Genomic DNA, 57,671 nt, shown 5'->3' with positions numbered 1-57,671 from the left:
CTCGACCACTGACCAGGTGCCGGACGGTACGACGAACTGCAGGCCTTCGCGGTAGACCGGTATGCCACTCAGGCGCAGTGCGCCGATGGTGAAGTTGGCCGTCCACTCCATCATCTGCGGGACGACGAAGTCGCCGAAAGGTACGGCAAAGAACAGGAAGCCCAGGGGAAAGGCGATTTGCCGTGCCATGGTCCAACCCAGTACCGCGGGTATGGACAGCACCAGCATGGCGACCACGGCGAACTGCATCAGTGCGTTGACCTCTGCCATGGCGCCGAGCAGCCAGGAAAAACCCGCCACCAGCAGGGGCAGGCAGAGCCAGGGATTGGGTGACGGCGTGTAGGCTGCCAGCCGTTGCCGCTGCTGCCAGATCAGCCAGAGTGAAATCGGCGGGACGATGAAGCCGTGGGTGAAGGTGGCAGAGTGGGACCAGACCGCCACCATGGCCGTCACGGTTTCATGAAAGCAGGCCAGGATCCAGACCCAGGCAGCGGCAATGCCCAACAGGGCGCGCAGGCGGACATCAGCGCCTTGTCCGCCTCGTGCTTCGGACGCTGCGACCAGATGCCGGCTGCTGTCGTTCATCAGGCAGCTCCCTGCTGCACCGTGGCGGCATCGGCAGGCACGGCAGTCACCGCGTGGCTACTGATCGCATCCTGGCTGTCGAGGTAGCGGTCCATGCCGGCCAGATGGGCATCCCAGCTATAGCGGGCCAGCACCTGGCGACGCGCGGCAATGCCCAGCTCTTCGGCCTGTTCAGGCGAGGCCAGCACGGCTTCCACCTGGCGCACATAGTCGCCTACGCTATCGGCGGCCAGCAGGTCGCGGCCTATTTGTGCATCGACCGCGGCGGCGCAGGTTTGAGAAGCCAACACCGGCCGGCTCATGGCCATGGCTTCCAGCACTTTGTTCTGGATGCCCCGCGCCACTCGCAGTGGCGCCACGACCAGGGTGGCATGGCGGAGGTAGGGGCGGACGTCGGGCACGGTACCGGTGACGACAACCTGCGGCGAGGCCAGTGCCTGGACTGCCTGCGTAGGACTGCGTCCAACGATGTAGAACTTCAGGCCTGGCCAGCGCTGCAGCAGGCTAGGCAGGACTTCGGTGCAGAACCAGGTCACGGCATCGACATTGGGCCAGTAATCCATGGCGCCGGTGAAGACCAGCGAGACCTCCCCCGCAGGGTAAGGTGAGGCCAGGGCATGCTCGGGCGAGAAGAATTCGGCGTCGACGCCGTTGCATATGGCTTCGGTGACCGGCACCGATTCGGGGGCGGCTTTACGAAACAACGCGACTTCATTGTCGGTCACGAAGAATGACCGCCGCGAGCGCTGTGCCACGGTTCGCTCGAAGGCCAGCAGGCGTTCGCCCTCACGTCGGTACAGCCAGGACATGGGCCAGCGATGGTTGCCTGCGTATTGGGTCCACTTGGCCGAATCCACATCGACAAAGTCGACCAGCACCGGCACCTTGGCACCCTGGACGTACTGGGCCATGGCAGAGGAAAAGATCACTACGGCATCGATCTGCTGCGTCGCCAGCGTGCGGTTGACCCAGGCCTGCAGGCGACGGTTGCGATAGAACGGCAGGGTCAGCGCTTCATTGCTCAAGAGACCGGCCAGACTGCGCAGCTTGGCCCAGCGTGGCGACAAGCGCTCTACACGGAGGTCTGCACAGAAAGGCGGCAAGGCGGCGATATGAACCTCGTCCTCCGGGTCGTCGACGAAGGTGCCAAGGAATACACGGTGCCTGGCCGCCAAATGCTTGAGCAGATGGTAGGAGCGGACCTTGTCGCCCTTATTGGGCGGATAAGGCAGGCGATGTACAAGAAAGAGTATGTTGCTCAAGCCAGCTTCAACCCAGGTTGCGTACGATGAACGGTCCCAGCCAGTTGGCCATGGCGAGCGGCATGCGCCGCCAGGCTTCGATGAAGAGACGGTACTTGGCGTTGGAGGGATTGTTCTGCGGAATGCTGTCGCGACCGTAGAGGCAATATTCGTAGTACAGCGGTTGCGGTTCAAAGCCCCAGTTCTTCTTGAACGAATAGGACCCCGTTCCCTGCTTGCTGCGGCCGTAGTCGAAGACCCGGATGCCGCGCTCACACGCCCGCCGCATCAGCTCCCAGTACTTGAAGTCGTTGCCGGCAAGTTCACGTGCGCTGGTGTCGTCTCCGGCGTAGTACGGCAACACCTCGTCGCGGAAGTAGAAGCTCAGCACGCTGCTGATGGGACGACCTGCCTCGTCTTCCACGGTCAGGATCTCGCAGGCATCGCCAAATTCGCGCTGCAAGGCCTTGAAATAGGCCTTGGGCAAGGCCGGCGTGCCGTGGCGGTGAACATTGTCGGCATAGAGCGCAAAAAAACGTCCGACATCGCTGTCGATCCGACTCTGCAAATTGTGCTTGATGCCCTTGCGCACCATGGCACGCTGCTTACGTGGGATGGCAAGCATATTGGCCTCGACCTCGGGCAGCAGCGTCTTGCGGAAGCTGACGTAGAGATCCTGGGTGGGCCAACTGGGATGCTGCTGCTCGAGATTGCGCAGCTCCAGGTGCTCGACACCAAGCTGCTTGGCCAGCACTTGCGCCTCGGTGACCAAGGCGCTGGCGGCTGCGGCGTCTTCGACTGCCACGCCACCGTAGACCGCGAAAGGCAAGGAAGTCAGCGCATTGCCGAACAAGCGGCTCTTGACGTGGGCCAGCGGCAATACGCCGATGATCTCACCGCCCTGTTCGGCATAGAGAAAATAGGTGCGATGACGAAAGACGTTGTGGATGATGCGCTGCCAGCCCGCCCGATGGAAGAAGGTGGCTTGCGGGCAGCGCAGGACAAATTCATCCCAGCGCGTGCTCGTGGCAGCATCGGCGATGTCGAGTTGCTGGATGCGTAGCGCGGGGGCCATGCCGGCCCCTGCATTGGTGGTCGCGATGGCCTTGCCATCGGGCGGAGAGAGAGTATCCAGCATGATTACTTCGCCACCAGACCAACGAGGGATGAGGGCTGCGACTGTGATTCCGCAGCTGTGCCGGCAAGGAAAACCTCGTCCATGCGTCCCCAGCGGAAATCATCGAGCAGGCGCGACAAGCGCCCTTCCATCTTGTCCAGGTTGAGATAGTGCCGGAAGCGCGACTTGAAATTGATACCGGCCACGCGTGGCTGATCGGCGTCGATCTCCCAGGGATGGAAGTAGAAGATGGCCGATTGCATGTCCCGCTGGTTGACACGCCGCAGCAGCCAGCGCGACAGCGGATAGGGCATAAGCCGGAAGTAGCCGCCACCACTGGCGGGCAGATTGCGACCAAGCAAGTTGGCGGTGGTCACCGGCACCTCCAGCAGGGTACGTCTTACCTGGTGGGCAAAGCGTGGCGCATCCGGCATGCCATAGTGGTCATGCTGTATGGGGTAGATGCTGGAACTATAGCGATAGCCGGCGCGCTCCAGGCAGTCGAAAGCCCAGAGGTTGCCAGTACCGATTGAGAAGCTGGGGGCGCGATAGCCCTTCACGACCTGGCCGGAGAGATCCTCCAGTAGCTGCTTGGCGCGGCTGACGTCGGCGAAGAAATCAGCTTCGGACAGATCAGAAGCACGCTGGTGGCCGTAGCCATGGCTGGCCAGCTCATGGCCGCCAGTGACAATGCGCCGCACCACCTGCGGATAACGCTCGGCGATCCAGCCCAGTGTGAAGAAGGTGGCCTTGACCCCCTTGCTGTCCAGGAGGGCCAGAATACGGTCCATATTGCGCTCGACACGACATTCCCGGCTGTCCCACTGGTCGCGCTCGATATAGGGCGCAAATGCGGAGACCTGGAAATAGTCTTCAACATCGATGGTCAGGGCGTTTTTGATTTGGTTATTAGTCGGCATGCCTTCCTCCCCTCCTGCCCGGCTAGGCAGCCTGCAGCTGCCGCGCTATCAACCAGCCGGCGAGGTCCGACGCGATGCGCTCGGCCGCGTGTCCGTCCCAATATTCCGGAACACGACCTGACTTGCCGGTACCGGCAAGCACTTCATCCACGCCTCGCAGTATGGCAAGGCGGTCACAGCCAACCAGTGTATTTGTGCCACTTTCCACGGTAATCGGACGTTCGGTATTTTCCCGTAGCGTGAGGCAAGGCACGCCCAAGGCGGTGGTCTCCTCCTGCAGGCCACCCGAGTCGGTCAGTACCAGGCGGGCACCCGAGGTCAGGCCCAGCATTTCCAGGTAGCCCTGCGGCGGCAGCAAGGCGGTACGGCCGTTGGCCAAGAGGCTGCCCAGGCCAAAACGCTCAATATTGGCGCGGGTACGCGGATGCAGGGCAAAGATCAGCGGCAGGCGCTCGGAGATCTCACGCAGGGTCTCCAGCAAGGGGCGCAGGGTCTCGACCTGGTCGACGTTGGAGGGACGATGCAAGGTCACCACGCCATAGCCGGCTGGACCGCTGGCCAGGGCCGGATCGGCATTGAACGTGGCCAGCGTACGTGCCGGCGGATGCGCCAAGGCGCGGTTGGCCAGCAGTGAGTCGATCATGACATTACCCACGAAGCGGACGCGCTCGCTCGCGATGCCTTCGCGGAACAGATTGTCATGGGCGCTGCGCTCGGTGGTGTAGAGCAGGTCTGCGATCTGATCGGTCAGCACCCGGTTGACTTCTTCCGGCATGGCACGGTCGTAGCTACGCAGGCCAGCTTCCACGTGTACTACGGGGATGCCTTTCTTGACACTGACCAGGGTGCAGGCCAACGTGGAGTTCACATCACCGACCACCAGCACGCAGGAGGGCTGGTATTGGTCCAGTACCGGTTCAAAACGGCGCATGACCTCGGCCGTCTGCACGGCGTGGGTACCCGAGCCGACCTCGAGGTTGACGTCGGGGTGCGGCAATCGCAGATCGACGAATAACCGGTCGTTCATGTCGTTGTCGTAGTGCTGCCCGGTATGCACCAGCAGGGTCGGAATGGCTGGCTGGTGGGCGGCGAAGGCACGCAGGATGGGCGCCATCTTCATGAAATTGGGGCGTGCGCCGACAACGCAGATCACCGGGCCCAGGCTCTGGGGCCAAACTTCGTGCTTCAAACCAGCTTCTCCTCATCCGATAGTTCTGTTCTGGCCAACTGTTGCAGCAGTGAAAGCATGGCTGCATTACCGCGTTCCAGATGGATCATGTGCCGCTCCAACCGCATCATGCTGCGCTCCAGGCGCAGCAGGTGCTGCGCCTGGTCAGCCCGCTGACCTTCGCCGGCGCGCGTCGACTCGATGGCGTTGTTGATATCCTGCTCCAGGCGCGCCAGTTCGCTCTCCAGCGCGTTACCTTCGGCAAGCTGGGCACCCAGGTCGACATAGCCCGGCGCGCTGTCGGCGTCGGTACGCGCGTAGCTGGCGGATTGGGTCTCGGCGCTCAGTTCGCGCGCCACCTCCTCCACCTGCTCGCGGGTGAAGTTGCGATTGCCGGTCAAGAATCCCGATAGCAGGACCCGGTCGGCCAGGGAGTTGATACGCCGCGGTATGCCGTTGCTGGCCAGGAAGATGGCCTCGTAGGCACCATTGTCGAACTTGGGCCAGCCTTGGGAGCCGGCGCATTTGAGGCGGTGCTCGATGTAACCGCGCGTTTCGCTCTTGTCCATGGGGCCGATGTGGCAGGCGGCGATCACCCGCTGTCGTAGCTGCAGCATGTGCGGGCTTTGCATGATGCTGCGAAATTCCGGCTGCCCGATCAGAAAGCTCTGCAACAGCGCGTGCGTATCGAGCTGGAAGTTCGACAGCATGCGCAGCTCCTCCACCGCCCGCGGTGTCAGGTTCTGGGCTTCGTCCACGATCAAGAGGCAGCGCTTGCCTTGCCGGGTAACGTCGACCAGGAAGGCCTCCAGACCCAGCAGCACGTCCGATTTGCCCATACCCTTGGTGCGGATGCCAAAGGCAGCCGCCACCATGCGCAGGGTTTCCTCCGCGTCGAGCTGGGTGCTGACCAAGTGGGCGGCCACGACCTTGCCGGGGTCAAGCTTGTTGAGCAGGCCGCGGACGATGGTGGTCTTGCCGGCGCCAACCTCACCGGTAACGACAATAAAACCCTCGTTCTGGTGCAGGCCGTACTCCAGATAGGCAGAAGCACGTTGGTGCTGCTTGCTACCAAAATAGAAGGATGGATCCGGGTTCAGCTGGAAAGGCTTGTTGCTCAAGCCGTAGAAGGATTCGTACATGGATCTGGCTAGAAATCGTGCGACAGGAAACCTGTCACGGCATTTTCGGAGTAAGCGGTGGAACCGTCCGCACTGGTATGGCGAGCACTTACGCTGGCCCGGGTCTTGGGGGTCAGCTGGGTGCTGAAGATTAACTGGGCAATATCCTGGGTGGTCTCGATCACCGGCTCGCCCGTCCCTTTGCTACTGACGCGCGACAAGGAGCCGGTCAGCGAGGACTGCGGCGAGAGCCGGTAGGCCCAGTTGAAGCCGTAGCCCCGCTGCCGGATATTTTGCGATTTGTTGAAATCGTCCGGCAGGCCGCTGCCGCTCAGCAGCGACTGCTGCTTGCTCTGGGTGGCGGTCAGCACGATGGTGTTGCGGCTACCCAGGATGGCGAACGAGGCATCGTGGCGCTGTTCCAGCGTGACACCCGAGGTCAGGAAGCCACCCACCACGGTACCGTTGGCCGGGATATTGTTCAGCCGCAAGAAGTTCTCGACCAGGGCGGCCCGCTTGATCGGATCCGGCTCTATGCTCTGGTACAGGTTGAAATACAGGTCGTAGTAAGACCCAAGGCCCACCTTGGTCAGCTGGTTGGGCAGGATGGAAACATCCTTGCTGCTGCTGACCTTCCAGGAGGTGAGCGCGGTACGATGGGTGAAGCTGACGCTATTGGCGTCGCCAAAGAAGCGCCGTTCGCGACTGGCGGAAATCTGCGTACGCGGGTCTGGCGACCAATCCACGCCGGCACCGGAGGTACTCCAATACTGCTTATTGACCGTGGTGTAGTCGTTGCCCTCGCGCCCGCCGTAGAGCGAGACCTTGATCTGCGGTGTGATCTGGTAGCCCAGGTTGCCCCGCAAGCGATCGGCCACGCTGTGCCGGCCGCTTTCATAGCTGGTGCCGTGGTGAGTGGCATCCAGACCCCAACCCAGGTTTGCGAGCTGGGTCTGGCCCTTGAGCATACCGGACCAGTCGTTGGTGGTGACGTCGGGAACCAGATCGGACTTGGAGCGCGTCGTGCCGTAGTCATAGCGCAGGCGATAGTCGGCCAGCCCGCCCAAGCTGCCACGGATATATGGCGCCAAGTGGAAGCTTGAGGTTTCGGTGGCATTGGCATCGACATTGGTACCGGGCGAAGTACCGCCGAAGGCCGAAATGGCCTGCCGGGTGATGACGCCGGTAGCGTCGACATACAGCCAGTTCTCCAGTGCCTCCAGCGTGCCGAAGGCATTGAGGGAGTTCTGGGTCTCGTTACCCTTGCCGTTGCGGGAGTAGATCAACTCTCGCAGGCGATAATCGAGATTCAGATTGAGGCGGCCACCGGTGCCCGTGATGCGGATACCAGGGCTAAGCTCGGTAACCAGATCGCTCTGCTTGTTGGTGTTGGATAAGGCGACGTTATCGGTGGCAGTCAGGCCTGTCGAAAGGCTGGGCGTAATCTCCCAGCCCGCAGCCATGGCCGAGGGGGCAGCGACAAACAGCGCACAGCCAAGCAGCTGGCGCCAAGGTGCACACCGCGGTCTAATGACCATATCCGTACCCGTAGCCATAGCCATAGGCGCCTTGTGCGGCGACACGGGCTTGGTTGAGCAGCATCAGCTTGACCGGGCAGCTCTCGATGGCCGCCAGGGCGTGCTTCACATCGCTTTGCGCGGTGCTCTCGGCACGCACCACCATCACGACCTGACCCATATGGGTGGCCAACACCCGTGCTTCGGTCGTGACCAGCAGCGGGGGCGAATCGAAGATGATGATACGGTCCGGATAGCGGTTCGCCATGTCTTCCAGCAGATGCATCATGCCGTCGCTCGCCAGCAGTTCTGTGGCGCGCGCGTGCTGGGTACCGCTGGGCAGAATGGTCAGCGTCTCGACGTTGGTGCGTAGGAGCACCTTGGAGAGATCCATGGATTCGTCGACCAGCACATCCAGTAGGCCAGGTGCTGCAGGCAGGCCCAGCATCTTCAGGACCGACGGGCGCGCCACATCGGCATCGACCAGCATGACCGTGGTGTCGAGCTCCATGGCGATGCTCATGGCCAGATTCACGGCGGTGAAGCTCTTGCCCTCTCCGGGCAGCGCACTGGTCACCATGATGAGGTTGCCATACTTGATCGGCGCCGCCCCCTTGCCTAGCGCGTTGGCGATCAGCGGGCGTTTTACCACGCGGAATTCGTCCGCCAGTTGGGAGCGTGGTGCATCCGGGCGAATGATGCCGGCCGCTGCGATGGTGGCGAGGTCGAGATTGACTGTACGTGACTTGAGCAGCGGTGCCGTTGTTGCCGGAACCGGTGTGGTCACCGGGGCGGGGGCCATGGGTGTGGTCGCCACAGGTGCCTCGGCAACCGGTGTTTGCCGGGGTGTCGGTCGCACCACGGTTTCGTGTTCGGGAATCACCGCGGCAGCGCGCTCCAGCAGGCTGGGCTCGGCCGATGGCTGATCAGAAGTGGCTTCGGGGACGTCGACCCCTGCCTCGCGCAGCTCGGCCAGTCGCTTTGCGGCTTGTTCAATGAGACTCATCAATTACCCTCAGACATTTCTGGCCGACAGCAGGAACAGCATGGCAAAACCGGCGCCGTAAACGCCGACCAGCGAAGCCAGTCCGGCGAGAAAGCGCATCCGGTCCCGCCGCTCGCGGCGCTTGACGGTATCGTCGACCAGCATGGAAATGGTGCCCAGGAGTGGCAGCCCGCTCAGTTCGCGCAGCGCCTTAGCATCGAACACTACCGGGCGGATCTGGCTGGCGGCAAAGCTGGCCAGCACCCCGGCACCCAGTGCCAGCAACAGTGTGAGCGGCAGGATAAGGAGGCGATTCGGTGCCACCGGCTGTGGCGAAACGCGCGGTGGGTCGATCAGGCGGAAGTCCACGCCACCGACACCGGCTTCCATATCGCTGGACATGGTGGCCGATTCGCGCCGGGCGACCAGACTTTCATAGTTTTTCTTGTTGATCTCATAGTCGCGGTTGAGCTGGGTCAGCTCAGCCTCGATCTGCGGGATCAGTCGTACCGAGTTTTTCAGCGTGGCGTAGCGCGAGGTGTACTCGGCGACACGGGTACGCAGCGAAGCAACATTGGCCTCTGCTTCGGCCAGCGAGATCTTCAGCTGCTGGTAGACCGGGTTGTTATTGACCGGCGAGGCCGGGTTGTTTTGCGCCAGCTTCTTGCGTGCCTGGATCTCCTGCTTCTTCTGATCTTCCAGTTCCTTGATCAGGCGACGGGTGCTGATCACGTCCGGATGCTGCTCGGTAAAACGCTGCAGCAGCATATCGAGATTGCGCTTCTGCGCTTCGATCCGGCCATCGATCTCGGGGACCGAGACGCCAGCGGTGGACTCATTGTTGTCCGGCAGCAGTACCGGGTCCTCCCCGAGCACCTGCCGGCGCAGGGCGTCGCGGGAATCCTCCGCCTCGCGCAGTTCCAGTCGGGCACGTTCCAGCTCGCCGCTGGTCTCACCGATACGGGCAAAGAAGTCCTTACCCTCGGTCGCCTGCACCGAGAGATTGCGCAGCTTGAAGTCCTTCAGCCGCCCTTCCGCCTCTTCGAGCTTCTTCTCGTAGGAGCGGATCTGGTCATCCAGGAATTTCTTGGCCGAGTCCGTGTCCTTGCGTTTGTCCCCGAGGCTGGATTCGACAAAGATCGAAACCAGCGACTGCACCACACGCTTGGCTCGCTCGGGCTGGGTGTCGCGGTAGGACAGGGTGTAGAGGTTGTCACGGGAGGTGCTCTTGATCTCCAGCGACTTCATCAGCTCATCCACCAGTGCTTCCTGGCCGGCCTTGGTCTTGATCGAGAGATCGAGGTCCGCCATGCGGATCAGCTTCTCGACATTGGGCCGGCTGATCAGCGTGCGGCTGAGGATCAGTATCTGCTGGTCCAGGTCAGGTTCGACCGCAAGACCTGACATCAGAGGCTTGAGGATGGATTGCGTGTCGACAAAGATGCGGGCGCTGGCCTCGTACTTGTCCGGTACGCGCAGCAGCACGACGACACTTATGGCACCAACCACCCAGGCGACAATCAGCCCGAGCCAGCGGCGCTTCCACATCTCCCGCAGGACTGTGGTCACCTGGCGAATCAAATCATCCATCAGCTTCAGATTTCAAAGGTATGCGATCAACAGCCGCCCCGGCGCCATGACGGCGGAGCGACCCGGAACTTGCCTGGTTCAGAACCAGCTGCGCGGGATGATCAGTACGTCACCCGGCTTCATTTCCACATTGGCCGATACGTCGCCGCGCATGACCAGGTCTTTCACCCGCACGCTGTATTGGCGCTGGCTTTTCTCTTCGGTCCGCACCAGGGTGGCACCGTTGCCATCGGCAAAGTCGGTGATGCCGCCGACGGCGATCATCACGTCAAGCAGAGTCATCTTTTGCTTGTAGGCCAGGGTCTGCGGCTTGGTGGCTTCGCCCACGACGCGGATCTGCTCGCTGTAGGGGCCGACGAAGTTGGTGACGACCACAGTGACCACGGGGTCGCGGATGAATTTACCGAGCGCCTTCTCGATATCTCGCGCCAAGGTGGAGGCATCCTTGCCTTGTGCGGTCAGGTCCTCGACCAAGGGAGCGGCAATCTTGCCGTCAGGACGGACCGGCACCACCATCGATAGCTCGGGGTTACGCCAGACCACGATATTGACCGAATCACCGGGGCCGATCAGGTAATTGTATTCAGGTGAGGCAGCTGCCGTTGGCGCCGCGGGATATTTGGTGGCGCAACCGGCCAGCCAGACTGCCAGGGCACAAATTGCTGCTGTCCGTAATACCCCGGCAACATTGTTATACAGGCTGAATGCCATTCTTCATTCTCCTCAAATCTAATGCTGCGAACCGGTCCAAGGGTAATTCAAAAAAGATTATCTTGCCGAGAATTATAAGATTACCGCGGCGCGCTACGCATGCTTCTAATTCGCTAATGGCTGTCGTCACCTCCCGACAAAGCATAATTTTTTGCTAAATCTCATCATAATCAATGGCTTGTGCCTCATTTCCTGGTGCCGGCTCCGGTGCTGTGTGCGAGATTTTGTCGCCCTGTGACGACAAAAATGGCGGTGTTGACCTGCCATCCAGCCTTTTAAACAGCCTGTTTTGCCGGTATTCACGGGGTTTGTGCGCTTGGCACGAATCATGCTGAATTAGTTTCAACTTGTAGAAAGGTGTATGCGATTGAGGGTTTTAATTGCTCTGCAGGGGAGTTGGAATACCCAAGAATAATATTCTAATAAACGGAATTATTTTAAAACGGGGTTATTCCTATGTCATTCCGCGATGCCTTTGACTGGCCGCTCAATTCAGATATATCCACAGGGGATGATGCGATCGGCAGCCTCCCCGATTGCATGCAATGGGATGGCTCGGACGCGCTGCTAGGCAGCGACAGTATGTTTCTTGTCGAGCGGTCCGACTTCCAGATACGGCTTGCCAATACACCGGTCCGGCGTGCCGAGGTCAATTCCTTGGTGGACCGTATGTACGGTTGGCGTGGCTATCTGCTGGACCATGGCGAGGCCCTGCCCCGCTACGACGCCGGCCAGATGACACTGCAAGCCTGTGAACAGGGTGAGACAGTCGGCACCCTCTCGCTGAGCCTGGATTCTGGCCAGGGCTTGCAGGCCGACGAGCTGTATCGGGCCGAAATCGACCAGCTACGGCTGAGCGGACGCAAGGTCTGCGAGCTGACACGCTTGGCTGTGGATAACCGGGCGAACTCGATGGAGCTGCTGGCTTCCCTATTCCATCTTTTGCACCTTATCGGCTGCCAAATGGGGGCGAGCGACGCTGTGATCGAGGTCAATCCGCGTCATGTGGCCTTCTACAAGCGACTGTTGGGTTTTCAACAGATCGGCGAGCGCAAGCAGTGTGCCCGGGTCGACGCGCCCGCCATCCTGATGCATGTTGAGGCCAGCTATGTGCAGGCACAAATTGCAAAACTCTCCGGACTGCGCGATAAGCAACCCAAGGCGAGGGCTTCGCTCTATCCCTATTTCTTCAGCCTGTCTGAGGCCGAGGGTCTGGCCCAGCGGATAGGGCGGCTTGTTTCCTCCTGGTTGCCCGCAGCGTAGTGGGCTTCCCTAGATATTCTTGCGCAATGCTTCGACCACGTCGGTCCGGGAGACCCGGTAGGCCGGGATGATGGAGGCCAGTATGGTGGCGAATAGGCCGACCAGGAAGGCCGTACCTATGGTGGAAGGGACGATGCGAATAAAGGCGGTATAACCCACATTGGCATTGGGCGGTGGTGGCATGGGGATGCCGATGGCCGAGATGACTTTGGCGGCCACCACGCCAAGGATGCAACCCAACGTTGCTCCAGCGAGCCCTAGCAGCACGCTCTCGGTCAGCAGCAGCTTCATCACCGTGGAGCCTTTGTTTCCGACGGCCCGCATGGTGCCGAACTCTCCCAGCCGCTCATAAGTACTCATATTGACGCTGTTTGCGACCGATAGGCAGACCATGATCAGGATGATCCAGCGCAGTACCCCGAACTGGCTGTCATACATATTGACACTCTTGTCGTAGAAATCGGAAAGCTGCCGCCAACCTGTGTACTCCAGCCCGCTTCCTTGCAGCGCCGAAGGCATCTTGCCCAATACCGACTCGGTATCGTCCGTCCTCTTCAGCATCATGACCATCAGGTTGGCGCCGCTGTTGGCCAGCAGCTCCTGGGCGGCCGCGAGCGGTATACGTACCGCTCTGGCGTCGAAATCCTTGGAAAAACTCTGGAACACACCGGTGACAACGAACTCCTGATTGTTGAGCGCGCCGTCGGCGGTATTGAGCAGCAACATCACGGTGTCACCGGGCGCCAGCGCCAGCGAGTGGGCCACGCCCTGCCCGATCAGGATGCCGTTGACGTCTTTGCTGGTCAGTTGGCGCCCTTGGGAGATGGTCAGATAGGTGCCGATGGCAGCTTCCTTGTCCGGTTCCACGCCCTCCCCGACGATGGCCAGGTCCCGCTTGCCATTGTTGAGCAGGCCGGTGAAATTGAGCCGTGCCGTCACCTGGCTGACTTCGGGCAATGTGGCCAGGCGCTGTGCGACCTTGTCGGCACCTTCTATCAGGTAGTGCTCAGGTTGGCGGCTACCCTTGCCGAGAAAGTCCTTGCGGTAGACCTGCACGTGACCGGTTTGCGAATGGATGATGGCTTCGCCGAGCTGGATGAAGAGATCCTGCACGAAGCCCCCGGTGAGTATGAGGCCTACCACGCCGATCACGATGGCAGCCAGGGTGATGGCGGTGCGGGTCCTATGCCGCAGGACGTTGCGGGCGGCCAGGCTCAGCATCATGGCTCATCCTCCCTTGAGGCGCTTGCGGATCAGCATCAGCATCAGCTGCTGCAAAGGGTTGGCATTGCCCCAGGGCCGCCAGGTCACCGACATCTTCTGGTGGTAGGCATCAAAGTGCATGCCCCAGGGGGCGGCGCGTTGTTTGCCCCGGCCCAGCAGAACCTTCAGCACCTCGGTGCCCATCACGCCAGCACATAGATCACAGGCCATCATGGTGGAGGGGCCGCGCTTTTCCAGGAAATTGACCGCCGAAGGCACAACCAGGTAGTCGCGCTGCAGCATGGCGGGCGAGAGCCCGGCGATAAAGCGGGCGTATTGCTCGAACTGCGGCTGATCGTCGAGCCGGAAATACTCGTCGAAGGTCATGCCGCCAGGTTTGAAGTAGAGCAAGGCGACGCCCATGCCCAACGGTGCGGCGGTCAGCGCAGCGATGCCCTTGTTCGAGCAGGCCGCAAATACCCGGCGGCGTATATTGAGTACGAAGAAATCCAGGCCATCCACATAGGCCTGGGTGCCATCGAGGAAATCGTCCAGATTCTGTTCGGTGACACCTTGATCGAAACGACGGATCGAGAGTTCCGGATTGATGTCCAATGCCATCTGGATCAATGAATCGAGCTTGCTGCGGCCGAGATTGGGAATGGTGGCGCCGACCTGGCGATTGAAGTTCTGTACTTCGAACTCGTCGAACTCCGCCAGGTTGAAGCCCCCTATTCCCAGGCGTGCCAGGGTCAGGAGATGCGCGCCGCCGACGCCGCCCAGGCCGGCAATTGCCACACGGGAGCGGCGCAGGGTCTCCTGCTCCGCTTCGCTGATCCAGCCGATATTGCGGGAAACAGCCAGCTTGTAGTCGTAACTCATGGATGGTCTTACCTGTCTTAACCAGCCGTAGCTGCGGCCTTGGGCTTGTAGGCCCTGACGTTGTAACAGTTGCCAGCACGTTCCTCGAAGCCGATCTCGAAGCCAGCGGCCAGCAAGCGGCGCCGCATGTCGTCACGGTAGTAAGGGGTATAGAGGATGCCCTTGCGTATCCCCCAGGCATTGATCTTCTCGGCAATCCACTTGAAGGGCTGGATGCCCTCGGGATAGAGGATGACATTGGCAACCATGCAGCCGCCGGGGCGCAGTACCCGCAGGGTTTCGCGCATGGCGCCATCGACATCAGGAAAGCAGTGCACGGCGTTGGCGATATTGGCGGTATCGAAACTATTGTCTTCAAATGGCAAGGCCGCGGCATCAGCCAACTCCAGCTGCATGTCCGGATCTCCTTCATAGCGCCGCATGGCACCTGCCAACATGGACTCGGCATAGTCCACCCCGGTAATGCGAACCTTGGGTAGGCCTTTCCATTTGCGCCAGCGCAATACAATGGCCAGGAAAGTCCCGGAGCCGATGGCAATTTCCAGATGATCCGCACCGAAATTACGGCCGAATAGTCGTAATTGAGCCGGTAGGGTCGTATTGTAGGCAAAGGTCAGAATAAAGAAGCCGCGTACGTCATACCACCAAGGTTCGGATTTATACGCCAGGGCGATTTCATCGCGCGTCTTGGTGGATCGAGCTGCTGGTTGCGTCATCCTGGCCCCCTATTGGCGGATTTGTGCTGACTGCCTGTATTCTTTGTCTGGCACGAAGGCCGCAAGATTGAACACTTTCCCGCAAGGGAGCAAGCAGTTGGACAAAGCTGTTCTAGAGTTACAACGTGGCAGTCTGCTGGAATCCACAACACGCCATCAGAATGCGCTTCAATATAGCCCACGCTGCATGATCTGGTGCGAGATCGGTTTATTTGAACCGGGCGTTAATATCTGAAATTTAGAAAATACTGATTAATTAGACCCGCCATGACTAAAACCTTCGGTATTGCATTCCGCAATCTCTACCGGCAGCGCCGTCGCTCGGCGTTGGCCGTCGTTGCCGTGGGTTTTGGTGTGGTGGCGCTGGTACTTGCGGGTGGTTTTATCGAATGGGGTCTCTGGTTTGGTCGGGATTCGACCATCCATTCGCAACTGGGACATATCCAGATCGTGCGGCAGGACTATTACGAGAAAGGTATTGCCGACCCTTACCACTACCTCCTGCCCAAGACCTCGCCGGAACTGGGGAAGATTTCCGCACTGCCAGGAGTGGAGACCGTGGGGCCGCGGCTGTCGCTCAGTGGGCTGGCCAGCCTTGGCGATGCCACCATCTCGTTTATTGGCGAGGGGGTGGACCCTGCCAGCGAGCGCAACCTGAGCCGATCACTGACCATACGCTCGGGTAGCAATCTGGCAGAGGACGACCCCAAGGGCATCATTCTTGGCCAGGGCTTGGCAGCCAACCTGGGTACCAAGGTTGGCGACCATATCGTGCTGCTCTCGTCCCCGGCAAAAGGGGGGATGAATGCCACCGAGGTCAAGGTCCGGGGCATCTTTTCCACCATTACCAAGGCCTATGACGATGTGGCCTTGCGCATGCCCATTGAGCTTGCACGCAAGCTGGTCCGGGTGGATGGAGCGCACGTCTGGGTCATGTTGCTCAAAGATACCGAGCAGACCAAGGGCCGGTTGGCCGAGGTCAAGAGCATACTGGGCAAGAGCGGCCTGCAGGCGATCGAGTGGCGGGAGCTTGCCGACTTCTACAATAAGAGTGAGACGCTTCTGCTCAAGCAGTTCGGTACGGTCAAGACCATCATTGCCATCATCATCGTGCTCAGTATCAGCAATACCATGATGATGTCGGTCATGGAGCGCACTGGCGAGATCGGTACCATGATGGCGCTGGGTATACGGCGCAAATCGGTCATGCAGTTGTTTTTGACTGAGGGATTGCTGCTTGGGGTGGTTGGCGCGGGCATGGGCCTAGTGGTGGGGTGTGCGCTGGCCTATGTGATCTCGCTGGTCGGGATACCCATGCCCCCTCCCCCGGGCATGGCCGATAGCTATACCGCGCGCATTCTGGTTACCGGCTCGCTGGCAGGGCAGGCCTTTGTCCTCGCGGTGATCACCACCTTGCTGGCGAGTATCTACCCGTCGTGGAAGGCATCGCGCATGCAAATTGTTGACGCCCTGCGGACCAATCGATGAGCCTGGCGGGCTGACGACGCAGTGAGTGGGATGTCTGCAGCGATCCTGCCGGGGTGATATGGCGGCGTTGCCCGGTCCGTACTGCTTCCTGGTAAATGGCGGTTAAGGTCGAGCGGGGACGGTAACATAGGACTGCGCAGCTTGCTTGTACCTGGCTGACGGCTGGACCGAGACGGTACAGTACCTGCGTCGCGAGGCGACCTTTATGTGACAAGGAACGAAAAGAAAAAGGCCCGACTAGGTCGGGCCTTCTCTTGGTGCTGCTACAGCGCGGAGCTATCAACGCTTGCCTGGATCAGGCTGCTGCTTCGGTCTTGCGGCTGCCGCGACGGCGACCCAGTGCAAGACCCAGCAGGCCGACACCTGCCAGCGCCAGTACGCCCGGCTCCGGCACGAAGAAGGCGTTAGCCGAATTGTTCAGCAGCTGGATGCTCTGACCGGACACCGGAATGAAGTTCTGGAAGTTACCGTTCAGGTCCAGAATTACATAGAACGGGTTCGGCGAAACAAAGTAGCTAGAGCCGGTGCCAGTCAGCGAAAAGCCGCCGAAGACCAGTTCGAAGTTACCGTTGGCCAGACCGCCGCCGGCGTTGCCTTCACCAGCAAGCAACAGCGCGGCGCTGCCGAGCATGATGTCGTCGCTGTCAGTGCCCGCTCCGGATACGAGGTTGAGGTTGCTAACATTGCCGATGGCTGACGCCGCGACGTCATAGTCGGTGTTCTGATTCACGTCGACCCAGAACTCCAGGTAGGCCGAGCCGCCGGTGAAGGTGAAGCCCGTGCCCGACGGAGCGAAGGTGCCAGAGGACGAGAACTTGGCATACAGGTTGTAGCCGTTGGCGCCGAAGCCATTCAGCTGCGACAGCACGACCGAACCGTTCTTGAACCAGGCGCCAGCGTTGAAGATGGCCTCGGTCAGGAAGGTGCCAGGACCGGTCGCGGTAAAGACTTCGTCATACTGACCGCTCAGTTGGTCAACTGGCATCAGATGAGGAGCTGCGCCGCTGATGCCGCCCTCCTGGATAACGGCGGGTGCACCCACCGTTGCCGCGTGAGCCACACCACCGGCGAAGGCCATGGCAATGGCCAGTGCCGACGCGGTGAGGGTCTTGCTTGCAAACTTGTTCATTTCAATAGCTCCTAGTGGTAAACGAGCCGCCCAGAACTGGCCCCGATGCTTAGTTAGCAGGTAGTGTGCCAGATAAATAAAATAAACAAAATCAACAGGTTACCTTATTGCTCCGTGCTATTTTCAGATCCGCTGTAAGAAAACTCGACAGGTCAAGTGAATTTTGCTTGCGCGCGCTGGGTCTCTTCCAAATGCAAGCGCCCGGTATGCCCGGGCGCTTGTTATTGATACCAACGAGTGGCTTCGTCTGTAGTCGTTCAGAAGCTGTAGCGTAGCTCCGAATACACGCGATCAGCCTGATCAAAGCGACCGAACAGGCCTTGTTCCGGTCCCTTGAATAGATCGGAGCCCACCACCAGTCGCCAGTTCTTCTCAAAGCTCCAGGTGATGCGGGGCCTCAACAGCCAGTCGGTACGGTTGAGGCTGGATATCCAGATGGCCTGAGCCTCAAGCTTGTCGGTGAACTTGTAGTTGAGCAGTAGGCTGTAGCCGCTTTCGTGCTGTTTGGGCAGGACATCCGGATCGCGCGAGAAGATGTCACGTTGAAACAGCTGAACGTTGAAACGCATGTCGTCCTGCGGGTTGAAGTCCAGCCCTATGGCCCAATCCAGCATGTTCTGCGGCACCAGGCCGTCTTCGGCATTCAACCGCTGCGCATTGAGCTTGCGACCATGGGTGTAGACTGCCTCGCTCTTGAGTACGAAGGAGCCAAAGTCCTTGGCCAGGGTGCCTCCGTACTGCTGGATTCGATCATGTCTGGCTTCGAAGATGACGGTAGGCTGCGGAACAAGCGCTATCTGGCGGTAAAAGGTCGGGTTTACATCCATGCTGCTGTAGGCGAAGCCCGATACATCCCAGCCATCCTTCAGCGTGGATAGGCGTACCCCATAGTTGGTGTGGTCCAGATTGCGCTTGGGTCTTTGTTCGGCCCGGAACAGTACCGGGACGTCGGTCGGCATGGGCGGGTAAGGATAGAAGTCTGCCCCGGGCTTGCCGATCTGGTCATAGCTGGCCACCGGCACCCACAGGAATTCGGCGTGGAAGTCGTCCTTGAAGTATTCGGCCCGGGTTGCCCATTGCGGGGTACGTAGCGCATCGAACTCGGGCAGGATGAACTCGCGCATATCGCGTGCCGAGACCACATCGGCAAAGAACAGGCCCACCATCTCGCCCCAGACCACATGCTGCCGACCGACACGGAAGTCCCATTCGTCGGCGCCGAAGTCGATGTAGTTCTCGCGCAGGGCAATATCGTAACGCTGGTTGCGGGCGACGTCGGCGGGGTAATAGTTGCCCCTGTCGTAAGCGCCGTCATAGGCAAAGCGCCCCCCCAGCTTCCACTTCACGCCGCCGCCAAACTGGCCCTGGGCGCTCAGGTCGGCCAGGAGGCGCAGCTTGGACCAGTGGTCTGGCTCAGCGGTGGTGCGTGCTGCCTCGGCCTGCAGATAGCCCTTCAGCGGGGAGCCTTGCCTTGGTGCCGGCTTGTCTGGCGCGGTTTGTTCCAATGGGTCGTCGTCAAACAGGGCATCGCGGCTGCCGGCCTTCTTTTCGGCCCCTTCCTCCATGGCCAGTTGCGTGCCGCCACGTGTGCGGAAGTTGCCGTGCAGGTCGAAGCCGCTGGCCTGGTCGCTTAGAGGGAGCGCTACTGCGGCGGTGAGGCTGGCAGGGTCCGGGTAGGCCGAAGCCCAGCAGGAACCAAACACCGGCGACAGGGCCAGCGCAAGGTGCAAGGCGACCTTGCGGTGGCGGTGTGGTCGATGCTTGTGGCGCATACCTCCCCTTTCGGAATGTGCTGGGATCATGGATGGGTGTGGGGTTGGGTGGCGGCGTCGCGTTTGCTGCGCTTTTGCGAGGCCAGTGCCCACTCGGTATCGGAACGCACGCCCAGGACGGCGATCTCGCCGTCCTCTACACGGACCAGCCGGTCCGCCTTGGCGATCACTCGCTTGTCGTGGGTGGAGAAGATGAAGGTGGTGCCGAATTCACGGTTGATCTGCTTCATCAGGCTCAGGATCTCCTCGCCCGTCTTGTGGTCGAGGTTGGCTGTCGGTTCGTCGGCCAGCACGATGGCCGGATGGATGGCCAAGGCCCGGGCGATGGCAACGCGCTGCCGTTGACCGCCGCTCAGCTGGTTGGGGCGGTGGTGGGCGTATTTCGATAAACCGACTATATCGAGGAAGGTGGTGATGCGACGCTGACGCTCCTCTTTGGAGACGTCACTGCGCTGCAGCAACGGGTATTCGACGTTCTCGATGGCAGACAGGACGGGCAGCAGATTGAAGGTCTGGAAAATGAAACCGATGGTGCGTGCGCGCAGGTCTGCCAACTGGTCGGGCGTGCGGCCGCTGACGTCTTGGTCGTTGATGAAGATCTTGCCGCTGGTGGGCGTGTCGATGCAGCCGATCAGGTTCAGCAAGGTGGTCTTGCCGCTACCGGAGGGGCCGGCAATGGCGAGGAAGACGCCGGGCTCGAAGGAAAGCGTAATATCTTTGAGCGCCTGGACTTTCTGATCGCCAAGCAGATAATCTTTGCAAACATGCTCTATGCGTACAACGCTCATTCGGCGCTACTTTCTGCAGATCGATTATCTGCACTTCAGTGCAACGGGGATTCAGTTATGGAAATCATCGTCACCCGACATTCCGGTGTCAAGGTTGCAAACGGATTAGTGTCGGTTTTTCTGGCATTAATCGGACTATTTAGTCATGCAGAAGAAAATGCTTTATTAGCTGCTGATGATGCGATGGCACGTAACATAGTCGAAAAGGCAGATCAGGTACGTTTTCCGGCAGAGGGTTTCCAGGTCGAAATCGGCGTGAGCAGCACGCAGCCAGGGCAAGCACCAGAGTTGCGGCGCTATCGGGTTTTATCGAAGGGCAACAGCAATACCGTTGTGATGGTGACCGAACCGGCCTCGGATCGGGGCCAGATCCTGCTGATGAAAGGTCGGGACCTGTGGGTGTTCATGCCCGAAGTGTCACAACCCATCCGCATCGCGCTCTCCCAGCGCCTGACCGGCCAGGTGGCCAATGGTGACCTGGCCCGAGCCAACTTCGCCAGTGATTACAACCCCAAGATACTGCGTTCGGAAACCATAGGCGGTGAGAATTACCATGTGCTGGAATTGAACGCGGTGGATAAGGGCGTTACCTACCAGCGGGTTGTTTATTGGGTCCGACAAAAGGACTTTTGGCCATACAAGGCTGAGTTTTATTCCCTTTCCAATCGTTTGCTCAAGACCTGCAAATACGAGAATTTCCAGACGATGGAAGGCAAACAGCGCCCTACCCGGCTGGTGATGGAAGACGCGTTGCGCAAGGGTGAGCAATCGGTGCTGGAATATAGCGCCATGAAGTTGCGTGATTTGCCGGACAAGATATTTACCAAGGACTATTTGAAAAAACTCGAATAGTCGATGGGATTGCGGATTGCAATCCTTTAACAGAAATTAGGCCCTGCCAGCGAAGGGTTGATTTCTACTGTCGGAGTGGGAGGGAGGCAGCATGATCCATCGTAGCCTGTTGCAGGTGCGCAAGTTGGCGCACCAGGCGGTCAGGAAACTGATCAATTCTCTCCCGCAGAGCAAGAAGTTTGCGGTCTACCGCTCCTTTGTCGATTGCGACCCCGCGCCCACCGAGCGGCTGGTGCTTAAGATCGCCGAGACCCAGGAGGAGCTGGAGGCTTGCTTCGCCCTCTTGCACGACGCCTATGTCGGCGTCGGCTTCATGAAGCCTCACCCCAGTGGTATGCGGGTGACCATTTACCATGCCTTGCCTACCACCACGACTTTATGTGCCAAATGGGACGGTGAGGTCATCGGCACCCTGTCGCTGATACGCGAGAGTGCGCTGGGCTTTCCCCTGCAGCGCATCTTCGACCTGACCGAGGTTCGCGCGCAGGAAGGCAACATCGCTGAGGTGTCGGCCCTGGCGGTGCACCGCAAGTTCCGCAAGACCGGGGGCAGCATCCTGTTCCCCTTGATGAAGTTCATGTACGAGTACTGCACGACCTTCTTTGATACCCGGCACTTGGTGATCGCGGTCAATCCCAGCCATATCGAGATGTATGAATCGCTGTTGTTCTTCCGCCGTTTGAACGCCAACATGGTGGAGAACTACGACTTCGTGAATGGCGCGCCGGCGGTCGGGGCGACGCTGGACCTGTATAGCGCGGAACAGGTCTTCAAGCGCTATTACGCCAGCAAACCGGCCAAACGCAATCTGCATGCGTATTTCACCGAGGTGAAGCTGCCGAATATCCAGTTGCCGCAACGGCGCTACTACACCACCAATGACCCGGTCATGACGCCGGAACTGCTCAATCACTTCTTCAATATCCGCACCCAGGTATTCGAGAATCTGGATGAACGCCAGAAGGCGCTGCTGCACGATATATACGACCTGCCCGAGTACCGCCGCTACCTGCCTGACGTACATCGCGAGGAGGTGGCGGCGCCAGTGCGCCGGCATGAGCGCTTCTCGGTCAAATGCCCGGGCGAGTTGTCCTATGTCACGGCGGAGGGGGCGAAGGCCAGCGTCCAGATCGATGTCATCCAGGTCTCCTACGAGGGCTTCCAGGCACGAGCCTTTATTCCGGTACCGCTTGAAACCTGGGCAGAAACCACGGTCCAGCTTGGCGAGGCCGATATCTCACACCTGACGGCCCAGGCGGTACGCGAGGTGGGGCAAGGTTTCTACGGCTTCCATCTCTCGCGAACGGACTCGATCTGGAGCATGTTTGTTTCTGCCCTCTACAAGGGCTCAACCCATGGTGACCTGCACGGTCAGCACAGGCAGCATCGCTGAACCAGCTCAACGCCCGTTTGGGATGGCGTGACGGCCGCACGGCTTGTGGCATGCCCAGTCAGGTTCGGTTTCGGCTGGAAGTAGTGCGTTCCGGTGGGTTTGCATCGCTAACTGCACTCGGAGGATGGCTGCTATCGCTGGCGCAGGTAAAGCTCAAGTTGTCGGTAGCGGGGGCCACTATCCAACGAGGCTCCGCCGCTACTGTTCGCAATTGGCCCGTCGTCACTCTGGGCGAGCGTACTTGTATTGCCGGGCATTTGGCATAGCCGAGATACGCCAACTAGCATGAATCATCTCGTAGGAGGCCCCGGAAAAAACTGAATGGACCGGGAAAATATGGCGGGTGCCGCGATTGATCGAGGCGATACGCCCTAATCCAGGCGGCGTGTAGGAGGCAAATTAATGAGAAGGAGTCTGGCTGGCTTTACCCTGATCGAACTGATCATGGTAATCGTCATGCTCGGCATATTGGCGGCAGTGGCTTTGCCTCGTTTTTTCTATCCGGCAGGTGGTACCGGCCAATCCTCGCTCGCAGGCACGGTGGCGGCAATCAACTCCGGCAATACCATCAACTATGCGGCGCGCAGTGTCGATGCCGCCAATGGGGTGGCCGTTACGGCGCGGCGTGGTGTGCCGGTGGCCACCTGTTCAGACGCTTGGGGTCTGATCGGTGACGGATCGGCTGCCGTGCCGGCCAATTACTCGATCGCAGGCTCAGGTAGCCCCCCCACGGCCACGGGGACGCAGTTCAACTGTACTGTCACCAAGACTGTCAACGGGACCAGCAATACCGCCACGGCTGTGTTGACCGTCGTCCCCTGATTTGAGACCGGCGCAAGCCGGTCCTGGCACCTGTATAACAGGATGCCATTGCCGGGATGATGGCGTCTGACCGACGAGTTGGCCTGACGGTGCCCCCAGGCAGAAGGTGGTGCTACCGATACGACCCCGACTGATCGACCGGCGATCGGCACGCGCTGCAGCGACCGAGCTGATCCCGCACTGACCACCTACACGCAGCAGCTGCCCGATGTGGCGGCTGTACCGCGGGCCAAGCCCCGGCATCGCGACCCCAGGGGCGTTACAACATCCGGTTCAGGTCATATTGCTTGAAGCCCTCACGCAATTGCTCTTTCAACTGGGCGGGCTGCCAGGGCTTGGTGATAAAGCGGAAGATCGCGCCCTCATTGATTGCGAACAGGATGGACTCCACATCGGTAAAACTGCTCATCGCTATGCGTACCGTATTGGGGTGAAGCACCTTGACCTGCCGCAGGAAGTCGGCACCGCTGATGCCGGGCAGGCGCTGGTCGGCGATCACTACTCCCACCTGGTTGATGGCGAGAATATTGAGCGCTGCCTCAGGCGTATCGCAATTGAGGATGTTGTAGCCCTCGCGGTGCAGTTCGCGCCAGATGATGGCGTGCACCTTGGGCTCGCTGTCGACAATCAGCACGGTGCGCGGAGTACGGCTGATGGAGATGCGCGGCAGGTTGAGGTTGCCGTTCTCGGTCAGTAATTGTTCACAGCTGCTGGCCGGCAGTGGGGGCGAATAGTAGTACCCCTGGATCTGCTCGCAACCGGCCTGCAAGAGAAAGCCCAATTGCTCGGCCGACTCTACTCCCTCGGCAATCACACTGATGTTCAGCGAGTGCGCCATGCTGACGATGGCACGTGTCACCGAGGCATTTTCCATATTGAGATGGACGTCCTCGATAAAGCTCTTGTCGATCTTGAGTTGGTCGAAAGGGTACTTGCGCAGATAGCTCAGAGCCGAGTAGCCGGTCCCGAAGTCGTCGATCGACCATTTCACCCCAGCGTCCTTGAGCCCGCTCATGATGCGCTGGGCGGTATCGACGCTCTTCATCAAGAGGCCCTCCGTCACCTCGAGCTTGATGCTCTGGGCGGGAATGCCGTGGCGAGCCAGCGCATCGACAATGTACTGCACGATGCTGTGCTCCTGCAGGCTATAGGTGGAGACATTGATGGCCACTTCGCCGGGGTTGTACCCCGCCGCCTGCCATTCGGCCACCTGCTGGAATACCGTGCTGATGACATAGCGATCCACTTCCCGGATGAGGCCAGACTCTTCCGCCACCGGAATGAACTCTGCCGGTGAGATGATGCGATCACCCTGGCGCCAGCGGATCAAGGCCTCGAAGCCGCAAAGGCCGCCGGTACGAAGGTCCAGCTGAGGCTGGTAATACATGACCAGCTCGTTGTTGGCGATGGCCCGGCGCAGATCGCGCTCCAAAGCAACCCGTCGCTGCACCGAGTCATTCATGGTCAGCTCAAAGCGGCTGGCCTGGCTCTTGCCGAGTTCCTTGGCCTTGTACATCGCGGTGTCGGCATTGCGCAGGAGCTCATCGGCATCGACCCCGTCCGCCGGATAGAAGCAATAGCCTATGCTGCCCGAGACATAGAGCTCTATCTGGCCGGAGAGCAGAATGGGCTGGGCCAGCTGCGCGTTGACCCGCTGCAGGGTGGCATTGACCTCAGTTTCATTGCGGGTTTCGGGTAGCAGCAGTACGAATTCATCACCACCGATGCGCGCCAACGTATCGAACTCGCGTATGCAGGACTGAATGCGCTTGGCCACTTCGACCAGCAGCATGTCCCCGACCGAATGTCCCAGGCTGTCGTTGACGTATTTGAAGTTGTCGAGGTCCAGGAAGGCCAAGGCAAAGCGCTCCTCCTTGCGGTGGGCCTGTACCACTGCCTGATGGATGCGGTCCAGCAGCAGGTTGCGGTTGGGCAAGGAGGTCAAGGTATCGAAATTGGCCTGATGTTCCAGCTCATCCTGATACCGCTTGGAATCGGTCACATCGTTCAATACGCCGACGAAGTGGCTAATGCCGCCTTGGCTGTCAAAGGCCGGTGCAACCCGCAGCTCATTCCAGAACATCGAGCCGTCACGCCGGTAGTTACGCAGCAAAGCCTTGCCTTCACAGCCCTGCTGGATCGCCCAGCGTATGCCGCCCAGTGCCGCCTGGTCCTTGTCGTTATTCTGCAGGAAGCGGCAGTTACGGCCGACGACAGCCTCACTGCGGTAACCGGTGATGCGTTCGAAGGCCTGATTGACGTACAGAATGGGATTGTCCGGCGCCCGGTTGTCGGTGATCACGATGGCATTGACGCTGGCCTCGATGGCGAGATTCCGGATGCGCAGCTCCGTGTCGATCACTTGCTGGGCGGTGATGTCCTGCTCGACCAGGACGGCCCCCTGAATGCGATTGCGTTCGTCCGCCAGCGGTACGACCGAATTGAGCAGGGTGCGCATTTTGCCATCGAAGGATTCGATGTTGCGTACCTCGTTGTGCACCGAGTCGCCCATGGTGAGTGCCCGGTTCAGCGCGGTGCGCGTGGCGTGCACTGCGTCTCCGGAGGCCGCCGGATAGGCGTTGCCTGCCTGCTCGGCCGGCAGGGCAAATGGGGCGGTGCCGCCCCAGATACGTAGTGCCTCGGGATTGTGCAGCAGAATATTGCCGCGGTTGTCGGTCACCCAGACCCCCACGGGCAAGGTTTCCAGCACCAGGTGCATCAGCGCCTCGCTCTGGCGCAAGGCAAATTCGGCGCGTTCGCGCTCGGCCATCTCGACCCGCAGTGCGCTGGTTCGCTCGGCCACCAGGGCCTCGAGCTTGTCGAACAGCCGGGAGCGGGTGAGTGCTACGGCCAATTGCTGGCCCAGTGCCGTCAGCGCACTGAGCTCAGCCTCCGGCCAAGGCACCTGCTCCTCGTGTACCACATTGAGGGTGCCCACCAGATCGCCACCCAGCCACAGCGGGACGCAGGCATAGGTGGCTGCCGGGCCCTGTGCCTTGTTGCCGGCATCGACCACATTGAAAGCCGAAGCCAGGCCATCATGCTGGATGGTATGCAGCGCTTGGCTCTGGGTGAGGGACTGTTCCTGTTGCAGCAAGGAGACGTCGACGTCGCCACAGGCGCCGGCATAGCGCAGAGGGGCGTCGGCAACGAATTTCTCTGCCAGCATCAGCCATGCACCCAAGCAGCGCGGGAAGGCGCTGAGCGCGGTCAGCGCTCCGTCGATCAACTCTGGCTCGCTCTTGGTCTCGGTCAGCCCGGCGGAAAAATGGAACAGGCTATCGAGCAGCGAGTGCGATTCGGACAGCTCAAGGTGCTTGGCCTGCAACTGGTTGTTGAGGCGTATGCCTTGCTCGTAGGTGGAGATCAGCAGATCGAGAATCTGTTGCCGTGCCGCGGTGATGAAATGGCGCTCCCCTTCCAACACGATCTCCACCCCCATAGAGATCCGTTCATTGCTACGGAACTCAAGATTGGCCAACAGATAGCGGATGCGTGAGATCAGGTACTTCTCGTCATAGGGTTTGATGACGAAATTGTCTGCGCCACAGGCCAGGCCATGCACTACATCGCGTGGGTCTGACAGATGCGTGACCAGGATGACCGGGATCTGTTTGGTCGATTCATTGGCTTTGAGATGACGGCACAGTTCGTAGCCGTCCATCTTGGGCATCACAATGTCGCTGACGATCACGGTAGGTACACGCTGCTCGATCAGGGTCAGCGCTTCGCGCCCATTGGCGGCTGTGCGTACCGTACAGTTGTGGGTCTCCAGCAGGTCGCGCAACTGCTCGGCCTGGGTCAGGCTGTCTTCCACGATCAGAATGTCGAATCCTCTCAGCATCTCGGACTGCCCTCCTGGCTTGGTTTTTTGGGCTTGGGAGCCTTACATCATGTTGTTGATGGTGCGGGCGATGCCCAGCGGGGTCTGGATGAAACTCGCGCCGTTGAGCTCGATGGCGGCTTGCGGCATACCGGCGACGATGGACGATGCCGGTTGTTGGACCAGGGTCAGTGCGCCCAGGGTCTTGAGCTTGGCGAGGCCCTGGGCCCCGTCACGCCCCATACCCGAGAGCAGCACGGCCAGAACCTGGCCACGTAGGGCGCTGGCCAGGCTGTCGAACAAATAGTCCACCGACGGTCGCGCAAATACCGAGGCCTGGCTGGTGTCGAGCTGAATTTGGCCGTAACCATCGAGACCGAGATGGTGGTCATCGGGAGCGACATGGAGATGGCCTGGTTGCGCGGCCTGTCCGTTCACTGCCAGGCGGACCGGCAGCGATGTCTGTTCCGCCAGCCAGGCACAAAAGCTGCTGGCAAAGCCGCTGGAAATATGCTGAACCAGCAGCACCGGCCATGGGCAATCGGGCCGCAGTTGGGCCAGGATGGTCTTGAGTGCGGCAGGACCGCCGGCAGAGGCACCGATCGCCAATACCTTCTGGCCTCGTTCGCGCCACGGGGCGAGCGCCTGGTAGGGCAATTGCTCCCCTTCCCCGTTACTCATGCCCGGTGGGCTCACTTTCATGAAAGCCAAGTGCCGGAAGGTACTCAGCAGGATGTCGGTACGGGATTGGAAGCTTGGGTCCATGGGGCTGATGGGTTTGTCCAGCACCATCAGCGCGCCGGCTGACAGCGCTTGCATGGCAGTTTCTGCGCCAGACAGATCGATGCCGGCGGTGACGATGACTATGGGCGTAGGACGCACCTGCATGATGCGCCTCGTGGTTTCAAAGCCGTCGATGCCGGGCATGTGCACATCCATCGAGATCAGGTCCGGCTGGACGGCTGGCAGCATGGCCAGCGCCTCTTCACCACTGCTGGCTTCGCTGACGCGGAACCCATCGCTCTCAAGTATGGCCCGGAGCAACTTGCGTATCACTATGGAGTCGTCGATCAACAGCACATGCATGGCCTACTTCTCCCTCGGGTCTGCTAGACGAGCCGTTTGATGGCGGCCAGCACGGTATCCTGCTCGAGGCCACCCTTGACCAGATAGGCATTGGCGCCAGCTTCGAGTCCTCTGGCACGGTCCTCGGCGGTGTGTAGTGCGGTGATCAGTACCACGGGCAGGGTCGCCAGCTCCCTGTCGGCCCTGACCTTGCTGGTCAGGGCAAAGCCATCCATACGAGGCATTTCGATATCGGACACCAAAAGGTCGAAGGTGTCCTGCTTGAGCGCGTTCCAGGCATCAAGGCCATCGTTGGCGGTCTGTACTTCGTAGCCGGCAGTCTCTAGCAAGGCACGCAGCAGGCCGCGGGAGGTGAAGGAGTCTTCCGCGACCAGGATACGTGCCCTGCGCTTGACGGGGGCGGCGTAGCCGGAGCGCGGCACAAAGGCCAAGCCGGCGCTCTGCAAGGTGCTGCGGTAGAGGTCCTGCGGGTGCAGGATGGGGACCAAGGTACCGTCGCCCAGTACCGTGGCGCCGAGGATGTTGCGCACTCGCTTGAGCTGCTTGCCCAGTGGCTTGAGGGTGATCTCCTGATCGCCAATCATGGTGTCGACCTGCACGGCCAGCGGTTGGGTTTCTTCGCCTATCACCAGCAGTGTCACCATGACCGGTGTTTGCTCCGGCTGCGCTAGCTCCAGTACCTCGGCAAGTGACCACACCGGCAGCAGCCGGCCAGCCATCGGGATGACCGTTTTGTTCTCGATCTGTTTGACCGCATCAAGGGGCACCCGCAGGGTGCGTGATACCGCATTGGCCGGCAGGCCAAAGCAGTGCTCACCACAGCGGAACAGCACTACCCGGAAGGAGGAGCGGCTCATGGGTAGCCGAATGCTGAATTCCGTTCCGGCGGTGGGTAGATTGCGCACTTCTATGCTGCCCCCCAGTTGTTCGAGTTCTTCCCGGACGATGGACAGCCCTACCCCGCGTCCCGATAGATTGGTCAACCGTGGGCTGGTGGATAGCCCGGACTCGAACACCAGATTCAGTAGCTGCTGAGGCTCCAGCTCGCCGCTGCCGGCCTTCAAGAGGCCGATCTCCTCGGCCTTTCGGCGTACCTTGGCGGGGTCTATGCCGCCGCCGTCATCGCGCAGTAGCAGGCAGAAATGACTGGCACTGTCCTGGTAGATGTCGACCTCCAGCTGACCTGCGTCCGGTTTGCCGGCCTCGCGCCGCACCTGGGGCGGCTCGATGCCATGGTCCAGTGCATTGCGCAGCAGGTGGAGCAAAGGGGTGCGCAAGGCATCCAGGATGCGCTTGTCCACCAGCAACTGTGTGGCAGGCAGCTTGAGGGTGGCTTGCTTGCCGGTTTGCTCCGCCAAGTCCTGCACCAAGGCGGGCAGCTCATCGAGCAAGCTGCGGCAGGATAGCTGCAGCATGTCTGCGACGGTACGGCTCATACCCTCGCCCAGGCTGTTCATCTCGGTGCTCAGCAGATTGCTGGATTGTCTGAGCTGGCCTGCGTCGGCATGCAGCTGATCGATCAGGCGGCGGCTCTCTTCTTGCCAATCGAGCAATTGCCGCAGACGCTCCGGGTTAATTGGTTCACCCTGATCGAGCTGTCGGTAGAGATATTCTCCCAACATCACGCTGCGGCCTCGTGTCTGCCAGAGCTGCTCAAAGCACTGCAACTGTCCATGCAGCTGCCGCTGCAAGGCTTGAGCCTGCAGCTTGGCTTGCAAAAGTGCCTCTGACTGATAGGCCAACTGGTCACATAGCTCGGCGCGTACTCGCAAGGTTTGGCTGCGCCAGACCGCGGCGCGCTCCTCTACCGGCTCTTGCGGTATCGCCGGGGCTGGCGCCGGGATGGTGGCTGGCGGGGTGGGTTCGGCTGTGGCAAGGACCGCTTTATCTGCTGACTTCCCATCCAAGGTCTGCGTGACTGGTAGGCGCTCCAGCATGTGGCAGAGGCGTTTAACCTCGGCCGGTTCCAGCGCCTCGCTGGCCAGGCCACGTTTGATTGCGGCCAGGGTACTGAGCGACACGGTCGCCATACCGGGATGAAAAGCCTGCTTGCCGGTACGTAGCAGCACCAACATCGCCTCCCAGGCATGGCAGACGCGTTCGAGGTCGCTACGGCCCACCGCGCCGGCTGCTCCCTTGAGGCTGTGCACCTCACGAAATACCAGTTCTATACCTTCGGCCGTTGGCGCCTGGTTTTGCCAGCTGGGCAGGTTGGCATCGAGCGCGACCAGCCGCTCCCCGGCCTCTTCCTGGAATGAGGCCAGCAGGTTGCGCAGCAGAGCTTCACGGTCTATGGGCATAGCGGTCTGGCCTTGTTGCTCACGGCAGGCATCCTCAGAACGTCGCTCGGGCGTTTGAGCCCACGGAGTCGCTTGCCAGTCGGAAGCGCTCCACCGCCTGCTTGAGCCGGCTGCCCAGATCGTGCAGATCATGGGCCGACTGATCGACCTGCTGCGCTCCAGCTGCATTGTCTCGGCTGGTACGACGGATGGAGCTCATGGCGGCGACTACCTGTTCGATGCCAGCCAGTTGCTGCTGGCTGGTGGTGGCGATCTCCTGTGCCACGTCATTGGAGAGCTCCACGCTGTCGGCCAGGTCACGGATGGCTTCATCGCTGAGGCGGGTGTGCTCGAAGCTGGTATCGACCGCCTTGCTGCCTTGCTCGGCCGCCATGGCGGCCTTGGTCATGGCCCGCTGTACGTCACCCAGGATGGTCCTGACCTGGTTGGTCGCCTGCTTGGATTGCTCAGCCAAGGCCTTGACCTCCAGCGCCACCACGGCAAAACCCCTGCCTGCGTCGCCAGCCTTACCGGCCTCGATAGACGCGTTGACCCCCAGGAGATTGGTCTGCTCGGCCAAGTCGTTCACGGTCGCCACGATGTCACCTATGGCTTGGCTTTGCTCGCTCAGGCGCATTACGTTCTCGGCCATTGCATGCATCTGTTCGCGGACCTGGCCCATACTGCTCAAGGTCTGGCTGATGGCACTGCGCCCATCGATGGCGATCTGGCGGTTACGGCTGGTGGCGTCACTGACTTCGGCAGCACGCTGATGCGCCATGCTGGCGGTCTGCTTGACCTCTTCAATGGTGGTAGCGATCTCACTGATGGCCGAGGCGCTGTCCTGGGCACCGCCGGCGACCTGCCCCGAGGTCGCCAAAATTTCTTCGCTGGCACTGGCGATCACGACAACGCTTTCGCGTATTTCTCGGGCCAACTGGCTCAGACTCTCCACCATCCGTACGAAGGAGATGCCCAGCAGATCACGCTCCGAATGCGGCTTGATGGTGAGGCCGAGATCACCGCCGGCCAGCTGTTCCGCCTGTAGGGCCAACTGTTGCAGGTAATCCCCCATCCGACTGAATGCTTGGCTCAGCTCACCCAACTCGTCTTGGCGATCGGTCAGCTCGGCCTGCTGAGGGATTTCTCCCACGCTGATCTGCCGGGCATAGTGCGTAAGGAGCTGCAGTGGCTTGGCAATGCTGTTGCTGAGCGACCAGGCCAGCCCCGTAGCGAGTAACAGCAGTAGCCCGCCGATCCAGAACATGCGGACCAGTTGCTGCTCGATCAGATCCTGATTGCGGGCCTCCAGCACCACGATGCGCTGGCCGATCGCCTGATCCAGCTCGGCAGCAAGTTGGCGGAGATGGGTAACTCGGGCGCCCTGCGCGCCGGTCGAGAGCACTCTGGCCTCATCGTAGCGGCCATCAGCCAGCCTCGGTACGATCTGGTTGTCACGCACGTCGACAAAGTCGAGCCACAGCTGTTTGACCTCGGTAACCAGGCGCTTGAGTTCAGGGTCCCCCGCGGCATCGACTTCCAGCCTACGCAAGGCCTCGGCATCGTCTTCAGTCAGGCGCTTGAAGCGCGCGGCAATGCCGGCTGCCCGGCTGTTGTCGCGCACCAGCAAGGCTGCCAGCACCTCCGAGCGTACATCGTGCATATTGAAGCGAATCTCCTTGAAGTCCGCTAGGTTGCGGTTGAGCCGATTCACCTGTGCGGTGTTGCTGCGTATGGATTCGATGCTGTGCTGGGCCAGTAACAGTAGACCCATGAAGCCGGCGGCGACGATGGCAAAGGCCAGGAACAGTTTGCTGCTGGTACGCAGGTTCTTGAGCGACATGGCAACTCCTAACTGATCTCGTCTACACGCAGGGCGGCGTCCGCCAGCAGCTTGGCGCCATCGAGAATGATCGATTGGGTTGAGGTGATGCCGCGCAGGAAGGCACGGCGCAAGCCAGTCAGGTTGGCCAGTTCGCCCTGCAGCCCATCCATGTCTATTGCCTGCACCCCCAAGATACGATCGGCGAGCAGGCCGAACTCCATATCCGAGCTCTTGAGCACCAATAGGTGGTTGCGATCGGCAAGACCCCGGCGTGGCATCTCGAAGAACACCCGGAGGTCGGTAACCGAGACAATGCGGCCGCGTACGTTGACGATGCCGCTGACAAAAGGGGGGGTACCGGGTAGCGGTGTGAGCTGGCGCAAGGGCACGACTTCGTCCACATGGCATAGCTCGATGCCGTAGGTCTCGTCGCCAAGGGTAAAGACCAGCACATCACGCATGCTGTAGGTTGGCGCCACCGGGGCCGCTGCCCAGTGTTCGCTGCGTACGGCGAGGTGGCTGGCTACGCTTTCCGGCGTCTCGTCAAAGCCGCGGGATAACTGCTCGGCCAGCTCGTCGAGCCGCCTATGCAGGTTGCTCCACAGCGTCTCGTCATGACTGACGGGCAATGTTTCCTCATTGACGCTCATGGCTGCTCCACAGGCAGGGCGAGGCAAAGCTGCCGCAGCTGGACGGCACTCAGACCGTCCCCTTCCGGTATCAGCTTATCGTCGGCCAGGTTGGCCAGAATGCGCAGGCAATGCCGCTTGGTCCGGGCCGCCGCAGCATGCTGCCCCAGCCGTTGGTGTATCTGCGCCTCCAGGTAGGGGGCCAGCGCGAAATCCGGGTCGAGGTAGTGCAGCTTGCGCAGATAGGCCAGTGCCTCATTTAAATCGCCAGCTTCAAAGCGATACAAGGCCAGTAGCCAGTAGGGGGCGATACAGAACGGCGCCTGCCGTATCAGTTCACGGCAACCCCGTTCTGCCTCGTTGTGCAGACCTTGGTCGGCCTGCTGGCGGATGACGAGGAGCTGTGCCGCAATGTCTGCCTGGGAGATCTCAGCTGCCATGGGTACGGGCTTGGCAACGTGTGGGGCTGGTCGTTCGAGGGCAGCGCGTGGTTTTTGCCTGGCTGGCTTGGTCACGGGTACCGGCCGGGGGCGGGCCTGTACCACAGGCTGGTTGGGCTCGGTTTCCTGCCGTCGTTTGGCCACCGCATAGCCTTGCCCCAGCAGTTCCCCATTCCAGCCGGCACTACGCACCAAGCCAGCCTCGGCTGCAGCCACCAAGAGAAGGCCATCTTCGGCACATTGAGCCAGCAGCAGGGAGACCGCCTTGATGACTGCCGCCGGGGTGAAATACATCAGCACGTTGCGGCAGAGGATCAGATCGAAGCCAGTCTCGATCTGACCGCCGGGCGCAGGTTGTACCAGATTGTCTACCGCGAACCGGATACGCCCACGCCAGCCCGCTTGTAGCCGCCAGGCCTTGCCCAAGGGACTGAAGTAGCGTGCCCGCCATGCCGGTGTACTTTGTCGAAAGGCATAGTCGCTGTAGATCCCCTGCTCGGCATGGGTAATAAAGGCCGGGTTGAGATCGGTTGCCAGGAAATCCACCTGCCACGCGTCCCGCTCCTCTCCCAGCAGCTCGTCGATGGCGAACAGCAGGGTATAGGCCTCCTCGCCGGTACAGCAGGCGGCACTCCACAATTTCAGTTGTCGCCGCCCCTCGTGGCGCCGACGCTGGAGCAGCGGGGCCAGGAAGTCGTTCAGGACGACATTCAGGGTTTCCGGGTCACGCTGGAAGTAGGTTTCACCAACCACCAGGTGCGGCAGCAGGATCGCTATATCGGCCGGTTCATCGGGAGCCGGCTGGTGTGCACTCCGCTGCAAAGCATGCAGCAGGCGCTCTTGTCTTTCGCCAAGAAAGTCCAGCCCGATCTGCGTTGCCAATTGCTCCGCAAGCTCGCCGAGTGGCGGCACAGACCTGCCGTGACGTGCCATGCTCTCAGACCACCACATGGTCAGCCATGGCCTCGCCGAGTGCCGCATCCTCTGCGGCGGTCAGAAAGGTTTCCAGGTCCTTGAGCAGCAACACCCCTGCTTCACTGCGCAATACACCCTGGAGCAGCCGGCCAGGGATATGGAGCTCGTCGACCGGGTAGAAGTCTGCTTCCAGCTCGCAAACGGGGTGGCAGCGGCTGACCGGGAGCAATAGTTCACGGCGGCCTGTCCTGGCCCATATCCAGTGATCCCAGCGCCGCGGCTCAGCTGCAGGCCAGCCAAAGTGGGCACGGATATCGAGCACAGGAAGCAGGCGGCCATGCACGTTGCAAAGACCGGCGACAGCACGGGGAGCGGCGGGTAAAGGTAGGGTCAAAAGGGCCGGCAATACCCGTACGACCTGTTGTGCCGGCAGCGCAAAGCATTGGCCATGCAGGTCGAAAGGCAGCACCGAATACACAGTTGCCATGGCTTTCCTCCTCCACCCCGGCGGGCAGATGTGTGGGTCGGCGATCTTCGACACGCATGGCATCGATAGGCAGCCAACATCCGGAATTCATCCTAGATTAGTACATGCCTGTATCTGCCGCTGTCTGCGCTAAATATATTTTCGCTGCAGTGGTATTGAGCAAATAGCCGCTATTGCGGCGTTTATTGATCCGTTGCCATCGAATTGAATAACGTGCACGGGTGCGAAAATAAAACGGGAGCAGGAGGATTGCGATGAAGTGGACCGTGGGCCGCAAGATCGCCATGGGCTATGCCGTGGTCTTGATCGCCATGACAGCGATTGGTATTACCGCCTACCGCAGTCTGAATTCGCTACTTGACGCCACCAACTGGCGGGCACATACCGTGGCGGTCCAGGCGCATCTGGGCAATACCGTTTCCTTGCTAAAGGATGCGGAAACCGGCCAGCGCGGTTATCTGCTGACGGGGCGCGATGATTATTTGCAGCCTTATCTGGCCGCTATACCGCAAATTGAGAATGCGCTGACATCCCTGCGAACCTTGACGCGGGACAATCCCAACCAGCAGCGTCATCTGGAATTGATGGCGCGCTCGGTTCAGCTCAAATTGGATGAGTTGAAAGAGACCATAGGCCTGCGCCGAGACAAGGGCCTGCAGGCGGCGCTGGATGTCGTATTGACCGGCCATGGCAAGAAGGAGATGGACAATATCCGCTTCCAGATCAACGCCATGGAAACCGCTGAAAATGCCTTGTTCAAGCAGCGCGAAGCCCAATTGCAGGAGAGCGCTGAGGCTGCGATCGCGGTCGTGCTGTACGGCATTCCCCTGGTCCTGTTGTTGGTCGTTGTCAGCGGCGTGCTGGTGGCACGCAATATCGCGGCCCCCGCGCGGCGACTCGTACAGGAGGCGGGTTTCATCTCAGCTGGCGACCTGTCGCAGCCGCTTGAAGCATCCTCGACGCGCAGTGACGAGCTTGGCGTGCTGACGGATGCCTTCTCGCATATGCGGCATTCGCTGCAGACTAAGGCAGAGGCCGCCAGGCGTATATCGCAAGGCGATCTGCGGGTGGACCTGACGCTCAATTCCGGCAAGGATGAATTGGGGCTGGCCTTCCAGACCATGGTCGAGCGGCTGCAGGAGGTCGTGGCGACCTTGCAGCAGGGTACGAATGTGATGACCAGCGTGGTGGGCACCGTGCTGACCAGTGCAACCCAGGTCTCCGCTGCTGCCGATGAGACCGCGACCGCTACCAATCAGCTGGCGGTAACGGTGGAGGAACTGCTGCAAACCACCGAGTTGACATCACAGCGCATGGGCGAGGTGTCGGCTGATGCGGTCAGTACCGCCAATGTTGCCGGACATGGGCGGCAGGCCGTCAGCGATACGGTCGAAGGCATGGGGCAAATCCAGGAAAAGATGCAGGTAGTGGCCGAGCGTATCGCCCAACTGACGGAAAAAAGCGTGGCCATCGGTGGCATCATCAATGTGGTGAGCGATCTATCCGAGCAGTCCAGCATCCTCGCGGTCAATGCCAGCATCGAGGCGGCCCACGCCAGCGAGCAAGGCAAGGGCTTCTCGGTCGTTGCGCAGGAGATGAAGAGTCTGGCTGAGCAATCCAAGCAGGCGGTCGGCCAAGTGCGCGCCATCCTGCTCGACATCCAGCAACTGGTTTCCGGTCTGGTGAGTGCCACCGAGCAAGGCAGCCGTGCGGTTGCTCTGGGGATGCATCAATCCAACCTGGCGGGCAATGCCATCAGCCAGATGGCGCAGGCGGTAGCGAGCAACGCACAGGCGGCACAGCAGATTGCCGTCACCGCAACTCAGCAGGCAGTGGGAGTGCAACAGATCTCGGCCGCCATGCGTCATATACGGCAGGGCAATATGGAGAATCTGGCCAGCATGCGGGCTATCGAGCAGGCCGCCAAGGAGCTCCGTCAAACGGGATTGAGACTGAGCAGTACGCTCGAAGGCTTTACGGTCTGACCCCTTGAGTTCTATGGATGCTTGGGTGCCGACTCGACGACCCGAGCCCTGGTCTGCATAATGGCCTGAAGAAAGCACTCTGCTCCACTTGTTTACTGCGATGGTGGGATGTGGGGTGTCAGTTTGAGGCCCTTTATGTGAATGGCCAAAAGAATCAAATGGTTAGGCCCTTATGCTGCTGATGATCGACAACTACGACTCCTTCACCTACAACCTAGTCCAGTACTTTGGCGAACTGGGACAAGAGGTGGAGGTGTACCGCAACGACGAGATCACCCTGGACGAAATTGCGGCCAAGCAGCCGCAATACCTGGTGGTATCGCCCGGCCCCTGCTCACCTTCCGAGGCCGGTATCTCGGTAGAGGCTATCCAGCGCTTTGCTGGCCAGATCCCCATCCTGGGGGTGTGTCTAGGCCATCAGAGCATAGGCCAGGCTTTTGGCGGCAAGATCGTCCATGCCAAGCAACTGATGCATGGCAAGACCTCGCCGGTAAGCCATCTCGATGTGGGTACCTTCAAAGATCTGCCCTCTCCTTTTACCGCCACCCGTTACCACTCGCTGGTGATCGAGAAGGAAAGTTGCCCAGATTGCCTGGAGGTCACAGCCTGGACGGATGATGGCGAGATCATGGGTGTGCGCCACAAGACCTTGCCCATCGAAGGGGTGCAGTTTCATCCGGAAGCCATCCTGACCGAGCACGGCCACCAGATGCTGGATAACTTCCTCAAGGCCTATGCCTGACCGGTAGCAGACTATGACAGCGCATATTGGCGGGCAGTGCTTTTGCGGTATGGTGAAGTACACCGTTGCCGCCGAGCCCCTCTGGTGTGCGCACTGTCACTGCAATATGTGTCGGCAAGCGCATGGCGCGGCCTTTGTGACCTGGTTCGGTGTGCCCTTGGCGGCGTTCCGAATTAGCGAAGGCGAGGCCTTGCTGCGCTGGTACCAGTCCTCGGCCGAGGCCAAGCGTGGCTTCTGCAGCCACTGCGGTACCACCCTGTTCTTCCACGGCCAGCGTTGGGCCGACGAGATGCATATCACCCGCGCCTCGCTGGTCAGCGGCGAGGTCATGCCGCCTGGCGCACATGTTTACTACGACAGCCATGTCGATTGGGCGCAATGTGGCGACACCTTGCCGCGCCTGGCCGGCGATGGTAGCTCCCTCAGTTGATCTGTAAGCCGCTATGACCACCATCAATCCTTCCTGGTACGCCAGCCGTGGCACGGCTGTGCCTGCTCGCTCCGCTTTGGCGGGCGAGCAGACTGTCGATGTTGCCGTGCTTGGCGGTGGCCTGACTGGCCTTAGCTGCGCCCTGGAGTTGGCCGAGCGAGGTCGATCGGCCGTGCTGCTCGAGGCTGGGCGTATCGGCTCTCAGGCTTCCGGTCGTAATGGCGGGCAGGCTCTGCAAGGCTTGGCCGCGAGCATGGCGGTGGTGGAGCGTTTGGTGGGCTTCGAGGCTGCGCAGGCAATCTGGACCATGTCGCGCGAGGCGCTGGCATTGCTCAAGCAGCGCATCCAGCAGCACGGGATTGCTTGCGACCTGGTTGAGCGGGGTTATGTCTATGCCGCCACACACGCAGGCCAATTGCAAGGGCTGGCGAGCTGGCGCGATGAGGCCGCTGCGCGCTATGGCTATCCGGATCTGGTGCTGCTTGAGCGTGATGCGATGGCTGACTATGTCCGGAGCCCGGCCTATGTCGGTGGTCTGCTGGATCCGGCCGAGGTCCATCTCGATCCGCTGGCTTACACACTCGGCATTGCTGCCGCGGCGGAGGCGGCTGGCGCGGTGCTCCATGAGCAGTCCCGCGCTATCGAACTCAAGGCAATCGATGGCGGTTGGCTGGTACGGACCGAGGCCGGCAGCGTTCGCTGCCGTCAGGTGGTGCTGGGGCTCAATGCCGGTGTGGGCACCTTGGTGCCGGCCTTGGCCCGCCACTTTCTGCCGGTTGAGAGCTTCATCGTCACCACTGCGCCCTTGGGTGCGGAGCTGGCCCGAAGCTTGATTCCTGGCGATGTGGCGGTGGCCGACTGCAAGCATGTGCTGAACTACTTCCGGCTTAGCCGCGACCACCGCCTCTTGTTCGGAGGTCGTGCCAGCGGCATGGCTGCCAGCCGCAGAGAGGACACTCAGGCGCGCATGCTGGCCGTGTTCCCACAGCTTGGTGAAGTCGAGATCGAGCACGCCTGGGGCGGCTTGGTGGATGTGACCCCCCATAAACTGCCACATTTTGGCGAGCTGGCACCGGGTTGCTATTTTGCCCAGGGTTACTCGGGCCATGGCCTGGCCTTGACCGGCATGGCCGGCCGCCTGATGGCCGAGGCCATCACCGGCCAGACAGCACGTTGGGCGAACTTTGCCAACCTGCCACAGTACACGTTGCCCACCGCCCTGCCCGGCTTTGCGCGGGCCTTGGTGGCGCTGGGCATGAGCTGGTACCAGCTGCGCGATTGGGCCGAGGCGTGCTGGTACCGTGATTGAACACCGCGAAAAAATGATTGACCGCGACAGCGCCGTCACGGTACGGTAAAGGCATGACTCTCCGTCAGCAGACCCTATCGCTACTACTACCCCTAGCCCGCTCTTCGGGCCTGGGTCTGCTACTGCGCGCCTCGCGCATCTGATTTTCCCCTAGTACACCCCAGTTCCGAAGTGCATCGCTGACCCCGCGAGGGTTCCGTGCGTTCACCCATATCCGTCTCAGGAGCATCGACATGCAAAACCTAACCCTAGCCTCGCTACGACTGCGCAACGGTTGCCCGGCCTCGAACTCGCGACAGCCTGGCAGCCATCTGCACGCCTACCCGCAGATCGTCGCGCCCATTGTCCGAACACATCGATCACGAGGCTCATCATGTTGAAGCAGCCACAAAGCAAATACCGTCCCTTTCCCGTCCTCTCCCTGCCTGACCGGCAGTGGCCCAACCGGGTGATCACCCAGGCGCCCGTCTGGATGAGCACCGATCTGCGCGATGGCAACCAGGCCTTGTTCGAGCCTATGAATGCCGAGCGCAAGTTGCGTATGTTCGAGACCCTGGTGCAGATAGGCTGCAAGGAGATCGAAGTTGCCTTCCCTTCCGCCTCCCAGACCGATTTCGACTTTGTACGCCAGTTGATCGAAGAGGATCGCATCCCGGCAGACGTGACCATCGAGGTTCTCACGCAGGCCCGAGAACACCTGATCCGTCGTACCGTGGAATCGCTGATCGGCGCGCGCCGCGCCATTGTCCACGTCTACAACGCTACCGCACGCCCCTGGCGCGAGCAGGTATTTGGCATGTCGCGCGACGAAGTGCGGCAGATGGCGGTCGAGGCCGTGACGTTGATCAAGCAGCTGGTGAGCCAGCATCCAGAAACTGAGTGGGTGCTGCAATACAGCCCTGAGACCTTCAGCACCACCGAGCCGGATTTCGCCCTGGACGTCTGCAACGCGGTCATCGCCGCCTGGGGGCCGACACCCGACGCCAAGCTGATCATCAACCTGCCGGCGACCATCGAGGCGGCCACCCCCAACGTCTATGCCGACCAGGTGGAGTGGATGCACCGCCATCTCGACCGCCGTGACAGCGTGGTGCTCAGCGTTCACCCGCACAATGACCGGGGTACCGCGGTAGCTGCGGCGGAGCTGGCGGTCATGGCGGGTGCTGACCGGGTCGAGGGCTGCTTGTTCGGCAATGGCGAGCGCACCGGCAACGTGGACCTCGTCACCCTGGCGCTCAATCTCTACACCCAGGGCGTGGCGCCTGGGCTCGACTTCTCCGACATCAACGCGGTGGCGCGTACCGTTGAGGATTGCACCCAGCTGCCTATCCATCCGCGCCACCCCTATGTCGGTGATCTGGTGTTCACGGCCTTTTCCGGTTCGCACCAGGATGCGATCAAGAAGGGCTTTGCCGCGCGCAAGGATGGCGATATCTGGGAAGTGCCCTATCTGCCTATCGATCCGGCCGACCTGGGTCGCAGCTATGAATCGGTGATCCGCGTGAATAGCCAGTCCGGCAAGGGGGGCATCGCCTACCTCTTGGAGACCGGTTACGGCCTGGTGATGCCGCGCCGCTTGCAGGTGGAGTTCAGTGGTGTGGTGCAGAACCATACCGACAGCACCGGTGGCGAAGTGAATGCAGACGAACTGTGGCGCTTGTTCACCCAGGAGTATCTGGATGCCCGCCAGCCTATCCGCCTGCATGGCCACCATCTGCATGAAGAGGGCAACGCCCAGGGCATCAGCCTGGTGGTGGAGATCGACGGTCGTTCCTGCAACCTCAAGGGCAGTGGCAATGGCCCGATCGCAGCCGCGGTCGATGCTCTGGGTCAGCCTATCCGGGTGCTTTCCTACGAGGAGCGCTCGCTGGGCCACGGTGCCGATGCCCGAGCCGTTGCCTTTGTTGAGGTCGCCATGGAGGGCGTGGAGGGCAGCATCTTCGGGGTTGGCCTACACAGCAATATCGTAACCGCATCCATTTTGGCGCTGATCAGCGCCAGCAACCGCGCTTTGGCCCGCAAACCCGCGGCCGTGGCGCAAGGGACAGCGACGGCATGACCGTTCCGGCCTGATCGGCTGTGCTGATGCTCTGATGAAGGCCGGTTTGCCAGAAGCGAACCGGCCTCTTGTTTTTGCGGGGTGGCTACGATCACTGCCGATGCGTCTATGCACCCCGGGAATAAGCACTGCGCCAGCACTTACTTGGTCTAGCCGCCCTGCCCGGCTAGAATCGGTCACTTCCCCGCAATATCCAACACCCAGGCACCCTTATGATCACTCCACAGGCCGCGCTTAACCGGCTGATCGACGGCAACGAACTGTTTTACGATGAGATGCTGTCGATCATGCGCCAGATCATGGCGGGCGAGGTGACTCCGGTGCAGACCGCGGCCATCCTGATCGGCCTGCGGGTCAAGGTCGAGACAGTGTCGGAAATCGCAGCCGCAGCCACGGTGATGCGCGAGCTGGCCAGCCAGGTGGTGGTACAGGACCGGCAGCATCTTATCGATACCTGCGGTACCGGTGGCGACGGCGCGCATACCTTCAATATCAGTACCACGGCGGCCTTCGTTACGGCGGCGGCGGGTGCCAAGGTGGCCAAGCATGGCAACCGTGGCGTGTCTTCCTCCAGCGGTTCGGCCGACGTGCTGGAGACCCTGGGGGTGAATCTGGCCGTCAGCCCTGCCCAGGTAGGTGCGTGCATAGATCAGATCGGCCTGGGCTTTATGTTCGCGCCCAACCACCATGGCGCCATGAAGAATGTGGTCCCCATCCGGCGGGAGCTTGGGGTGCGCACCATCTTCAATATCCTCGGCCCGCTGACCAACCCGGCAGGTGCCGAAAACCAGCTGATGGGCGTGTTCCACCCCGATCTGGTCGGCATCCAGGCGCGGGTGCTCAAGGAGCTGGGCAGCCGCCATGTGATGATCGTGCACGGCCGCGACGGGCTGGACGAGATCAGCCTGCTCGATACCACCCTTGTGGCCGAGCTGGTCGATGGTGAGGTGCGAGAGTATGTGCTGGACCCGCGCGAATACGGTTTCGCCTTTTGCGAGCCCGCCGCCCTCAAGGCCAGCAACCCGGCAGAATCCGCCGCCAAGGTGCGGGCGGTGCTGGCCAACGAAGCCGGCCCATGCCTCGATATTGTGGTGCTGAATGCCGGTGCGGCGCTCTACACCGCCGGCGTGGCTGCCAGCCTGGCCGATGGCTTTGCCGTTGCCCGCGCTGCGATTGCCAGCGGCACTGCCCGCGCCAAGCTCGATGCCCTGGTGGCCCTGACCCAATCTTTCAAAGCCTGAGCAACATGTCCGATATCCTGCAGAAAATCCTGGCCACCAAGCATGAAGAAGTGGCTGCGGCTCGCCAGCGCGTGCCACTGACTACCCTCCGCAACGAGGCCGAGCGACTGGGGGGGCAGCGTGATTTCGTGTCTGCCCTGCGTAGCAAATACGCCGATGGCCACGCCGCAGTGATTGCCGAGATCAAGAAGGCCAGCCCCTCAAAGGGCGTAATCCGACCTGACTTCCAGCCGGCTGCCATCGCCGAGGACTACGCACGGCACGGTGCGGCCTGTCTGTCGGTGCTGACCGATGAGCAGTATTTCCAGGGGCACACCGACTACCTCAAGGCGGCGCGTGCTGCCTGCTCGTTGCCGGTACTGCGCAAGGATTTTATCGTCGATGCCTATCAGGTCTATGAGGCTCGGGCCATGGGCGCCGATTGCGTACTGCTGATCGTGGCGGCGCTCGAGACCGCCCATATGCGTGAACTGGAGGCCTTGGCGCTCGAATTGGGCATGGCCGTGCTGGTCGAATCGCACGATGGTCGTGAGCTTGACGCAGCGCTGACCCTGAAGACCCCGCTGATCGGTATCAACAACCGCGATCTGCGTAGCTTTGAGGTCAGCCTGCAGACCACGCTCAAGCTGTTGGACCAGATTCCCTCGGATCGTATTGTGATTACCGAGTCCGGCATCCTCGCGCCCAAGGATGTGGAATTGATGCTGGAGCACGAGGTCTATGCCTTCCTTGTTGGCGAGGCCTTTATGCGCCAGCCCTCTCCCGGTAAGGCCCTGGCCGAACTATTTGGCTGAACCTGCTCGTCGGCGGCATCTCCATCCCAACAACGGGGCGCTTGGCGCCCCGTTTTTCGTTCAGTAGCAAAATTTCATGTTGCGCTGCCGCAATTGTTCCAAGTTGTAACAGCTATGTCATCGCTGCTCCGTATAAAAGCGCCCGTCGGCTCGGCAAACACCGTGGCCCACGCAATAACTTCCCAACAAACCGGAGTAGATCCATGAAAAAGCAACTGCTCGCCATCGCCGTCCTGGGCGCCCTGGCTGCCCCCGCATTCGCTGCCGACAGTACCGTGACCCTGTACGGCAAACTGAATATGGGCTTTGAGTCGTTCGACAACGGCGTACTCAAGACCACCCGCGTGCAGGACAACACCTCCTACTTCGGCTTCAAGGGCGAAGAAGACCTGGGCGACGGCCTGAAGGCCTGGTTCCAGATCGAAAACAAGATCGGCACCGATGACTCCAATGCTGGCGCTTTTGCCAGCCGCAACAGCGCCGTGGGCCTGAAGGGCGACTTCGGTACCGTGCTGCTGGGTCGTTGGGATACCCCGTTCAAGGTGATCAAGAAGAATCTGGACATCATGGACGGCCCGGCCGAGCAGATGGAAGCCCTGATGCACCAGGACCAGAGCAGCAAGCTGAGCTACCACACCCGTCAGGACAACGTAGTGCAGTACTGGTCGCCAAACTTCTCCGGCTTCCAGGCCCGCATCTCGTACTCGCCGGATGAAGTCAAGACCGACGCCGTGCCGGGCAAGGCCAGCGCGAAGAACAACAACCGTATCTCGGTGTCGGGCGACTACACCCTGGGCGGCCTGAATATCGGCGCTGCCTACGAAACCCGTAAGGACGACAACGCCGTTACCGCCAACGGCGTGACCAACTACTACGATTCCAACGCCTGGCGCGTGACCGGTAGCTACTCCTTCGACGACACCACCGTGGGCCTGGGTTACGTCAAGCTGGAGCGTGACAACGCTGCCGGTACCCCCAAGCTGTCACGTCCGGCCTGGACTGCTACCGTGCAGCAGAAGTTCGGCAACGCCAAGGTCATGCTGGCGTACGCCGATGCCAAGGAGGATCTGGACAACGCCCAGAACGGCGCCAAGATGTGGTCGCTGGAAGGCGAATATGCCCTGTCCAAGCGTAGTGCTGTGTATGGCTACTACTCGGCAATCAACAACCAGGCCAAGGGCAACTACGGCTTCAAGAACCAGAACAGCGCCACCGGCTCCGCCCCTGCTGCTGCCGGCATGGACGTGAAGATCATCGGTGTTGGCGTTCGCCACTCCTTCTAAGCGGGTCGCTTGATTCAATTCAAGCGAGCGCTTAATTAGAAACGGGTGCCTTTAGGCACCCGTTTTTTATTACATTTCTATTAATGTGTTGCGTAAAGACCAGCGATTGACCGCCAATTACGGTAAATCCGGGCTTTCCCGATTGCAGAAACAAAACACCCACGCGCAAAATTCGCCTCAGCCTGAGTCCCGGACAGGCTCCCTACGACTCAAACAACGGAGAATTCTCTATGCGCAAGTCTCTGCTTGCCTCCCTGGTACTGGGTGCAATCGCTGCGCCGGCCTTCGCTGACGGCACCGTCACCCTGTACGGCATCGTCAACGTTCCGTTCGAAGTTGCCAAGACCGCCAATGGCACCCAATCCGGCGTTGGTGGCCTGGGCAACCCCGCTCAGTCCCCCACCGGTATCAACACCCCGACCCGCATCGGCTTCAAGGGTGATGAGAACCTGGGCGACGGCATGAAGGCCTGGTGGCAAATTGAAACCGGCATCAACCTGGACGACACCACCTACACCTCCGGCAACGGTTTCGCTAACCGCGAAGGCTGGGTTGGTCTGCAAGGTGACTTCGGTAAGTTCGGTCTGGGTCGCGGTAAGACCCCGTACACCAACGTAGCCGACATCTTCGACAGCTCGGTTGACGGTGGCCGCGATCTGGCTATCTACAAGCAAGCCAACCTGGGCACCGTGACCAGCAACCGCTTCGACAACGCCATCCGTTACGACTTCCCGACCGCTGGTGGCTTCACCGGCGCCGTGATGTACGGTTCGGGCGAGAACAAGACCGCCGACGTCAGCGCTACCAAGAACTTCTCGGCCAACGTTCGCTACGCCAACGGTCCGTTCACCGTTGCCGCTGCTTTCAACAGCCAGAAGAACCTGGTTGGCGGCGATGTGAAGGTGCCGATTCCGGCCGGCGCTCCGGTCTACGGTACCAAGAACGATGCCTTCCTGCTGGCCGGTACCGTTGCAATCGACGCCTGGAAGCTGGGCCTGGGCTACCAACACGCCAAGGTTGACACCAACACCACCAAGCGCAAGGCTGATGCCTGGGTTGGTACTGTTGCCTACACCATCGATGCTTTGACCCTGAAGGCTGGTCTTATCGACAACCTGAAGATCAAGAGCAACGGCACCGATCTGGATGACACCAACTACATCCGTTGGAACCTGGGTGCCAAGTACGCTCTGTCCAAGCGCACCGCTGTGTACACCGAGTACACCGCTGACGACTACAAGAAGGGCGTAGACGGCAAGGACAAGACCGACCTGAACGTGTTCAGCATTGGTCTGATCCACTCGTTCTAAGTCAGTCTGTAGTCTGCAGTATCGAAACGGGCATGCTTGCATGCCCGTTTTTCTTTTTTGCTCGTATGGCGCCGGCCCGCTTGGCTGGCTGCGGCTGGCACCGGCTTCCGGTATGCTCAACCACCTCTAAAGAGACGGATAGATGATGCGCCGCCTGCTCCCCGCTACCTTGCTGCTCGGCCTCTTGGCCGGGTGTGCGACCACCCCCTCTTCCATCGTTACCGCCGGCAAGGCGGATTGCCAGTGTGGAGAGACTGCTGCCAAGCCGCAGCCGGTCACGGCACGCTACCAGTCCAGCAGCTGGGATGCCCTGCCCGGCTGGCCCGGGGAGGGCTTGCAGGCCAGCTGGCAGGCTTGGCTCAATAGCTGCAAGCGCTTGGCAGCCCGACCGGGCTGGAAGGAGTTATGCGCCGAGAACAAGTCAGTGCCCGCAGGTGATGATGGGGCTATCAAGGTCTTCTTCGAACGACGCTTCCAACCCTGGCGTATCGAAGCCAGCGACGGTGCGCAATCCGGCCTGATCACCGGCTATTACGAGCCGCTGCTCAATGGCAGCCGCGAACCCAAGCCCGGAAGCGCACCCATCTACGGCGTACCCGATGACCTCCTGACCATCGACCTGGGCGACCTCTACCCGGAGCTCAAGAACCTGCGGCTGCGTGGCCGCCTCGATGGGCGCAAGGTGGTCCCCTACTGGAATCGTGCCGACATCGAGGCCGGCAAGGCGCCTACGCCTGGCTTGGCGCTGGCCTGGGCGGACGACGCGGTGGAAGCTTTCTTCCTGCAGGTGCAAGGCTCCGGCCGTATCAAGCTGGAGGATGGCAGCCTCTTGCGGGTGGGCTATGCCGACCAGAATGGCCAGCCTTACAAGTCGATAGGCAAATGGCTGATCGACCAGGGCGAGCTCAAGTCGAGCGAGGCCTCCATGCAAGGCATCCAGGCCTGGGCCCGGGCCAATCCGGGCAAACTCAAGCAGATGCTGGACAGCAATCCGAGCTATGTCTTCTTTAGGGTGCTGCAGAACGCCGATGGCGGCCCGATCGGCGCGTTGAACGTGCCGCTGACCGATGCGGCCAGTGTGGCCATCGACCCGCGCTTTGTACCGCTGGGCAGCCCGCTCTACCTGGCGACCACCTGGCCGAACGACAGCAAGCCACTCAATCGGCTGGTGCAGGCCCAGGATACGGGTGGGGCGATACGGGGTCCGATCCGGGCGGACTTCTTCTGGGGCTTTGGGGCCGAGGCCGGCGCCCAGGCTGGCCGCATGAAGCAGCAGGGCCAGATCTGGCTACTGTGGCCCAAGGGACTGCCGTTGCCCAATGAGAAGAATGGCTAAGCGCCATTGACCGAAGTGCCGGCTGTGGTCGGCAGGTGTACCATCGCCGCCATGCAAAACGATTGGGACATCTTCTGTGCCGTTATCGACAACTATGGCGATATCGGCGTGTGCTGGCGCTTGGCCCGGCAGATCGCCGTTGAGCGTGGCGAGGCGGTAAGGCTCTGGGTGGACGATCTTCAGGCCTTTGCTGTGCTCTGTCCGGAGGTTGACCCGGCATTGGCTGAGCAGCAGGTACAGGGGGTGACGGTATGCCGTTGGGGTGCACCTTTCCCTGCGGTGTCACCGGCGGCAGTGGTCATCGAGGCCTTTGCCTGCAATCCGCCCGAGTCTTTTCTCGCGGCCATGGCCGTGCGGGAGCCCAAGCCGGTCTGGATCAATCTGGAATATCTATCGGCCGAAGACTGGGTTGAGGGCTGCCATGCACTGGGCTCGCGCCATCCTCGGCTGCCTTTGAGCCATCACTTCTTTTTTCCTGGCTTCAATCTGCGCACCGGTGGCTTGTTGCGTGAAGAAGACTTGCTACCAGCACGGTTGGCTTGGCAGGAGGATGGCGCTGCACGTGCTGCACTGCTGGGGTGCCTGGGGGCAAGCGGCGAAGATCTGACGCAGGACTGCGTATCGCTGTTTTGCTATGAGAACCCGGCGTTGGGCAACTTGCTGGATGGCTGGCAGGGTAGCGATCACGGCTTGACGCTGCTGGTGGCGGCTGGCAAGCCGCAACGGCTGGTCGAGGCCTGGCTCGGCACCCCCTTCCCTGCCGGCAGGCGGGTGCGCCGTGGCGGGCTGACTCTGCTGTCCATGCCCTTCCTGTCGCAGGAAGATTACGATCGGCTGCTGTGGAGCTGTGACTTCAACTTTGTGCGCGGTGAAGACAGCCTAGTGCGGGCGCTTTGGGCGGCCCGTCCACTGTGCTGGCATATCTATCCGCAGGAAGAGGCTGCTCATCTCGTCAAGCTGGATGCCTTTCTGGATCGATATGCTCCCCACCAGGCCGATGCGCCGCTGGCCGCCTTCTGGCGGGCCTGGAACGACGGCGACGGGCCACGTTGCAGCCAACTCTGGCGAGCGCTGCGCGTGGCTCGCCGGCACTTCGAGGCACATGCCGTACGAGAGAGCGCAGCCTTGTCGCAACAGCCTGATCTATTGAGCCAATTGAGCGCTTTCGTCGGAGAAAAGCAGCGCGCGAGTACCTAATCGCGCTATGGCTGTGGTAAAACTCCGCACCTCACGGCTATAATGCTTCGTTTTTTCAACCGCTTATCCCCATTTAGCAAGGCAATCGCATGAAAACTGCACAAGAGCTCCGCGCCGGTAACGTCGTGATGATCGACGGCCAACCCATGGTCGTGCTGAAGGCTGAATACAGCAAGTCGGGCCGTAACGCTTCGGTCGTGAAGATGAAGCTGAAGAGCCTGCTGTCCGGCTCCGGTACCGAATCGGTCTACAAGGCCGACGAGAAGTTCGACGTCGTGGTTCTGGAAAAGAAGGAGTGCACCTACTCCTACTTCGCCGACCCGATGTACGTGTTCATGGATACCGAGTTCAACCAGTATGAAGTGGAAGCCGAGAACGTCGGCGACACCGTGAACTTCATCGTTGACGGCATGGAAGACATCTGTGAAGTGGTGTTCTACGACGGCAAGGCCATCTCGGTCGAACTGCCCACCACCATCGTTCGCGAAGTTGAATACACCGAACCTGCCGTTCGTGGCGACACCTCGGGCAAGGTAATGAAGCCTGCCAAGCTCAAGGGCACCACCTTCGAGCTGCCGGTGGCTGCCTTCATCGAAATCGGTGACAAGATCGAAATCGATACCCGCACCAACGAGTTCAAGAAGCGCGCCTGATCGCAGCTTTGCTCGTCAAAAAGGCAGCCATCCAGGCTGCCTTTTTTATTGCCTGGGCCTTGCTCGACAAGGTGCTATTTACAGCCCGGAAACTTGTGCTATAGTCCGGCCATTCTTACTGGTGAACGAACGTTCTCTACGCATCTTCAAGGGAAAACCATGGACGACAACAAGAGCAGGGCCCTCTCCGCAGCACTGGCACAGATCGAGAAGCAGTTCGGCAAGGGCTCGATCATGAAGATGGGCGAAGCCCAGATCGAGAATGATCTGCAGGTTGTCTCCACCGGCTCGCTGGGCCTGGACCTGGCTCTCGGCGTTGGTGGCCTGCCACGCGGCCGCGTGGTCGAGATCTACGGCCCGGAATCCTCGGGTAAGACCACCCTGTGTCTGCAGGTGGTTGCCGAGATCCAGAAGCTGGGTGGCGTGGCGGCCTATATCGATGCCGAAAACGCGCTGGACCCGGTCTACGCCAGCAAGCTGGGCGTCAATGTCTCCGACATGCTGATCTCCCAGCCCGACACTGGCGAGCAGGCGCTGGAAATCGCCGACATGCTGGTTCGCTCCGGTGGCGTGGACATCATCGTGGTCGACTCGGTGGCTGCCCTGGTACCCAAGGCTGAAATCGAAGGCGAAATGGGCGACAGCCACGTCGGCCTGCAAGCCCGCTTGATGTCGCAAGCGCTGCGCAAGCTGACCGGCAACATCAAGCGCACCAATACCCTGGTGATCTTCATCAACCAGATCCGTATGAAGATCGGCGTCATGTTCGGCAGCCCTGAAACCACCACCGGTGGTAACGCGCTGAAGTTCTACGCTTCGGTCCGTCTCGACATCCGCCGTACTGGCGCGATCAAGAAGGGTGAAGAAGTCGTCGGTAACGAAACACGCGTCAAGGTGGTGAAGAACAAGGTATCTCCCCCCTTCCGCGAGGCCAATTTCGACATTCTCTACGGCCAAGGCATCAGCCGCGAAGGCGAAGTGATCGAGATGGGCGTGCTGCACAAGATCATCGACAAGTCCGGTGCCTGGTATGCCTATCAGGGTAACAAGATTGGCCAGGGCAAGGACAATGCCCGTGAATACCTGAAGGATAACCCGGCCATCGCCCGCGAGATCGAAGGCAAGATCCGTGAGATCGTTGGCGTGGCCATGCCGCTGCCGGCCGACCAGCAGGAAGAGGACGAGGCCGATCTCGATTTGGCCTGATCGTAGCCTTCCAGTAATAAAAAACCCGCCAATCGGCGGGTTTTTTATTACCCTGCCCTCCCCGGCAGTTGGCTGCCGGGAGGCGGGACGACGTTAGATCAGGTTCTGCTCGGCAACCCCGACATTGAGGTCCAGCACCCGGCTGCCACTGTCGCTGTCCTTGGAGAGCGGACTGGCACGGCGGTTTTCCATCTCGCTGAGGTAGGCCTCGTCCACGTCGCCGGTGATGTACTCGCCCGAGAAGCAGGAGGTCTCGAACACGGTGATCTGGCCGTTGCTGGCGCCGGAAACCGCGTCGACCAGGGCGTCGATGTCCTGGTAGAACACAGCGTCGGCCGAGATTTCCTCGGCGATCTGAGCGTCGTTGCGGCCAGTGGCGATCAGTTCGGCTCGGGTAGGCATATCAATGCCGTAGACGTGCGGGAAACGCACCGGCGGTGCCGCAGAGGCGAAGTAGACCTTGTTGGCGCCGGCCTCGCGGGCCATCTGCACGATCTCCTTGGAGGTCGTACCGCGCACGATGGAGTCATCCACCAGCAGGACATTGCGGCCCTTGAACTCGATGCCGATGGCGTTGAGCTTCTGGCGTACCGACTTCTTGCGGGTAGCCTGACCGGGCATGATGAAGGTACGGCCGATATAGCGGTTCTTCTGGAAGCCTTCACGGTACGGCAGGCCCAGGTGGTTGGCCAGCTGCAGCGCACTGGCGCGGCTGGTATCCGGGATCGGGATCACCACGTCGATGTCCATCTCCGGCAGCTCGCGGCGGATCTTCTCGGCCAGGTTGTCGCCCATGTTCAAGCGAGCTTGGTAGACCGAGATGCCATCCATGACCGAATCGGGACGGGCGAAGTAGACGTGCTCGAAGATGCAGGGAACCAGCTTGGCGTTGTCTGCGCACTGGCGGCTGTGCAGCTCACCGTCCATGGTGATGAAGACGGCCTCGCCCGGTGCAATGTCACGCACCAGCTTGAAGCCCATGGTGTCGAGTGCAACCGACTCGCTGGCTACCAGATATTCGGTACCCTCGGCAGCCTGATGCTCGCCGAGCACCAGTGGGCGGATGCCGTTGGGGTCACGGAAGGCGACCAGACCGTAACCGGCAATCAAGGCGACGACGGCATAGGCTCCCTTGACGCGGCGATGCACGGCGGCGATCGCGTCGAAGATGGTATCGGGCTTCAGGGCAAAGCCAACGGCACGCTTCTGCAGCTCGTAGGCAAAGACGTTGAGCAGGGCTTCAGAATCGGAATTGGTATTGATGTGCCGCAGGTCGTTGCGGTACATCGCTTCCTTCAATTCCTTGTGATTGGTCAGGTTGCCGTTGTGCGCCAGCACGATGCCGAAGGGGCTGTTCACGTAGAACGGCTGGGCCTCCGCCAGGCTGGAGGCCGAGCCGGCTGTCGGATAGCGGACATGGCCGATACCGATATTGCCTTGCAGCGAGCGCATATTGCGGGTGCGGAACACGTCCGCCACCAGGCCTGCACCCTTGTGCATATGCATCACCCCGCTCTGCTCTGCGGTCACGATGCCGGCGGCGTCCTGACCGCGATGCTGCAGGACGAGCAGGCCGTCGTAGAGCAATTGGTTAACGGGTGTCTTGGCCACCACTCCGAGAATGCCGCACATATTGCTTCCTTGCTTTACAAACCAGTCCGGCCTGCCAGGCTCGCCTTTTTGGCGCGCCCTGCGGCAAACCCTCAATCAAATTTTATATGCCCAGCCAGTTGCGGGGGCAACCAGGGTTTGAGTGCGACCGCCATCGCTTCGAACGGCGGGCTGAACATCGCGTCGCGCCATACGCTCTGCCGCGGCAGGCTGGTCATGCCGGCAACCAGGACCAGTGCCAGTACGATCAGGACACCACGCGCCAGGCCAAATACCGCACCGATCAAGCGGTCCAGCGGCATCAGGCCGGTTGCCTTTACAAACTGAGCCACCGTGATGCGGACGATGGCGGAAATAAACCAGACGCCGAGCAGGATGCCCAGGAAGCCGGCAATCAAGCGCAGTTCGGCCGTCGGTACGTCAGCGGGCAGCATTGCGCCCAGATCACCGGCGTAGCGCTGGGCAAGCCAGAAGCCCAGGATCCACGCAGCCAGAGACAGAATCTCCGACAAACCACCACGCAACACCGCCAGCAGGACCGACAACCCCACCACGATCAGTACGGCGTAGTCGAAGGCGGTCATTTGCTGACGATACTGCTCGTCACGCCAGCGCTGGCCAGCTTGGCATGCGCCTTCTCGGCAGCTTCCCGGCTAGGGTAGGGACCGGCTCGTAAGCGGGTCAGCACACCCTTGTCGGTCTTGACCGTCTCGGTCTGCGCGCTGACGCCGGCCTGCTTGGCCTTGCCGATCAAACCTTCAGCCTTGTCCTTGTCGGCGAAAGCACCCAGGGCCAGGAAGAAGCGAGTCTGCGCCTTGTCGTCACCGGTCGCGGCAACCTTTTCCTTTTCAGCGGCCGGTTTGGCGGCTGGCTTGGGTTTGGTCTCTGCTTCCATGCCGGCCAGGATACGTGCCGGGTCCCTCTTGACCTCGGCGTGCTTGGCTTCCGGCTTCTTCTCCGGCTCAGGCTTCTTGTCCTGTGCCGGCTTGGTCTCGGGCTTGCTGGCGGGCTTCTCAGCGGGCTTGTCCACTACCGCTAGCTTGGGTTCGGTAGCCGGTTTTGCAAGGGCCGGGGGCGTGACCGGTGGTGCCGTGGCTGCCACTGGCTGGCTTGGTGCCGGCTGCGGAGCGGGCTCAGGAATCGGTACAGCCGGGGCGCTGGGAGCCACCGTGCTGCTCAAGGCTGGCGATGAGCTGACGATGGCAACCGGCTGGGCAACTAGGCTCTGTGGCGGCTTGTCATCCATCACCGTCCACAGTACGACCAGGGCCAAAAGAACAAGGGCGACGGCGCCGACCAGGCGGCGGCGTGCACGTTTCTTGAGGGCGGTAAGTTCTTCGCTGATAGGGGCGTCGGCCATAGTCGGGCTTAGCGCGGCTTCAGTGCGAGCACCTCGGCCACGGTGTAGAACGATCCAAAGGCCGCGATTCTATCATTTTCCCCCGCTGCAAGCCTGGCTGCCGCATAAGCATCTGCAATCGAGTCGTAAGTCTGCACCCTGCCCTTGGCGCCGGACGCCACGATCAGCTCGGCCAACTGGGCTGCCGGGGCTGCCCTGGCGATGGCTGGTGCGGCCACATGCCAGACGTCGATATGCTCTTTGAGCAGGTCGACGACGGCCTTGATGTCCTTGTCCGCCATGATGCCGAAGACTGCCTGGGTGGACTGGAAGAAGCCCTGGTTCATCAGGTTCTGGGCCAGCGCCGCTGCCGCGTGCGGGTTGTGGGCAACGTCGAGCACGATGGAGGGGCGGCCGGGCAGAACCTGGTAGCGTCCGGCCAATTCGACCTCCAAGAGGCCGCGCTTGATGTCGCCTATGCCTACCGGCAGGCGTTGGTGCAGCGCGTCCAGAATGGCCAGCACCAGGCTGGCGTTACCGAGCTGGTAGGCCCCGCGCAACGCCGGGAACGGAAGGCCCGGCTTCTGGCCCTGGCGGCCGCGCCAGCGCCATTGGGTGGTCTCGTTGGTATAGCCGAAGTCCTGGCCGATCAGTTGCAGATCAGCACCGATCTGGCGGGCATGGTCGATCAGGCTTTGTGGCGGCTGCGGGTCGGCGCAGAAGGCCGGCTTGCCGGCGCGGAAGATGCCGGCCTTCTCAAAACCGATTGCCTCGCGGGTATTGCCCAGATAGCTCTGGTGATCCAGATCGACGCTAACCACGGCAGAAACGTCGGGTTCGAAGGCATTGACGGCATCCAGCCGGCCCCCGAGGCCAACCTCCAGAATGGCGACGTCGACGCCCTGGCTCATGAAATGCACCATGGCTGCGAGGGTGCCGAATTCGAAGTAGCTCAGCGATATCTCTCCGCGGGCGGCCTCAATGGCTCGAAAGGCGGTCACGATGGCGGCATCGTCGACCGGCCGCAGGTCGATGGCGATGCGTTCGTTGTAATGCAGCAGGTGCGGGCTGGTGTAGGTGCCGACCTTGAAACCGGCTGCCTTGTAGGCCGCAGACAGCATGGTGCAGGTAGAGCCCTTGCCATTGGTGCCGCCTATGATAATGACCGGAAAGTTGGGGCTGAGCTTGAGCGCGTCACGTACCTGCGAGACCCGGTCAAGACCCATGTCGATCTGTACCGGATGGGCAAGCTCAAGGTGGGTCAGCCAGGCGTCCAGTGTCGGGGCGTCGAAGTGCATGCGGAAAGGGTCTCCAGAAAGGCCACAAGGCCTGACGATGATGCCAGGCCTTGTATGGATGAGTCGTGTCGCGAATCAGGCGGCGACGGCGGCTTGTTTGGTCAGGAGCGTGATCAGCGCAGCGATGCGGCTGCGCAACTCACGTCGATCGATGATCAGATCGATCGCGCCTTTTTCCAGCAGGAACTCGGCACGCTGGAAGCCCTCGGGCAGGGTCTCGCGCACGGTCTGTTCGATCACGCGCGGGCCGGCAAAGCCGATCAGTGCGCCGGGCTCGGCGATCACCACGTCCCCCAGGAAGGCGAAGGAGGCGGAGACACCACCCATGGTAGGGTCGGTCAGCAGCGAGATAAAGGGCAGGCCTGCGTCGGCAAGCTTGGTGAGGATGGCGCTGGTCTTGGCCATCTGCATCAGCGAGGTCAGGCCTTCCTGCATGCGCGCACCGCCAGAGGCAGAAACACAGATAAAGGGGCAGTTGTTCTCAATGGCAGCCTGTACCCCGCGGGTGAAGCGCTCACCCACCACGGAGCCCATCGAGCCGCCGATAAATTTGAACTCGAAGGCGGCGATGACCACGGGCAGCGATTGCATCGCCCCTTGCATGACCACCAGCGCATCTTCTTCGCCACTGCTTTCGCGTGCGGCATCAAGCCGCTCAGGGTAGCGCTTGGAGTCCTTGAACTTGAGGAAGTCGGTAGGCCGGACTTCGGCGCCGATCTCGAAGCGCCCTTCGGCGTCGAGCAGCGTGTCCAACCGCTGCCGGGCAGTAAGGGCATTGTGATGGCCACACTTGGGACATACCTCGAGATTGTTCTCCAGATCGGTACGGTAGAGCACGGCTTCGCAAGCCGAACACTTGCTCCAGAGGCCTTCCGGCACCGACTTGCTGGGGCCGGTCGGCTTGGCCTTGATCTTGGGGGGTAGCAGTTTCTGCAACCAACTCATACTGGTCTCCTGCGCCGGCGGCGATGCCGACCAAGCGCTTGAAAAATTGAAGGGCCGCGCTGGCGGCCCTGTCAGGGTTATTCCCGGGTGGTATCCATCGCGCTGCGCACCTCGCGCAGGAAGGCTGTCAGCCTGGCCGCCGCGTCGGCGCCATGCTCTTCGACCTCCTGCACCAGCCTGCTACCGATGATGACCGAGTCTGCGATCCGCGCGACCGCCTGGGCGGAAGCCGCGTCGCGGATGCCAAAACCGACCCCGATAGGCAGCTTGAGCTGACCACGGAGTTCATCGAGCTTGGCTGCCACGCTGGCAATGTCCAGGGTGGCGGCACCAGTTACGCCCTTGAGCGAGACATAGTAGACATAACCGGCGGCATGCTTGGCCACTTCCGCCACGCGCCAGGCGGGCGTGGTCGGGGCCAGCAGGAAGATAGGGTCAAGACCGTGCCGTTTGAGCGTGTCCGACAGTGCGCCGGCTTCCTCCGGCGGCATGTCCACCGTCAACACGCCATCGACGCCCGCCTCGGCGGCGGCTTCGGCGAAGGCGGCATAGCCCATGGCCTCGACGGGGTTGGCATAGCCCATCAGTACAACTGGCGTATCGGCATCGCGGCGGCGGAACTCACGCACCATGTCGAGCACGTGGTGCAGGCTGACGCCGTGCGCCAGTGCGCGCTCGGAAGCCTTCTGGATCACCGGGCCGTCGGCCATTGGATCGGAGAAGGGGACGCCCAGCTCGACAATGTCGGCGCCACCGGCTACCAGGGCGTGCATCAGCCCCACGGTGGCGGCCGGGTGCGGGTCGCCAGCGGTGATAAAGGGGATCAGGGCCTGTTTGTGGTTTTGTTGCAGGCTCGAGAACGTAGTCTGGATTCTTGACATAGGGTCAGGGGGTGCAGGCCGGTCGCGAGGACCGGCGTGAGGGTTCGCTTAGAGTTCGATGCCAGACAGCTTGGCCACGGTCGGGATGTCTTTGTCGCCACGCCCCGACAGATTGACCAGGATGATCTGGTCCTTGGGCAGCGTTGGCGCCAGCCGCTTGGCATAGGCCAACGCATGGCTGGACTCAAGGGCCGGAATGATACCCTCAGTCCGGCAAAGATCGTGAAATGCCGCAAGTGCCTCGTCATCGTTGGCGGCAGTATATTCGACCCGACCGATATCCTTGAGGTAGCTGTGCTCCGGTCCGACGCCCGGATAATCGAGCCCGGCCGAGATGGAATGGGTCTCGATGATCTGGCCGTTGGCATCCTGCATCAGATAGGTACGGTTGCCGTGCAGCACGCCCGGCTTGCCGGCGCTCAGCGGCGCAGCATGTCGGCCGGTCTCCACCCCTTCCCCGCCCGCTTCGACACCGATCATGCGTACGCCCGGCACCTGGATATAGGGGTAGAACATGCCGATGGCGTTGGAGCCACCACCTACGCAGGCGACCACCACATCCGGCTGGCGGCCAGCCATCTCGTGCATCTGTACCTTGGATTCCTCGCCGATCACGGCCTGGAAGTCACGTACCAGCATGGGGTACGGGTGGGGGCCAGCAGCGGTGCCGAGAATGTAGAAGGTGTTGTCGACATTGGTCACCCAGTCGCGCATCGCCTCATTGAGCGCATCCTTGAGGGTACGCGAGCCGGAGGTGACCGGTACGACGGTGGCGCCCATCAGTTTCATGCGGTAGACGTTGGCTGCCTGGCGCTGGATATCTTCTGCGCCCATGTAGACCACGCATTCCATGCCATAGCGGGCGGCCACCGTGGCCGACGCCACGCCGTGCTGGCCGGCACCAGTCTCGGCGATTACGCGGGTCTTGCCCATGCGGCGGGCCAACAAGGCCTGGCCGATGGTGTTGTTGATCTTGTGCGCGCCGGTGTGGTTCAGATCCTCGCGCTTGAGGTAGATCTGCGCGCCGCCCAGCAGCTCGGACCAGCGCTTGGCGTGGTAGATGGGGCTAGGGCGGCCAACGTAGTGCTTCAGCTCGTTACGGTATTCGGCCATAAAAGCCGGGTCGGCCTTGGCCCGCTCGTATTCGTGCTTGAGCTCGTCCAGCGCCGCCATCAGTGTTTCTGCAACAAAGATGCCGCCATAGTCGCCAAAGCGGCCACGTTCGTCAGGCAGGTCGTAGACGGCGGGGATGGGGAGGTCGTTGATTTGCATCGATATTCCGATTGAAACGTGTTGCTCAGGCCG

49 protein-coding genes (2 of these 49 cut by a window edge) are annotated in these 57,671 nt (G+C 61.1%); 18 read left to right on the top strand and 31 right to left on the bottom strand.

Annotation, left to right across the window (positions count from 1 at the left end):
* The 10 genes from xrtA to VIM95_RS15310 all read right to left on the bottom strand — a co-directional run.
* On the bottom strand, window positions 1-585 hold the 5' end (the start) of the coding sequence (gene xrtA / locus VIM95_RS15355; protein ID WP_331987371.1) for an exosortase A. It extends 984 nt beyond the left edge of the window; the window shows 585 of its 1,569 coding nt (coding positions 1-585); the start codon lies at window positions 583-585; its stop codon lies beyond the left edge, outside the window.
* Complete coding sequence (locus VIM95_RS15350) at window positions 585-1,847, bottom strand: TIGR03087 family PEP-CTERM/XrtA system glycosyltransferase (protein WP_331987369.1); 1,263 nt, start codon at window positions 1,845-1,847, stop codon at window positions 585-587. Before VIM95_RS15350 ends, xrtA begins: the two co-directional genes overlap by 1 nt.
* Before the next feature lie 7 nt (window positions 1,848-1,854).
* Complete coding sequence (locus VIM95_RS15345) at window positions 1,855-2,964, bottom strand: FemAB family XrtA/PEP-CTERM system-associated protein (protein ID WP_331987366.1); 1,110 nt, start codon at window positions 2,962-2,964, stop codon at window positions 1,855-1,857.
* Window positions 2,965-2,966: 2 nt separating this feature from the next.
* Window positions 2,967-3,863 carry an XrtA system polysaccharide deacetylase gene (locus VIM95_RS15340; RefSeq protein ID WP_331987364.1) on the bottom strand — a complete coding sequence of 299 codons (897 nt, stop codon included), beginning with the start codon at window positions 3,861-3,863 and terminating at the stop codon, window positions 2,967-2,969.
* Between the two features lie 22 nt (window positions 3,864-3,885).
* Window positions 3,886-5,052 carry a non-hydrolyzing UDP-N-acetylglucosamine 2-epimerase gene (gene wecB, locus VIM95_RS15335; RefSeq protein ID WP_331987362.1) on the bottom strand — a complete coding sequence of 389 codons (1,167 nt, stop codon included), beginning with the start codon at window positions 5,050-5,052 and terminating at the stop codon, window positions 3,886-3,888.
* Entirely contained in the window at window positions 5,049-6,173 is a 1,125-nt protein-coding gene (locus VIM95_RS15330) for an XrtA/PEP-CTERM system-associated ATPase (protein ID WP_331987360.1), read from the bottom strand. Before VIM95_RS15330 ends, wecB begins: the two co-directional genes overlap by 4 nt.
* A gap of 8 nt (window positions 6,174-6,181) precedes the next feature.
* Window positions 6,182-7,690 (bottom strand): TIGR03016 family PEP-CTERM system-associated outer membrane protein, encoded by a 1,509-nt coding sequence (locus tag VIM95_RS15325; protein ID WP_331987358.1) that lies wholly within the window; start codon window positions 7,688-7,690, stop codon window positions 6,182-6,184.
* The gene (locus VIM95_RS15320; RefSeq protein WP_331987356.1) at window positions 7,680-8,675 is read right to left on the bottom strand and encodes an XrtA-associated tyrosine autokinase; all 996 of its coding nucleotides are present in this window, start codon (window positions 8,673-8,675) and stop codon (window positions 7,680-7,682) included. Before VIM95_RS15320 ends, VIM95_RS15325 begins: the two co-directional genes overlap by 11 nt.
* 9 nt (window positions 8,676-8,684) lie before the next feature.
* A complete protein-coding gene (locus tag VIM95_RS15315; RefSeq protein WP_331987354.1) occupies window positions 8,685-10,244 on the bottom strand; it encodes an XrtA system polysaccharide chain length determinant in 1,560 nt (519 codons plus the stop codon).
* Window positions 10,245-10,322: 78 nt separating this feature from the next.
* On the bottom strand, window positions 10,323-10,955 hold the full coding sequence (locus VIM95_RS15310) for an XrtA/PEP-CTERM system exopolysaccharide export protein (RefSeq protein ID WP_331987350.1): 633 nt from the start codon (window positions 10,953-10,955) through the stop codon (window positions 10,323-10,325).
* A 582-nt stretch (window positions 10,956-11,537) separates the two neighbouring features.
* Between VIM95_RS15310 and VIM95_RS15305 the strand changes: the two genes are divergently transcribed.
* Window positions 11,538-12,218: an N-acyl amino acid synthase FeeM domain-containing protein gene (locus tag VIM95_RS15305; RefSeq protein WP_331987347.1), complete on the top strand. Its 681-nt coding sequence runs from the start codon at window positions 11,538-11,540 to the stop codon at window positions 12,216-12,218.
* Window positions 12,219-12,227: 9 nt separating this feature from the next.
* Here VIM95_RS15305 and VIM95_RS15300 read toward each other — a convergent pair whose 3' ends face one another.
* The 3 genes from VIM95_RS15300 to VIM95_RS15290 are packed head-to-tail and all read right to left on the bottom strand — an operon-like array spanning window position 12,228 to window position 15,019.
* Window positions 12,228-13,442: an ABC transporter permease gene (locus VIM95_RS15300; protein ID WP_331987344.1), complete on the bottom strand. Its 1,215-nt coding sequence runs from the start codon at window positions 13,440-13,442 to the stop codon at window positions 12,228-12,230.
* A 3-nt stretch (window positions 13,443-13,445) separates the two neighbouring features.
* Window positions 13,446-14,303, bottom strand: a complete 858-nt coding sequence (locus VIM95_RS15295; protein ID WP_331987340.1) for a ThiF family adenylyltransferase — start codon at window positions 14,301-14,303, stop codon at window positions 13,446-13,448.
* 17 nt (window positions 14,304-14,320) lie between these two features.
* Window positions 14,321-15,019, bottom strand: coding sequence for a class I SAM-dependent methyltransferase (locus VIM95_RS15290; RefSeq protein WP_331987337.1), 699 nt, complete (start codon window positions 15,017-15,019; stop codon window positions 14,321-14,323).
* Between the two features lie 267 nt (window positions 15,020-15,286).
* On the opposite strand from VIM95_RS15290, the gene VIM95_RS15285 reads away from it, so the two are divergent.
* A complete protein-coding gene (locus VIM95_RS15285) occupies window positions 15,287-16,507 on the top strand; it encodes an ABC transporter permease (protein ID WP_331987333.1) in 1,221 nt (406 codons plus the stop codon).
* 295 nt (window positions 16,508-16,802) lie between these two features.
* On the opposite strand, the gene pepA is transcribed toward VIM95_RS15285, so the two are convergent.
* The 3 genes from pepA to VIM95_RS15270 all read right to left on the bottom strand — a co-directional run bounded on the left by pepA (window position 16,803) and on the right by VIM95_RS15270 (window position 20,196).
* Window positions 16,803-17,636, bottom strand: coding sequence for a flocculation-associated PEP-CTERM protein PepA (pepA, locus tag VIM95_RS15280; protein ID WP_331987329.1), 834 nt, complete (start codon window positions 17,634-17,636; stop codon window positions 16,803-16,805).
* A gap of 257 nt (window positions 17,637-17,893) precedes the next feature.
* Complete coding sequence (locus tag VIM95_RS15275; protein WP_331987326.1) at window positions 17,894-19,408, bottom strand: DUF1302 family protein; 1,515 nt, start codon at window positions 19,406-19,408, stop codon at window positions 17,894-17,896.
* Window positions 19,409-19,434: 26 nt separating this feature from the next.
* Window positions 19,435-20,196, bottom strand: coding sequence for an ABC transporter ATP-binding protein (locus VIM95_RS15270; protein WP_331987324.1), 762 nt, complete (start codon window positions 20,194-20,196; stop codon window positions 19,435-19,437).
* 57 nt (window positions 20,197-20,253) lie between these two features.
* Here VIM95_RS15270 and VIM95_RS15265 point away from each other — a divergent pair, with 57 nt between their 5' ends.
* From VIM95_RS15265 to VIM95_RS15255, 3 genes are all read left to right on the top strand, one after another.
* Window positions 20,254-21,048, top strand: coding sequence for an outer membrane lipoprotein-sorting protein (locus VIM95_RS15265; protein WP_331987321.1), 795 nt, complete (start codon window positions 20,254-20,256; stop codon window positions 21,046-21,048).
* A 91-nt stretch (window positions 21,049-21,139) separates the two neighbouring features.
* Window positions 21,140-22,441: an N-acyl amino acid synthase FeeM domain-containing protein gene (locus tag VIM95_RS15260; protein ID WP_331987318.1), complete on the top strand. Its 1,302-nt coding sequence runs from the start codon at window positions 21,140-21,142 to the stop codon at window positions 22,439-22,441.
* 402 nt (window positions 22,442-22,843) lie between these two features.
* The gene (locus VIM95_RS15255; RefSeq protein ID WP_331987315.1) at window positions 22,844-23,263 is read left to right on the top strand and encodes a type II secretion system protein; all 420 of its coding nucleotides are present in this window, start codon (window positions 22,844-22,846) and stop codon (window positions 23,261-23,263) included.
* A 259-nt stretch (window positions 23,264-23,522) separates the two neighbouring features.
* Here VIM95_RS15255 and VIM95_RS15250 read toward each other — a convergent pair whose 3' ends face one another.
* Genes VIM95_RS15250 through VIM95_RS15220 form a run of 7 tightly spaced genes read right to left on the bottom strand, consistent with a single transcriptional unit; the run spans window position 23,523 to window position 34,747 of the window.
* The gene (locus VIM95_RS15250; protein WP_331987312.1) at window positions 23,523-27,107 is read right to left on the bottom strand and encodes an EAL domain-containing protein; all 3,585 of its coding nucleotides are present in this window, start codon (window positions 27,105-27,107) and stop codon (window positions 23,523-23,525) included.
* 42 nt (window positions 27,108-27,149) lie between these two features.
* Window positions 27,150-28,172 carry a chemotaxis protein CheB gene (locus tag VIM95_RS15245; protein WP_331987310.1) on the bottom strand — a complete coding sequence of 341 codons (1,023 nt, stop codon included), beginning with the start codon at window positions 28,170-28,172 and terminating at the stop codon, window positions 27,150-27,152.
* 23 nt (window positions 28,173-28,195) lie between these two features.
* Window positions 28,196-30,472 carry a hybrid sensor histidine kinase/response regulator gene (locus VIM95_RS15240; protein WP_331987308.1) on the bottom strand — a complete coding sequence of 759 codons (2,277 nt, stop codon included), beginning with the start codon at window positions 30,470-30,472 and terminating at the stop codon, window positions 28,196-28,198.
* A 34-nt stretch (window positions 30,473-30,506) separates the two neighbouring features.
* Entirely contained in the window at window positions 30,507-32,294 is a 1,788-nt protein-coding gene (locus VIM95_RS15235) for a HAMP domain-containing methyl-accepting chemotaxis protein (protein ID WP_331987306.1), read from the bottom strand.
* An 8-nt stretch (window positions 32,295-32,302) separates the two neighbouring features.
* A complete protein-coding gene (locus tag VIM95_RS15230; protein WP_331987304.1) occupies window positions 32,303-32,926 on the bottom strand; it encodes a chemotaxis protein CheW in 624 nt (207 codons plus the stop codon).
* Entirely contained in the window at window positions 32,923-34,227 is a 1,305-nt protein-coding gene (locus VIM95_RS15225; protein WP_331987302.1) for a CheR family methyltransferase, read from the bottom strand. The genes VIM95_RS15230 and VIM95_RS15225 overlap by 4 nt, the downstream gene beginning before the upstream one ends.
* 55 nt (window positions 34,228-34,282) lie before the next feature.
* Window positions 34,283-34,747, bottom strand: a complete 465-nt coding sequence (locus VIM95_RS15220; RefSeq protein WP_331987300.1) for a chemotaxis protein CheW — start codon at window positions 34,745-34,747, stop codon at window positions 34,283-34,285.
* A 254-nt stretch (window positions 34,748-35,001) separates the two neighbouring features.
* On the opposite strand from VIM95_RS15220, the gene VIM95_RS15215 reads away from it, so the two are divergent.
* The 13 genes from VIM95_RS15215 to recA all read left to right on the top strand — a co-directional run bounded on the left by VIM95_RS15215 (window position 35,002) and on the right by recA (window position 50,292).
* A complete protein-coding gene (locus VIM95_RS15215) occupies window positions 35,002-36,732 on the top strand; it encodes a methyl-accepting chemotaxis protein (RefSeq protein WP_331987298.1) in 1,731 nt (576 codons plus the stop codon).
* Window positions 36,733-36,904: 172 nt separating this feature from the next.
* Window positions 36,905-37,474: an aminodeoxychorismate/anthranilate synthase component II gene (locus VIM95_RS15210; RefSeq protein ID WP_331987296.1), complete on the top strand. Its 570-nt coding sequence runs from the start codon at window positions 36,905-36,907 to the stop codon at window positions 37,472-37,474.
* A gap of 13 nt (window positions 37,475-37,487) precedes the next feature.
* Window positions 37,488-37,904, top strand: a complete 417-nt coding sequence (locus VIM95_RS15205) for a GFA family protein (protein ID WP_331987294.1) — start codon at window positions 37,488-37,490, stop codon at window positions 37,902-37,904.
* A gap of 13 nt (window positions 37,905-37,917) precedes the next feature.
* Window positions 37,918-39,213, top strand: a complete 1,296-nt coding sequence (locus VIM95_RS15200; protein ID WP_331987292.1) for an FAD-binding oxidoreductase — start codon at window positions 37,918-37,920, stop codon at window positions 39,211-39,213.
* A gap of 373 nt (window positions 39,214-39,586) precedes the next feature.
* On the top strand, window positions 39,587-41,272 hold the full coding sequence (gene leuA, locus VIM95_RS15195; RefSeq protein ID WP_414648534.1) for a 2-isopropylmalate synthase: 1,686 nt from the start codon (window positions 39,587-39,589) through the stop codon (window positions 41,270-41,272).
* A 212-nt stretch (window positions 41,273-41,484) separates the two neighbouring features.
* Complete coding sequence (gene trpD / locus VIM95_RS15190; RefSeq protein ID WP_331987290.1) at window positions 41,485-42,513, top strand: anthranilate phosphoribosyltransferase; 1,029 nt, start codon at window positions 41,485-41,487, stop codon at window positions 42,511-42,513.
* Between the two features lie 5 nt (window positions 42,514-42,518).
* Window positions 42,519-43,307: an indole-3-glycerol phosphate synthase TrpC gene (gene trpC, locus VIM95_RS15185; protein WP_331987288.1), complete on the top strand. Its 789-nt coding sequence runs from the start codon at window positions 42,519-42,521 to the stop codon at window positions 43,305-43,307.
* Window positions 43,308-43,510: 203 nt separating this feature from the next.
* Entirely contained in the window at window positions 43,511-44,590 is a 1,080-nt protein-coding gene (locus VIM95_RS15180; protein WP_331987286.1) for a porin, read from the top strand.
* A gap of 230 nt (window positions 44,591-44,820) precedes the next feature.
* On the top strand, window positions 44,821-45,900 hold the full coding sequence (locus tag VIM95_RS15175) for a porin (protein ID WP_331987284.1): 1,080 nt from the start codon (window positions 44,821-44,823) through the stop codon (window positions 45,898-45,900).
* A 142-nt stretch (window positions 45,901-46,042) separates the two neighbouring features.
* Complete coding sequence (locus tag VIM95_RS15170; protein WP_331987282.1) at window positions 46,043-47,236, top strand: murein transglycosylase A; 1,194 nt, start codon at window positions 46,043-46,045, stop codon at window positions 47,234-47,236.
* Between the two features lie 51 nt (window positions 47,237-47,287).
* Window positions 47,288-48,433, top strand: coding sequence for an elongation factor P maturation arginine rhamnosyltransferase EarP (earP, locus tag VIM95_RS15165; RefSeq protein WP_331987280.1), 1,146 nt, complete (start codon window positions 47,288-47,290; stop codon window positions 48,431-48,433).
* 89 nt (window positions 48,434-48,522) lie between these two features.
* Window positions 48,523-49,086, top strand: a complete 564-nt coding sequence (gene efp, locus VIM95_RS15160; protein WP_331987278.1) for an elongation factor P — start codon at window positions 48,523-48,525, stop codon at window positions 49,084-49,086.
* Between the two features lie 159 nt (window positions 49,087-49,245).
* Complete coding sequence (recA, locus tag VIM95_RS15155) at window positions 49,246-50,292, top strand: recombinase RecA (RefSeq protein ID WP_331987276.1); 1,047 nt, start codon at window positions 49,246-49,248, stop codon at window positions 50,290-50,292.
* Window positions 50,293-50,385: 93 nt separating this feature from the next.
* Here the strand turns inward: recA and purF are convergent, their stop codons facing one another.
* The 8 genes from purF to VIM95_RS15115 all read right to left on the bottom strand — a co-directional run.
* Window positions 50,386-51,924, bottom strand: coding sequence for an amidophosphoribosyltransferase (gene purF, locus VIM95_RS15150; protein WP_331987274.1), 1,539 nt, complete (start codon window positions 51,922-51,924; stop codon window positions 50,386-50,388).
* A gap of 71 nt (window positions 51,925-51,995) precedes the next feature.
* Window positions 51,996-52,487 (bottom strand): CvpA family protein, encoded by a 492-nt coding sequence (locus VIM95_RS15145; protein ID WP_331987272.1) that lies wholly within the window; start codon window positions 52,485-52,487, stop codon window positions 51,996-51,998.
* On the bottom strand, window positions 52,484-53,263 hold the full coding sequence (locus VIM95_RS15140) for an SPOR domain-containing protein (protein ID WP_331987270.1): 780 nt from the start codon (window positions 53,261-53,263) through the stop codon (window positions 52,484-52,486). Before VIM95_RS15140 ends, VIM95_RS15145 begins: the two co-directional genes overlap by 4 nt.
* Before the next feature lie 8 nt (window positions 53,264-53,271).
* On the bottom strand, window positions 53,272-54,540 hold the full coding sequence (gene folC, locus VIM95_RS15135; protein ID WP_331987268.1) for a bifunctional tetrahydrofolate synthase/dihydrofolate synthase: 1,269 nt from the start codon (window positions 54,538-54,540) through the stop codon (window positions 53,272-53,274).
* Window positions 54,541-54,615: 75 nt separating this feature from the next.
* Window positions 54,616-55,485 (bottom strand): acetyl-CoA carboxylase, carboxyltransferase subunit beta, encoded by an 870-nt coding sequence (accD, locus tag VIM95_RS15130; protein WP_331987264.1) that lies wholly within the window; start codon window positions 55,483-55,485, stop codon window positions 54,616-54,618.
* A gap of 77 nt (window positions 55,486-55,562) precedes the next feature.
* Window positions 55,563-56,366 (bottom strand): tryptophan synthase subunit alpha, encoded by an 804-nt coding sequence (gene trpA / locus VIM95_RS15125; protein WP_331987260.1) that lies wholly within the window; start codon window positions 56,364-56,366, stop codon window positions 55,563-55,565.
* Between the two features lie 48 nt (window positions 56,367-56,414).
* The gene (gene trpB / locus VIM95_RS15120) at window positions 56,415-57,638 is read right to left on the bottom strand and encodes a tryptophan synthase subunit beta (RefSeq protein ID WP_331987256.1); all 1,224 of its coding nucleotides are present in this window, start codon (window positions 57,636-57,638) and stop codon (window positions 56,415-56,417) included.
* Between the two features lie 25 nt (window positions 57,639-57,663).
* Window positions 57,664-57,671, bottom strand: partial view of a phosphoribosylanthranilate isomerase gene (locus tag VIM95_RS15115; RefSeq protein WP_331987252.1) — the 3' end only. Its footprint extends 613 nt past the window's final position; 8 of the gene's 621 nt are visible here — the last part of the coding sequence; the start codon falls outside the window, past its right edge; its stop codon occupies window positions 57,664-57,666.

Origin of the sequence: Chitinimonas sp., from assembly GCF_036568685.1 — a bacterium.
Taxonomy (GTDB): Bacteria; Pseudomonadota; Gammaproteobacteria; order Burkholderiales; family Chitinimonadaceae; genus Chitinimonas.
This window is presented reverse-complemented; position numbering and strand designations above follow the sequence as displayed.

What these genes read in the sequence shown, in the direction of transcription:
- VIM95_RS15345 (WP_331987366.1), bottom strand. Translation starts at nt 2,964, where the DNA reads ATGCTGGATACTCTCTCTCCGCCCGATGGCAAGGCCATCGCGACCACC.
- VIM95_RS15340 (WP_331987364.1), bottom strand. Translation starts at nt 3,863, where the DNA reads ATGCCGACTAATAACCAAATCAAAAACGCCCTGACCATCGATGTTGAA.
- VIM95_RS15330 (WP_331987360.1), bottom strand. Translation starts at nt 6,173, where the DNA reads ATGTACGAATCCTTCTACGGCTTGAGCAACAAGCCTTTCCAGCTGAAC.
- VIM95_RS15325 (WP_331987358.1), bottom strand. Translation starts at nt 7,690, where the DNA reads ATGGTCATTAGACCGCGGTGTGCACCTTGGCGCCAGCTGCTTGGCTGT.
- VIM95_RS15320 (WP_331987356.1), bottom strand. Translation starts at nt 8,675, where the DNA reads ATGAGTCTCATTGAACAAGCCGCAAAGCGACTGGCCGAGCTGCGCGAG.
- VIM95_RS15315 (WP_331987354.1), bottom strand. Translation starts at nt 10,244, where the DNA reads ATGGATGATTTGATTCGCCAGGTGACCACAGTCCTGCGGGAGATGTGG.
- VIM95_RS15310 (WP_331987350.1), bottom strand. Translation starts at nt 10,955, where the DNA reads ATGGCATTCAGCCTGTATAACAATGTTGCCGGGGTATTACGGACAGCA.
- VIM95_RS15305 (WP_331987347.1), top strand. Translation starts at nt 11,538, where the DNA reads ATGTTTCTTGTCGAGCGGTCCGACTTCCAGATACGGCTTGCCAATACA.
- VIM95_RS15300 (WP_331987344.1), bottom strand. Translation starts at nt 13,442, where the DNA reads ATGATGCTGAGCCTGGCCGCCCGCAACGTCCTGCGGCATAGGACCCGC.
- VIM95_RS15295 (WP_331987340.1), bottom strand. Translation starts at nt 14,303, where the DNA reads ATGAGTTACGACTACAAGCTGGCTGTTTCCCGCAATATCGGCTGGATC.
- VIM95_RS15290 (WP_331987337.1), bottom strand. Translation starts at nt 15,019, where the DNA reads ATGACGCAACCAGCAGCTCGATCCACCAAGACGCGCGATGAAATCGCC.
- VIM95_RS15285 (WP_331987333.1), top strand. Translation starts at nt 15,287, where the DNA reads ATGACTAAAACCTTCGGTATTGCATTCCGCAATCTCTACCGGCAGCGC.
- pepA (WP_331987329.1), bottom strand. Translation starts at nt 17,636, where the DNA reads ATGAACAAGTTTGCAAGCAAGACCCTCACCGCGTCGGCACTGGCCATT.
- VIM95_RS15275 (WP_331987326.1), bottom strand. Translation starts at nt 19,408, where the DNA reads ATGCGCCACAAGCATCGACCACACCGCCACCGCAAGGTCGCCTTGCAC.
- VIM95_RS15270 (WP_331987324.1), bottom strand. Translation starts at nt 20,196, where the DNA reads ATGAGCGTTGTACGCATAGAGCATGTTTGCAAAGATTATCTGCTTGGC.
- VIM95_RS15265 (WP_331987321.1), top strand. Translation starts at nt 20,254, where the DNA reads ATGGAAATCATCGTCACCCGACATTCCGGTGTCAAGGTTGCAAACGGA.
- VIM95_RS15260 (WP_331987318.1), top strand. Translation starts at nt 21,140, where the DNA reads ATGATCCATCGTAGCCTGTTGCAGGTGCGCAAGTTGGCGCACCAGGCG.
- VIM95_RS15255 (WP_331987315.1), top strand. Translation starts at nt 22,844, where the DNA reads ATGAGAAGGAGTCTGGCTGGCTTTACCCTGATCGAACTGATCATGGTA.
- VIM95_RS15250 (WP_331987312.1), bottom strand. Translation starts at nt 27,107, where the DNA reads ATGCTGAGAGGATTCGACATTCTGATCGTGGAAGACAGCCTGACCCAG.
- VIM95_RS15245 (WP_331987310.1), bottom strand. Translation starts at nt 28,172, where the DNA reads ATGCATGTGCTGTTGATCGACGACTCCATAGTGATACGCAAGTTGCTC.
- VIM95_RS15240 (WP_331987308.1), bottom strand. Translation starts at nt 30,472, where the DNA reads ATGCCCATAGACCGTGAAGCTCTGCTGCGCAACCTGCTGGCCTCATTC.
- VIM95_RS15235 (WP_331987306.1), bottom strand. Translation starts at nt 32,294, where the DNA reads ATGTCGCTCAAGAACCTGCGTACCAGCAGCAAACTGTTCCTGGCCTTT.
- VIM95_RS15230 (WP_331987304.1), bottom strand. Translation starts at nt 32,926, where the DNA reads ATGAGCGTCAATGAGGAAACATTGCCCGTCAGTCATGACGAGACGCTG.
- VIM95_RS15220 (WP_331987300.1), bottom strand. Translation starts at nt 34,747, where the DNA reads ATGGCAACTGTGTATTCGGTGCTGCCTTTCGACCTGCATGGCCAATGC.
- VIM95_RS15215 (WP_331987298.1), top strand. Translation starts at nt 35,002, where the DNA reads ATGAAGTGGACCGTGGGCCGCAAGATCGCCATGGGCTATGCCGTGGTC.
- VIM95_RS15210 (WP_331987296.1), top strand. Translation starts at nt 36,905, where the DNA reads ATGCTGCTGATGATCGACAACTACGACTCCTTCACCTACAACCTAGTC.
- VIM95_RS15205 (WP_331987294.1), top strand. Translation starts at nt 37,488, where the DNA reads ATGACAGCGCATATTGGCGGGCAGTGCTTTTGCGGTATGGTGAAGTAC.
- VIM95_RS15200 (WP_331987292.1), top strand. Translation starts at nt 37,918, where the DNA reads ATGACCACCATCAATCCTTCCTGGTACGCCAGCCGTGGCACGGCTGTG.
- leuA (WP_414648534.1), top strand. Translation starts at nt 39,587, where the DNA reads ATGTTGAAGCAGCCACAAAGCAAATACCGTCCCTTTCCCGTCCTCTCC.
- trpD (WP_331987290.1), top strand. Translation starts at nt 41,485, where the DNA reads ATGATCACTCCACAGGCCGCGCTTAACCGGCTGATCGACGGCAACGAA.
- trpC (WP_331987288.1), top strand. Translation starts at nt 42,519, where the DNA reads ATGTCCGATATCCTGCAGAAAATCCTGGCCACCAAGCATGAAGAAGTG.
- VIM95_RS15180 (WP_331987286.1), top strand. Translation starts at nt 43,511, where the DNA reads ATGAAAAAGCAACTGCTCGCCATCGCCGTCCTGGGCGCCCTGGCTGCC.
- VIM95_RS15175 (WP_331987284.1), top strand. Translation starts at nt 44,821, where the DNA reads ATGCGCAAGTCTCTGCTTGCCTCCCTGGTACTGGGTGCAATCGCTGCG.
- VIM95_RS15170 (WP_331987282.1), top strand. Translation starts at nt 46,043, where the DNA reads ATGATGCGCCGCCTGCTCCCCGCTACCTTGCTGCTCGGCCTCTTGGCC.
- earP (WP_331987280.1), top strand. Translation starts at nt 47,288, where the DNA reads ATGCAAAACGATTGGGACATCTTCTGTGCCGTTATCGACAACTATGGC.
- efp (WP_331987278.1), top strand. Translation starts at nt 48,523, where the DNA reads ATGAAAACTGCACAAGAGCTCCGCGCCGGTAACGTCGTGATGATCGAC.
- recA (WP_331987276.1), top strand. Translation starts at nt 49,246, where the DNA reads ATGGACGACAACAAGAGCAGGGCCCTCTCCGCAGCACTGGCACAGATC.
- purF (WP_331987274.1), bottom strand. Translation starts at nt 51,924, where the DNA reads ATGTGCGGCATTCTCGGAGTGGTGGCCAAGACACCCGTTAACCAATTG.
- VIM95_RS15145 (WP_331987272.1), bottom strand. Translation starts at nt 52,487, where the DNA reads ATGACCGCCTTCGACTACGCCGTACTGATCGTGGTGGGGTTGTCGGTC.
- VIM95_RS15140 (WP_331987270.1), bottom strand. Translation starts at nt 53,263, where the DNA reads ATGGCCGACGCCCCTATCAGCGAAGAACTTACCGCCCTCAAGAAACGT.
- folC (WP_331987268.1), bottom strand. Translation starts at nt 54,540, where the DNA reads ATGCACTTCGACGCCCCGACACTGGACGCCTGGCTGACCCACCTTGAG.
- accD (WP_331987264.1), bottom strand. Translation starts at nt 55,485, where the DNA reads ATGAGTTGGTTGCAGAAACTGCTACCCCCCAAGATCAAGGCCAAGCCG.
- trpA (WP_331987260.1), bottom strand. Translation starts at nt 56,366, where the DNA reads ATGTCAAGAATCCAGACTACGTTCTCGAGCCTGCAACAAAACCACAAA.
- trpB (WP_331987256.1), bottom strand. Translation starts at nt 57,638, where the DNA reads ATGCAAATCAACGACCTCCCCATCCCCGCCGTCTACGACCTGCCTGAC.